Source organism: Bradyrhizobium sp. Bra78, from assembly GCF_024519855.1.
Taxonomy (GTDB): Bacteria; Pseudomonadota; Alphaproteobacteria; order Rhizobiales; family Xanthobacteraceae; genus Bradyrhizobium; species Bradyrhizobium japonicum_G.
Map to the genome: position 1 here is coordinate 449,943 of NZ_JALJRE010000001.1, position 57,671 is coordinate 507,613.

The window sequence follows — 57,671 nt, forward strand, 5'->3', positions numbered from 1 at the left end:
CCGGATCGCAAAGCCGCTCGCGGCTTGCGTCAGCGCGCCGAGCCGCGTGCCGCTGGTGCGGTCGTCGACGTCGATGTGCCCGACACGGCCATCCGCGTCGGGATAGAGCTTGATGTTGACGTTGCTTGCGCTGCGCGCCGCAGCGCCTTCGGGCACGTCGACGACGCCGGTGGTGCCGCGGATGCCGAGCGTCGCAGTCGGCGTCGTGATCTTCATGTCGCCGGTCTTCGCCACCGCCGCCGCGACGAAGGCGACCGTGCCCTTGCCGACGTCGAAAATCGCCGAGTTCTGCTTGCCGCCATCCTCGTACACGTAGTTGTCGATGGTGATTTTTGCGCTGGCGGAGAGATTGAACGTGGTCGTATCGTTGAAGGTGATGCCGAGCGCGGAGTTCGACGAGGTCTGCACGACGTCGTTGAGATAGATGTCGTCGCGCACGCGCAGCGGATAGGAATTCCTGTCGCGGATCACGGTCGCGATTCCCGTCACGGTCGCGACGTTGCCGATCGGCTCGACGGCGGCGGGCTGCGCGTCTGTTGCCGGTGTCGGCGAGGCTGATGGAATCGGGGAAGGCGCGGGTGCCGGCTGCGATTGTGGTTGCGCCTGTGCAAGCTCGATCGCGTCGGATGCGCATGCCGCGGGCGCGCCGGCCAGCGGCAAGGCCAGCAGGGCAAGCGCGACGACGAAGCGGCGCCAGGCAATCATTGAAGTCACGAGGGGGGTCCCGGTGAGAACGCGAAGGCGAGGTCGGCGGATTTCAGCCCGATGGAGCTGAATGGTGGATGAACATGTGTCAGGGGAGGGGCGAACGTTCAAGCGCCACGTCCCCGTGTCAGGGACGTGGCGCCATCATAAGAACAAGAAGGCTGGATGCTGCGGCGAGTGACTGGCTTCAGCTCACGCGCTTCCAGGTCTGGCCGCCGCAGAACATGCCGCCGAAGGCGCAGCCCTGCACGCGCATCGCATTCGGGCCCTTCATCGCGATGGTGGAGTCGTAGTTGCGGCCGGAGTCGGGATCGTGGATGCGGCCGCTCCACTTCGCGCCTTCGGGCTTCATGTTGATCAGGATGCGCTCGTTCGACTTCACGGCATAGCCGCAGAGATTGGCGCCGCATTGTTCGACGCGGACGTTGCCCTTGTTCTCCTCGGTCGCCCAGACGCCGATCGGCGTGTTGGCGGCCAGGACAGGCGCAGCAGCCACCGGAGCGGGAGCGGGCGCCGGAGCAACCGCGACCGGCGCGGGCGCAGCAACGGGAGCAGGAGCCGCGACCGGCGCCGTATTGTCGTAGCTGGCGGCCGGAGCAGCGGCAATTGTCGCGGCCGGAGCGGCGGGGGTAACAGCGGGCGCGGTCGTCTGGACCGGGGCCTGCTGCACGGGCTGCTGCTGCACCGGAGCCGGCGCGGTCTGCGCGGTCGTTGCCGGAGCCGGCGTGGTGTCGACGTCATCGTCCTTGGACCCGAGGCCCTTGAGGTTGATGTTGTTCAGCTTGATCGGCTTGTCGGACAGGCCCGGCGCGACGATGGTGATGCAATTGAGCGAAGCGCAGTTGCGCGGCGTCTCGATGCGGATGTGCTGGCCCTCGACCTGGAACGAGATCGAGTTGCCGGCATGTGCGGCGGCGGTCGAAGCGAGGAAGAGTGCCGTGGCGGCGATGGTGAGCTTGTTCATGACAACCTCCGAAAAATGTGGGTCCCGATATGGACTGAAGTCGCTGGTGGATGAAGCGTGGTTCGACCCTATGCCGGGCCGGTCAGGGGTTCTGTGACGGACGTCACAACGGCTCGCGGCCGCTCGGTGAGGCAGCGCACATTCAGCCGCGATCCATCCCGCGTAACCTCGTCGCGACACAGAGGGAGGCGCCGATGACGCGGCTTGTGACTTCGCTTGGCATCGTGATCGCGCTGACGGCGATGGCGCCCGCGGCCCAGGCCGGTTCTTACGCCTTCTCGGTCGGCGGCCACCGGTTCCATATCGAAGCGGCGCGCAATTGCCGGTCCAGTTCCTGTGTTTCGATTTCCAGTCGCAGCCTGCGGCCAGCGGAAGATGTCGGCACGACACTGCCCCCGCCACCTGCGCCCGCACCAATTGTCCAGGCGCCGCAGCCGGTTTATCCGGTTGCCCCGGTCAGGCCGGTGCAGGCAAGCGTGGTCGCCCCGCCACCGGCGCCGCCGGCCCCCGTCCTTGCCGCCGCGACTTCGCAGCCCGTCGCGCCTCCGCCGGCACCAAGATTCGAGGCGCCAACGAATGAGCCGCTGAGCCCCAATCCGCCGCGGATTGATTGGCAACGCATCGAACCGCCGAAGGCTGTTACGCTCGCTCCGCCGGTTGTCGCTCCGAACCCCGAGATCAAGGAAACGTCACCGATCGCACAGCGCAGCGACGACGAGCCGGCTTATCTGCCGCTCGGCGAATGGGAGAGCACCGGCGCGAAAGGCACGGTTCGGATCGAACGCTGCGGCCCGGCGCTGTGCGGTTTCGCGCTTACTGAAGCGTCGAGCCGGGGCGAGAGCGTGCTCGTCAACATGAAGCCGAAAACGCACGATGTCTGGACCGGCAGCATCTACAGCCGCTCCAGCGGCAGCACCTATTATGGGAAGATGACATTGACGAGCACCGGCAAGCTCCATGTCGAGGCTTGCGCATTCGGCCGCTTCTGGTGCTCCGGCAACGATTGGACGCGCGTCGAGGAGCGGCAGGAGAAACTGGTCACGACGTCGGGGCAGTGGAGCGCGCGATCATGAAGCGCGGAACCAAGTGATGCGGCGGCGCGATCTAGATCATGCCGAGCACGATGGCGCCGACGAAGGCCATGGCGAGGTACGCGGTGATAACGCTCAGTCTCCCTGTGAACGTCATGAGGCGCTCCCTCCGTCGCGCGGCCTTCGTGCGGGAATGGTTAACAGAAAGTCTCTTTCGGAAAAAGTCAGCCTTGCTGTCGCTCGTCTCCGCCGGGGTCCGGGCGTTTGCGCGCGGCATGGTTAAAGAAGGCTGAAATCAACACGTTGAAGAGTCTTTAAGTAAATTCACCGAACGTGCGTGCATGACGCGCGGAGTTCGTTTGTATCTCGTCGGCTCCATCGTCCTTGTTTCGCTAGCGGGTTGCGGACGCGGCTTCTTCCAGGCCGAACGTGAACCGTGGCGGGCCGAGGCCGAAGCGGCGTGCCTGAAATCGGGCGCCGTGAAAGAGGGGCCGGATCTCGTCCGCATCGACCCGATCTCAGGGCCCGGCCAGTGCGGCGCCGAATTTCCGCTTAAGGTCGCCGCCCTCGGCGAAACCTCGAGCAGCTACGGCTTTGCCGATGAGGAACTGCGCCCGCCCGGGACCGTCGGCAACCAGCCGCGCTGGCCGGTGACGCAGCCGCGATCGAATTACCCGCAGAGCCAGACTTATCCGGCCTCGTCCTATCCGCAGCGGTCGAACTATCCCGAGAGCGCGGTGCGCCAGCCTTCCGGCTACGGCGCGCCGTCCGGTCCGGTGTCGCTGAACGCGCCCGGCGTGGCGCCGCAGGAGGACGAGATCGACCTGCCGCCCGAGGGCATCGATGCCGCGGGCGCTACGCGCTACATGAACGCGCCGAGCTATCCCGCCCGGCCGGCGCCTTACTCACAGGCGCCCGTGCAGCAGGCATTGCCGCGTCTTGGTCCGGCGCAGGGTAATCCCGTCACCGCCGTCGGCCCCGTCGCGATCAAGCCGGTTGCGACGCTGGCCTGTCCGATCGTCTCCGAGCTCGACCGCTGGCTCGCCGACACGGTGCAGCCCTCGGCGATGCGCTGGTTCGGCGCGCGCGTCGTCGAGATCAAGCAGATCTCCGCCTATTCCTGCCGCGGCATGAACGGCAATTCGCATGCTCACATCTCCGAACATGCCTTCGGCAACGCACTCGATGTCGCCGCCTTCGTACTCGCCGACGGCCGCCGCGTCACGGTGAAGGACGGCTGGCGCGGCATGCCGGAGGAGCAGGGGTTTCTGCGCGACGTGCAGTCGGGCGCGTGCGCGCATTTCACCACGGTGCTGGCGCCGGGCTCGAACGTCTACCACTATGATCACATCCACGTCGATCTGATGCGCCGCGCCAGCCGCCGCCTGATCTGCCAGCCTGCCGCCGTCTCCGGCGAAGAGGTTGCCGGGCGGGCCCAGCAGCGCAATCCTTACGCCGGCAGGCGCGATCCCTATGTCACCGGATCGCTCGGCCGCAAGAGCGCGCCGCGCAAGCACGAAGAAGACGAGTACGCCGACGAGTGAGATGACCGCCGACATCGTCCGCTATCTCACCCACCCGCAGGTGCAAATCGACCCTCACGTGCCCCTGCCGCAATGGGGCCTGAGCCCGGTCGGACGCGCGCGAACCGAGACGGTGGCGCAGGCGGGCTGGCTTGCTAACACCACGCAGATCATCTCGAGCGGCGAGCGCAAGGCGATCGAGACCGCCGGGATCATCGCGGGCCCGCTCGGGATCATGATCGAAATCCGGGAGGCCATGCATGAGAACGACCGCTCCGCGACCGGCTTCCTGAAGCCGGCCGAGTTCGAGCAGGTCGCCGACCGGTTCTTCGCAGAGCCGTATCTCAGCGTCCGCGGCTGGGAGCGCGCCGTGGATCGTGCGCGAGGCCGAGGCGGTGCTGGCGCGCAATCGTCCCGGCGACATTCTCTTCGTCGGCCACGGCGCCGTCGGCACGCTGCTGTTCTGCCATTTTAGCGGGCATCCGATCGATCGAGTCCATGATCAGCCGGCTGAAGGCGGTCATTGCTTTGCGCTTGCAAGGCAGGACAGCAGCATTCTGCACGCATGGTGCAGGATGGAAGAGATCGTCTCCTAGTGTGACGGATTGCCCGCGATCGCGAGGGCGGCCGCAGGCAACGAGCGCTGCGTCTTCGGCAACGCAATTCTCTCGCGCAAAAATTTGCGCAGTCGGGATTTTCCTCCAAGGCATTGAACTGTCATCACTAATCGCGCCCTGACGGGTTTCACCGGCGGTTGGCACAGTCGCTGCAATGAGAGTGCTGCAACGAAGCGGTGCGGCCGGCGCCGTGAGCCATCGGAACCCGTCATGCAGATGTCTGTCACCCCGCCTTGCTCCGATCTCGAACAGCGCGTGCTGTCGCGCATCACGGAGGAGCGCTGGCTTGAACTGGCATCCGAGCTGATCCGCACCGGCCAGCCGCGCTCCGGCAATCCGCTCGATCCCGATCTGCCGCCTGCCGAGGAGGAAGCCATCTCCATGCTGGTCGCGGGAAAGCTCGAAGCCCTCGGCATGGAGGTCACCAAGCATAGCGCGCAACCGCACCGGCCGAACGTGCTCGGCGTGCTGAAAGGGCGGGAAGGCGCGCCGTCGCTGATCCTCAACGATCACCTCGACACCTATCCGGTGGCCGAGCCCGAAAAGTGGCACATGACCGATTTCGATCCGTTCAAGGCCACGCGCCACGGCGATCTGCTTTACGCGCGCGGGACCTCCGACACGCGCGGCAATCTCGCGGCGTCATTGCTCGCGGTGCAGGCGCTGATCGAGGAGGGTGTGAAATTCGATGGCACCCTGATGTGCTGCTACACCGTCGACGAGGAGCGCAACGGCACCGAGGGCTCGATCTACATGCTGAACAAGGTCGGCCTCACCGCCCACTACGAGATCACCGCCGAGCCCACGGCCTGGGGTGATGTCAGCAAGGACTGGGGCATGAACCTGTCGGTGGCCAATTCCGGTCACTGCCTGGTAGAGGTCACGGTCGAGGGCATCAAGTCGCATATCTGGCGCCCCGACATCAGCGTCAACGCCATCATGGAAGCAGCAAAGCTGCTGCCGAAGCTGAAGGAGATGGCGTTCACGCATGTGCCAAGCAAGTTCATGGGGCACACGCCGCCCTGCTGCTCGGTGGTTCGCATCCGCGGCGGCCTTCCCGGCGAGATGCAGTTCTCGCCCGATGCCTGCACGATCACGCTCGCGGTGGTCGGCATCGTGCCGGGCATGACGCTTGGAAGCGTGATCTCCGACATCGAGCGGCTCGGGCAGGAAACATTTGCGGGCGTCAACGACGTCAAGGTCGGGGTTCGCCAGGTCCCCGGCTCGCTGTTCGTCAACGCGACCGAACCGGTGCCGGTCGAGGAAGAGCCTTGCCGCTCCTTGCGCGCGGTCTATCGGCGCCTGATGGGCCGCGAGCCCGGCGTCAATCGCAAGAACGCCTTCAACGACACCATCCGTTTCCGCGAGGCCGGCATCAACGCCGTGACCTTCGGTCCGGGCGAGGATGGCTGGGCCGTCGACAACGAGAACATCTCGATCACCAAGTCGGTGATGGCGACTCGAATTTACGCGCTGACCATCATGCAGATCCTGGGAGTGCGCGCATGAGCGCCGAGGCGAGCCCCATGGCCATTCCGATCCCGGCCGATCGCACCCGAAGGGGCACCCTGCGGCTGCCGAGAGTCTCGCGATCGATGCTGCTCTCGACGCTCACGGTTGCCGTGCTGCTTGCCGCTTGGGCCATCGTCACGGAGATGGGCTGGGCCAACGAGTTGTTTCTGCCGAAGCCGCAGGCGGTGTGGGCCGCATTCATCAAGACCATGACCAAGGGATATCAGGGCGCGACGCTGCTCCAGCATCTCGGTGCCAGCCTGTACCGCATTCTTACGGCGTTCGCGCTGGCGTGCCTCGTCGGCATTCCGCTCGGCGTTCTCATGGGCGTGTCGCGCAACGCACGCGCACTGCTCAATCCGCTGATCGAGTTCTACCGGCCGCTGCCGCCGCTCGGGCTCTACACGCTGCTGGTGATGTGGCTCGGTATCGGCGAGAGCTCGAAACTGTCACTGCTGTTCCTCGCCGGTCTGCCGGGCATCGTGATCTCGACGATCCAGGCCGTCACCAGCGTCGATCCGGTCTATGTGCGCGCCGCGCAGTCGCTCGGTGCAAACAGGCGCCATCTGCTGTTCCACGTCTATCTGCCCGCGGCGGGACCCTTGATCCTCGCCGGCATGCGCATCTCGCTCGGCTTCACCTACACCGTTCTCGTCGCCGCCGAGATCGTCGCAGCCTCCGCCGGAATCGGCTGGATGATCTGGGACGCTGCGAAATTCCTGCTGTCCGACGTCGTGATCATGGGCCTGATCGTGCTCGGCCTCACAGGCGTCGTGCTCGACCTCATGATGCGGGGAATCGCCAGATTGTTGATGCCGTGGGCCCGAACCTGATCCTGATCGAGGAGAGATCGATATGATGAAGAGACTGATTGCGACCCTTGTTGTTTCCACGTTTACGCTCACTGCGGCGGCGCGGGCCGAGGACAAGCCGGCGAAGGTGACCGTCGGCTATCTGAACCTTGTGAACGCGCAGCTCGTCACCAAGCATCTCGGCCTGCTGGCCAAGGAGATGCCGGGCGTCGACATCAAATACGTCAAGGTCGGTGGCGGCGGCGACATGCTGCGGGCTATCGCCGGCAACGACGTCGACTTCGGCGGCCTCGGCAATCCGCCGACCGCGATCGGCGCAACCCGGGCGCTGCCGATCAAGGGCATCCTGGTGATCAACCTGCTCGACTATGTCGAGGCCATGGTGGTCCGCACCGACAAGAACATCACGTCTCCCAAAGACCTCAAGGGCAAGACAGTCGCGGCGCCGTTCGGATCGACGACGCATTATCTGCTGCTCCAGGCCCTGAAGGACGAGGGCGTCGATCCCGCCTCGATGAAGATCCTGGACCTCGCGCCGTCGGACATCGCGGCGGCATGGCTTCGCGGCGATATCGATGCCGCCTGGTTCTGGGAACCCAACCTCGACAAGGCCGTCAAGAACGGCGGAAAGATCCTCATCACCTCGGGCGAGATGACGAAGCGCGGCTATCCGACCTGGGACATCGGCGTCGTCATGAACGCGTTTGCGGAGAAATATCCATCGTATGTCGAGAAGTTCATCAAGGCCGAGTGCGAGGGGATCGATTTCTGGCTGAAGAACCCGGAGAAGACGGCCGAGATCATCGCGGAGGAGCTGTCACTGCCGCTTCCCGACGCGACGCGGATGATGAGGGGGACCGGCATGGTTCCGTGTAACAAGCAGATCACGGAGGAGTATCTCGGCACGTCCGCGAAGAAGGGCAAGTTCGTCGATACGCTGATCTCGACGGCGGATTTCCTGGTGAAGCAGGAACGGCTGCCCAAGTTGCTGCCGCGCGCGGACTTCGAAGCCTTCATCCAGCCGGCCTATCTGGAAAAAGTGACCGGCCACTGAGGCCGAGAGCCGGCGAGGCGGGCCTCGCCGGCTCCTTCCCATTCCCACCAGTACGTGACCGACATGAATCTCGCGCCCAGCCACCTTCGCGTCGCCTACCGCAGCGGCGAGTTCAAGCCGTCCGATGTCGCCGCGCACGTGCTGTCGCGTTTGAACGACGCCGACCAGAGCGGCGTCTGGATCTCGACGGCGAATCCCGAAAGCGTCATGGCCGCCGCGCGCGCTCTCGATGCGCGCATCGGCGAAATCGATGCGCTGCCGCTCTATGGCCTGGTGTTCTCGGTCAAGGATTGCATTGACGTTGCAGGCGAGCAGACCACGTCGGCCTGTCCCGAATTTGCCTATCTCGCGAAGGACACGAGCCCGGTGGTGGCCGATGCCATTGCCGCCGGCGCGATCTATGTCGGCAAGACCAACATGGATCAGTTCGCGACCGGCCTCGTCGGTGTGCGCTCGCCCTATGGCGTCGCCCGTAACCCGCACAATCCCGATTACATTCCCGGCGGCTCCAGCTCCGGCGCGGCGGTGTCGGTCGCGACCGGGACGTCGTCCTTTGCATTCGGCACCGACACCGGCGGATCGGGCCGGGTGCCGGCGTCCTATTGCGGCGTCACCGGCTTCAAGCCGGCACCGGGCGCCTTCAGCCAGCGCGGCATGGTCTACGCATGCCGGAGTTTCGATACCATCTCGCTCTACACGCAGCAGCCGGACGATGCCTACGACGTCTATCGCGTGCTGGCGCGGCACGATCCCGATGACTGCTTTTCGCCGGTCGAGTTTGCCGGTTGGACGGAGCAGGCATCGCCGCCGCGGCCGCTGAAGATCGCAACGCCGCGCGTGGATCAGCTCAAGTTTTTTGGCAATACCGAGACGGAGAGGCTGTTCGGCGATGCGCTTCACAGGCTGAGGCAGCTCGATCTGCCGGTCGCTCCGGTCGATTTCTCGCCGTTCACCTCGATCAACGATCTGATGTTCTTCGGGCCGTTCCTTGCCGAGCGGGATGTCTCGGTCGGTGCGTTCCTCGATGTCAATCCCGATGCCGGCGTCAGGATCGTGCGCGATCTCGTCATCGGCAGCCGGAAGTTCACCGCGGCTGATACCTACCGTGCGCTCTATGAGGTCAGGGAAGTCCAGCGTTCGCTTCGTGAATTCTGGGAGACGCACGATGCGCTGGTCGTTCCGACGGTCGGCACCATCCTCAGCATCGCGGACGTTGCGCGTGATCCGCTGACGTCCAATTTCAACAACGGCTACTACACCAACTACGCCAATCCGCTCGGGCTCGCCGCAATCGCCGTGCCGAATGCGGTGACCGGAGCCGGCGTGCCCTATGGCGTCACGTTTCTGGCGCCGGCCGGAAGGGAGCGCCTGCTCACCGATCTGGCCTGCGCCTTCATGGAGGCGGCAGCCGGCCCCGAACATCTGCGCCGCGTTGCAATCTGATCGGAGACCTCCTAGCCTTCGAGCCGTCACTCGAAGGGAGACCGATCGTGGAGCGCAGCGATGCGCATGAGGTGGCCGATCCAGCCGAGTCGCGCGCCGAGCTGTCACGGCCCGGGACCGGACGTTACGTGCTGAAGGCGTTGGACAAGCCCGATCTCGATCTGGTGATGCGCACCGGCAGGCTAGCCACCTACCAGAACCGCGAGTATCTGCTGCGGGAGGGCGAGCCCGCGAACGGCATCCACATCATCCTGAACGGGATCGTCGAAAGCACCCATGCGGGCACGCAGGGGCGCGAGCTGATGCTGTCGACCTGGGAGGCTGGCGATTTCGTCGGTGCCCCCTACATTCTCGGCGATCATCGGCACAGTTGGTCGGCCCGCGCGCTCGGCCGGGTCGAGGCGCTGCATCTCGATCAGGACGCCGTCCGCCGGCTGATCGCCCAGTCGCCGTCGTTTGCGGTCGCGTTGATCGAATGCCTGGGCTTCAAGGGCGAGACCTATTCGATGCTGGCGCAGATGCTGGCGGGGCAGAAGGCGGCCGAACGGCTGGTGCTGCTGCTGGTCAAGCTGTGCGAAAACGCAGCGCAGGACGAGAGCGGCCCGATCTCGCTCGGCCGCATCACGCAGGCCAATCTCGCACGTATGATCGGCGCGACGCGCCAGTCGATCAGCCTGATCCTCAACCGTCTCCAGGACGACGGCATCATCGCGACCGGCCCCACCAAGATGGTCGTCAATGATCTCGCGGCGCTGAGGAAGCAGGTGACCGACTAGCGCGCGCTGCCGTAGTCATGACGAGCCCAGCTTCGACGGGACCAGCCCCATGCACCGCTGCACCTCGCCCGGGACGTTGTAGGTGCGCATGATATGGCGGCTGTCGCGCAGGCCGGTCGCCTCACGTTGCACCACGAGCATCCAGAGCGCCTGGCCGGCTTCCATCACCAGCTTGTGCCTGACCGGCTGCACCGAGGCCGGCGTTTCCGGGAGCGCGTGAACGGCATCGAACTCGCGCAGGCGCGCGAGCGCCTGTTCGAGCGCGCGGCCCATGCGTCCAAGCGCGGAGGCCTGTTCCTGGACGATCTCGTAATGGAGGATATCGACGGGCGGGCGAAGATCACGAGGCATGAGCCCAAATATAATGCTGAGACTTCTACAGGTGCAACTCAGCCGTCATTGCGAGGAGCGAAGCGACGAAGCAATCCAGAGTCTTTCCGCGAGGGATTCTGGATTGCTTCCGCCTTCGCCAAAGGCTTCGGCGGACAAGTCGCTGCGCTCGCGATGACGGCAGAGCTTGTTCTGCGCGGTTACCTCGCCCGGTACGCCGCCAGAAACATCCGCGTCGCGCTGTCGACCACCTCGGTCATGCGTTCTTCCGACGGTGCCGGTGCGGCCTGGAACACGAAGGGCAGGAAGAGCGAGGCCTTGCACAGCTCCATGAACTGCGAGGCGGCAAGATCGCAATCGTCGATCTTCAGATCGCCGGAGACGGCATGGGCTTTGAGATAGTCGGAGAGGCGGTTGATGGTCTTGTCCAGCACCCGCGCATAGTAGCGGCGGCCGACGTCGGGCATGCGCTCGGCGATCGCCATCACGGTGCGGATCGCCGACCCGCCGCCGGGCCGGCACAGGAGATGGATGTAGGCCTGGCCGAACTCCTTCAGCGTGGTCTCGGCGTCGCGCGCGGGATCGAAATTGAACACGACCTGGCCGTGCTGGAGCGCTTCCTGCTCCAGGATGGCTTCGAACAGCGCGCATTTGTCGGCGAAGTAGACGTAGAGCGTGCCCTTGGAGACCTGCGCCGCACGCGCGATCTCGCCCATGCTGGCACCGTCGAAACCGAGATCCATGAACACCTTGCGGGCCCCGTCCAGGATCTGGCGGCGCTTGGAGCTGTCCTCCTCTTGGATGACGTGCAGATGTTCGCGGCTGGCTACAACCATTGGTTCAGGGTCTCGGAAGGTTTCTCGGCGGGGCCCCAACTATGAAACGCAAATAAAGGATTCGGGCCAGTAGGGTCCCGCCCGGGAACATTATGTATATTGACCGAACCGTTCGGTCAATGGTATTTGGGATGAGCGAGAGGGAACAGTGCCGCAGGTCGGCCGTCCTTGATCGCGCCTTTATAGTGGGGAGGCCTTTATGGCCGTATCGAGAGACCAGGCCGCGCGCGTCCTTCGCCAGGAAGCGGTGGAGACGATGCCGGCGAATGGTGAAGCTGCGACCGAGACAGCCGCCCCCCTTGCCGAGCAGTTGCGCTCCCATGTGGTCGAGGAAACCAAGCGCCGCACCGGTGAGGCGCCGGAGAAGCCCGTGACCGACAAGCCGGCTGCACCAGCGCCAGAGGCGACCGCCGCTGCGGGCGCACCGAAGTCCGGCAAGCGCAAATTCGTCATGATGGGAATCGGCCTCGTGCTGGCGCTCGCGGCTGCCGGCTACGCCGGCTATTACACGCTGGTCGGCCGCTTCTACGTCTCCACCGACGATGCCTATGTCCGCGCCAACAACACCATGCTGGGCGCGCGGGTTGCCGGCCACATCTCCTCGATCCTGGTCGGCGACAACGCTCTGGTGCGCGCCGGCGATATCGTCCTTCGCATCGACGACGGCGACTACAAGATCGCGCTCGATGCCGCCGCGACCCGGATCGCGACCCAGCAGGCCACCATCGATCGCATCGGGCGTCAGGTCGCGGCGCTCGAAAGCCAGGTCGCACAGGCCAAGGCGCAACTCGTCTCCGCGGAAGCGGGCCTTAAGCGCGCCGATCTCGACTATGAGCGCCAGCAGGCACTGAACAGCAAGGGTTTTGCCTCGCGCGCCACCTTCGAAACCTCGGAGGCCGGACGTGACCAGGGTGCGGCCGCGGTCAAGGCCGCGCAGGCCGCCTATGACGTCGCGGTCAGCAATGTCGACGTCGCCAAGGCGCAGCAGGCCGAAGCCCAGGCCCAGCTCGCCGAGCTCAAGACCACGCTGGCCAAGGCGGAGCGTGATCTCGCCTTCACCGCGGTGCGCGCGCCGGTCGACGGCACGTTCTCGAACCGCCTCGTCAGTGCCGGCGACTTCGTTGCGGTCGGCCAGCGGCTCGGCAACGTCGTGCCGCTCGACAACGTCTATATCGACGCCAATTTCAAGGAAACGCAGCTCAAGCGCATCCGCCCCGGCCAGCCGGTGACGATCAAGGTCGACGCCTATGGCATGCGGAAGTTCTCGGGCGTCGTCGACAGCATCGCGGCCGGCGCCGGCTCGGTGTTCACGCTGCTGCCGCCCGACAACGCCACCGGCAACTTCACCAAGATCGTGCAGCGCGTGCCGGTCCGCATTCGCGTGCCGAAATCGGTGGCGAAGCAGAACCTGCTCCGCGCCGGCATGTCGGTCTACGCCACCGTCGATACCAACAAGGGCGCGGCCGACGCCGACAGCGAGGTCGATCTCGACGATCCCACCGCGATCCACCCGCAGTAGGATTTGGTGACATGAGCCGCGCCGCCGCCTCTCACGCAGGTGCGCTCCCTCTCCCGCTTGCGGGAGAGGGCTGGGGCGAGGGTGCCTCCGCAACGGGACAATCCCCAAGCGGAGGGAGCTCTCACCCGGCGCTTCGCGCCGACCTCTCCCGCAAGCGGGAGAGGTGCACCGACCTCGCGGCTTGCTTCAGTCAGAGCTGACACAATGGCCAACGCCACCACCGCTTCCCCCGCCATGATGGCGAACCCCGCTTCGGAGCGCATCGCGCCGAAGCGATTGTTCGCCTTCATCATCATGGTGTTCGGGATGTTCATGTCGATCCTGGACATCCAGATCGTCTCGGCGTCCTTGAGTGAAATCCAGGCCGGACTGTCGGCAAGCTCCAGCGAAGTCTCCTGGGTCCAGACCGCCTATCTGATCGCCGAAGTCATCGCGATCCCGCTGTCGGGATTTTTGTCGCGCGCTTTCGGCACGCGGCTGTTGTTCGCGATCTCGGCGGCCGGCTTCACCGCCTCGAGCCTGCTCTGCGGCTTCGCCACCACCATCGAGGAGATGATCCTCTGGCGCGCGCTCCAGGGCTTTCTCGGCGCCGGCATGATCCCGACGGTGTTCGCCTCGGCCTACACCGTCTTCCCGCGCTCCAAATTCCATATCGTCGGTCCCATCATCGGTCTCGTCGCGACGCTGGCTCCGACCATCGGGCCGACCGTCGGCGGTTACATCACCGATCTGATGTCGTGGAACTGGCTGTTCTTCATCAACGTCGTGCCCGGCATCGGCATCACTCTGGGCGTGCTGGCGCTGGTCGATTTCGACGAGCCGCATTTCGAGCTGCTCGACCGTTTCGACTGGTGGGGGCTGCTGTTCATGGCCGGCTTCCTCGGCACGCTGGAATATGTGCTGGAGGAAGGCCCGCAATATGAATGGATGCAGGACACGTCGGTTGCGATCTGTGCCTGGATCTGCGCGATCTCGGCGATCGCCTTCTTCTGGCGCGTCTTCACGGCGGCCGAGCCGATCGTCAATCTGCGCACCTTTGCCAACCGCAATTTCGCGATCGGCTGCCTGCTGCAGTTCTGCATCGGCATCGGCCTCTACGGCCTGACCTATATCTATCCGCGCTATCTCGCCGAGGTGCGCGGCTACAGCGCGCTGATGATCGGCGAGACCATGTTCGTCTCGGGCATCACCATGTTCCTGGTCGCGCCGCTGGTCGGCCGTCTGATGGTGAAGTTCGACATGCGCTACATGATCGCGTTCGGCCTCGTCGTGTTCGCGATCGGCTCCTACCAGATGACCTGGATCACCCGCGACTACGATTTCTACGAGCTTCTGGTGCCGCAGATCCTGCGCGGCGTCGGCATGATGTTCGCGATGGTGCCGACCAACAACATCGCGCTCGGCACGCTGGCGCCCGACCGGGTGAAGAACGCCTCCGGCCTGTTCAACCTGATGCGCAATCTCGGCGGCGCCGTGGGCCTCGCCGTCATCAACACCGTTCTCAACGACCGCACCGATCTGCACATCAGCCGCCTCCAGGAGCGGGTGACGTGGGGCAATGCGACCGCGACCGAAACCCTGACCATGTTCATGCAGAAATTCCAGGGGCTCGGCGATTCCACGCTGATGGCGATGAAGCAGCTCTCGCAACTGGTGCACCGCCAGGCCGTGGTCATGAGCTTCGGCGATGCCTTCTTCATGCTGACGCTGTTCTATCTCGGCCTCAGCCTGCTCGTGACCCTGCTGAACAAGCCGGCCTCGATGACCGGCGGCGGCGACGCGCATTAATTTGCAACACTCGCGCGTGATCTCGCGCGAGCCCCGTTGCAAATTACCGGCGACGCATCTATAAAGCGCACCTCATTCACTCGAACCGGGAGGATTTGCATGATTTCGTCGCTTTCGCAGATCGTACGCCCGCGCTCGGTGATGTTCTGGCTCGGTACGTACGCGGCCTGTTAGAGGCCATTTCCGCCAGCTTCGATTGGGCTCCAAGTCCCGATCGCCCGATTTCCCAACCCAAAGCCACCTTTAGCTGACGCCGTCTCGGCCCGTCGTGGCCGGCCTGCGTCCATCGATGGAGCCGGCCCGCGCCAAAAGCGGCCGGATGATGCCATGACCGCTCTGTCAAAAAAGCCCGCGGCGATACGCGTGGTGCTGCCTTTCGTGTTCCGGCACTGGCTGAAGCAGCCGGGGCCAACGCTTGCCGTCGTCGGCAGCCTGATAGGGGCGACGGCCGCCGACCTGTTCATGCCGCTCTTTTCGGGGCATCTGATCGATGCGCTGACGCGCGGGCCGTCCAATCCCGACGCGCGTCACGCGGCGCTGGTCGCATTCGGCGCCATCGTGGCGCTGGGCGCGGCCTCGATGGTGCTGCGGCTCGCAGGGCTGCAGGCGATCGTGCCGTTCACGCTGAAGATCATGTCGGAGGTCGCTCAGGACGCGTTCATGCGCGTGCAGCGATTCTCGACCGATTGGCACGCCAACTCTTTCGCCGGCTCCACCGTGCGCAAGATCACGCGCGGCATGTGGGCGCTCGACCTGTTGAACGACACCATCCTGCTGGCGTTGTTGCCCTCGCTGGTCGTGCTGATCGGCTCGATGGTCCTGCTCGGCTTGCACTGGGCCTCGCTCGGCGGGGTGATCGCGCTCGGCGCGCTGGGCTATGTCACGATGACGGTGCTGTTCTCGACGCGATACATCGCGCCGGCCGCGCGAATCTCCAATGCCTGGGACACCAAGGTCGGCGGAACACTGGCGGATGCGCTGACCTGCAACGCCGTGGTGAAATCATTCGGCGCCGAGCTGCGCGAGGATGCGCGGCTTGCCCGCGTCGTCAGCCGCTGGCGCGTGCGGGTGCGGCGGACCTGGTTCCGGTACAACTACACGGCCATGTCGCAGCTCTCGCTGCTGCTGTGCCTGCGTGCGTCCGTGATCGGAGGCTCGGTGTTGCTGTGGATGTCGGGGCACGCTTCGCCCGGTGACGTCACTTACGTGCTGACGAGCTACTACGTCATCCACGCCTATTTGCGTGACGTCGGCATGCACATCAACAATTTGCAGCGCTCGGTCAACGACATGGAGGAGCTGGTGGCGATCCATGACGAGCCGATCGGCATTGCCGATGCTGCCGACGCGGTGCCGATCGCGATCGAGGGCGGCGAGATCGTGTTCGACGACGTCACGTTCCAATATGGCGGCCACCGCACGCCGCTCTATGACGGCCTGTCGGTGAGGATCCGTGCCGGCGAACGGGTTGGCCTGGTCGGCCGCTCCGGCTCCGGCAAGACCACCTTCGTCAAGCTGGTGCAGCGGCTCTACGACGTCACCGGCGGCCGCGTGCTGATCGACGGGCAGGACATCGCGAAGGCGACGCAGCAATCGTTGCGCAGCCAGATCGCGATCGTGCAGCAGGACCCGATCCTGTTTCATCGCACGCTCGCCGAGAACATCGCCTATGGCCGGCCCGGCGCCAGCCTGGAGGCGATCGAGCAGGCGGCGCGGCTCGCCAATGCGCACGACTTCATCCTGCGCCTGCCGAAGGGTTACGGCACCCTCGTCGGCGAACGCGGCGTCAAGCTGTCGGGCGGCGAGCGGCAGCGCGTCGCGCTGGCGCGCGCGTTCCTGGCGGATGCGCCGGTGCTGATCCTGGACGAGGCGACCTCGAGCCTCGATTCGGAATCGGAGGCGCTGATCCAGCAGGCGATGGAACGCCTGATGAAGGGCCGCACCTCGATCGTGATCGCGCACCGGCTGTCGACGGTGACGAGCCTCGATCGCATCCTGGTGTTCGACCGCGGCGAGATCGTCGAGCAAGGCACCCATGCCATGCTCGCGGGCAAGCAAGGCGGCATCTATCGCGGCCTGTTCGAGCGCCAGGTGGTGGAGCTCGGACACATCGCAGCAGCGGAGTGAGGCGCGTGGCGGCAGCGCGGACGTCCCGCCGTCACGGCGTCAAGGATGGAATGACATGAAAGACCTGACAAACGGCTCCATCGTGAGACACATCCTGGCCATGACGCCGCCGATCATGGCCGGCATGATCTCGATCATGATCTGCCAGCTGGTCGATCTGTATTTCGTTTCGGGATTGGGCGATGCCGCCGTTGCGGGTGTCGCCGCGGCCGGCAACGCCGGCTTTCTCGTCAACGCGCTGATGCAGGTACTCGGTGTCGGCACGGTGGCGCTGATCGCGCATGCCGTGGGACGCAAGGATCGGCCGGATGCCAATTTGATCTTCAACCAGGCGGTCGCGCTGTCGGCGCTGTTCGGCCTGTTGACCCTGGTCGCGGGATCGGCGCTGTCGCGCCTCTACATGCGTTCGATCGCCGCGGACCAGGCCACGATCGAGGCGGGAACCATTTATCTGTTGTGGTTCATGCCCGCGCTTGCCCTGGAGTTCGTCATGCAAGTGATTGCATCCGCGCTGCGCGCGACCGGCATCGTGCGCCCCGCCATGTTGGTGCGGGTTCTCGCGGTCATCATCAACATCGCGCTTGCGCCGGTGTTGATCTCGGGCTGGGGCACGGGCTACGCGCTCGGCGTTGCCGGCGCGGGGCTGGCGAGCTCGATCGCGGTCGCCATCGGCGGCCTGATGCTGCTTGCGTATTTCCGCAAGGTCGAGCGCTATGTCGCCTTCAATCCGGCGCAGTGGTGGCCGCAACCGCGCCATCTGAAGCGCATCCTCAACGTCGGCCTGCCGGCCGGCGGCGAGTTCGCGATGATGTTCATCTTCATGGCGGTGGTCTACTACGTCATCAGCGATTTCGGCGCCGCGGCGCAGGCGGGATTCGGTATCGGGCAGCGGATGCTCGGTCTGATCCAGATGCCGGCGCTCGCGGTGGCCTTGGCTGCCGGTCCGATCGCCGGCCAGAACGTCGGCGCTGCCAATGGCGCGCGCGTGCGGGAAACGTTCGTCAAGTCGGCGCTGATCACCACCGTCGTGATGGTCGGCTTCATGATCCTCGCGCAGGTGAAGCCGGAGCTGCTGCTCGCCGGGTTCTCGAACGACCAGGAGACGATGGCGATCGCCTACCTGTTCCTGCGGATCATCTCGCTCAACATGGTGGCGCAGGGCCTGATCTTCACCTGCTCGAGCATGTTCCAGGGCCTCGGCAACACCAAGCCGGTGCTGCTGAGCTCGGTGACGCGCGTGTTCACCTATTCGCTGCCGGCGATCTGGCTGTCGACGCGGCCGGGCTTTCGGATCGAGCATGTCTGGTACCTGTCGATCGCAGCGACGACGCTGCAGGCGGCTTTGAGCCTGTGGCTGCTGCGCCGCGAGTTCAAGAAGCGCCTGGTGGTGGTCCGGCACGAGGAGGCGTCAGACCAGGCTGCGCCGGAGCCCGTGGCGTCGCCTGCACGTGCGCCCGCGTAGCGATACCTTGTCCTGTCCCCACGGCTGCGGCTAATTTGCGGGGCCGTCGGAACGGGGATTGGGTATTTTCCGCGTTCCTGGTGTCCTGCACGGCGCTGATGCTCTATTCGTTCGCCGTCGCGATCAATCCCGCGCTGTCGCTGAAACTATGTCTGTCGCGCGACCGTGGCGAAGTTCGACGGCGACCATGAGCTCAGTGCCGTTGAGAACGAAGTCAGCGGCAGGGGACGCGGCTGGAGTTCTGGCGCAATTCAGTCGGCTTTGTCGCTGCCGCGCCGTTGTTCGGTCATGGCACCGGTGCGACCCGCGGTCTGGCTCCCTGGATTGTCCTCCTGGACGTGGTGCATAACATGCCGTCCTCGCTGCTCAACGCGCATCTTTTCGATTTCGCCGCGGGTTGGATCTACGTGTTCGGCGTCGGCGTCGCCGGCGGCATGGTGCTCGACGGGCGGCGCAGCATGTTGCTTGCGGCGGCCGGCGATGTCGAACGCGCGCGTCTTCTCCAATCCCCCGGCGGTCCGCCGAAGTGGCGCCTGAAGGCCCGACTGAACGACGCCTCCGACTCGTAACCGGTCTGGCAGGCGATGGACTTGATCGGTGTCGCAGTCGATGTCAGGGCGTGCGCGGCCAGCCGCAGGCGCCAGTGACCGAGGTATTGCATCGGTGGCTGATCGAGAAAGTGCTTGAAGCGCCCGGCAAGCACGCTGCGCGAGACCCCGACGCGACGCGCCAGACTGTCCACGGTCCAGTGGTGAAACGGCATGGCATGCATGTGCCTCAAGCCGGCGCCGGCAACCTGGTCATTGATGGCGGCGAACCAGCCGATTTCGTTCGCCGGAAGCTCCTGCATGTACTTGCGAAGGATTTCCACGAACATCAATTCGGTCAGGCGAGGCAGCAAGCTGCGTGACCCCGGCCGCAGGCTGCTCGCCTGCGCCGCGGTGTGGCGGACGGTGCTGGCCAGCCATTCGTCGGCGGGACATGCGGGGCTGACGTGCAGCAATCTGGGCAGGTGGCACAGCACGGGGTGGAACAGCAACTCGTCACATTGAAGAAATCCGCAAATGATCCGTGTGTTGGGACCGGCGCCGCCATGCTCGATGACGACAACGTCCGTCCAGGGCGGGTTCGGCAACAGGCTGCCGACTTGCATCGGCAGGACGGGCTCTCGTCCGCGGAGCCGATGACTGTCGCCGTACGGAAGAACAACGACGTCGCCCTCGCTCAACCGCACCGCCGGATGCTCGTTCAATTCCATCCAGCACTCACCTGATGCGATGATGTGAAAGGGAATGACCCGTTCGGTCCGCAGCGGCAGCAGCCGGGCAAGCTGGCACGCCTCCGGTGTCGTGACCGCCCAGGGCTCACGAAACTCGGCGCGGAACAGCACGGTGCCCGCAAGATGCATGCTGCCCAGCACGTCCGACAGAAGGTCAGCCGGCGTTTCGGTCAAGACTTGCGGAGCCTTGGTCATGTTCGGCCGGTGCTCAGACACATAGGATGCAATCTCGCAAACCGATTGAAAGGGTATTCAACTTGAATAACGAGGCACGTGATCTGGTCGTGGTCATGACACATGGTACCGACCACGAATTGTCGTCCGTTGGCGTGACCATAGCTCTCGGCGGAATGACGGCCGGCCTTAAGGTCTCCATCTTCCTGACCAGCGCCGGTGTCGACATCGTGCGACGCGGCGCGGCCGATCTTACGCAGGTCAAGCCGCTCGATCCACTGGCCGACATGCTCCGTGACTTCATGGGCAGGGGAGGGAAACTCTGGGCTTGCACGCCCTGTGTCAAAAGCCGCGGCTATGTACAAGAGGACCTGCTGGATGGTGTCGTCATCTCCGGTGCGAGCGTGATGCACGAACTGATCAAGGGCGGCGCGGCGACGCTCAGCTTCTGAACCGGAAGAAGGCGCGCCACGATCTTCTTCCTAACCCAATAGGAATGATTCCGGTCTGCCGCATCCTCCGATTGGGGGATGCGGACATGCCGGCAAGCACGCGTCAGTGCGGCCCCAGCATGCTCCAGACGAGGCCGAGGCCCGACAGGAACAACAGGCCGAGCACGACGTCGCCAAAATGCTTGTCGCTCAGCGCGTGATAGACGCGGGCGCCGGCCCATGCGCCGATCAGCGTGCCCGGAAAGGCGACAGCTGCGAGCCAGACGACCTTCAGCTCGACGAGGCCTGACGCCGTCTGCAACACCAGTGCGGTCGCGAGCACGGTGAAGTTGAACAGCTGGAAGATGCCGCGCCGCTCATGCTTGTTCCAGCCGCGAATATTGGCCCACAGGATCGGCAATGGCCCGGACAACCCGGCAAGGCCGCCGAGTATGCCGCCGGCAAAGCCGATCGCGCCGTCGGCGATCCGTCCGCCGAAGGTGATGGCGAGCGGCTTCTTGTTCAGGTACAGCGCGCTCGAGAAGATCAGCAGCAGCACGCCGACGCTCAGCTTGAACACTTTTGGATCGGCTGAGGCGACCAGCATGGTGCCCAGCGGCACGCCGATCAGTCCGCCGATCAGGAACGGCCACACCAGCGAGAGGTCAAAGCTCTTCCACATCGAGGGCAGGGTCGAGGTCTGCGCGATCACCGAGCAGATCAACACCAGCGGCACCGCGAGCGAGGGCGGCAGCACGTAGAGCCAGATGCCGAGCGCCATCAGTGCCGTGCCGAAGCCGGCAAGGCCCGAGACGAAGCCCCCGGCCAGTGCGCCGAGCAGCAGCAGCGCGTAGGTGAGCGTTTCCAACAGATTGTTCCGTTCGCCAGAGCGATCTCGTACTCTTGATCGCCATCGCTCGCATAGCACAGCTGCGGCGGTGCAGGTCAATTTCAAAACTCCACGCAAGCGTGATCGCCGACGGCGGGCGTTGGCGAAAGACGGGCCTAGACGATCTGCCTGGTGTCGGCGGGCCTGTGCAGCGCGCCGACCAGGATGCGCAGCGCTTCGGTCAATTCCGCCCTGTTGCGGGCTGCGCCAAGCGATACGCGCGCCGCATGTGGCGGTGTCCCGTCGACGGTGAAGGCATCGCCGGCGACGACCGCGAGTCCATTGCGCAACAGATGTGCCGCCACGTCGGGGCGCCCCTCCGGCAGCCTTAGCCACAGATGATGGGCTGCGGGCTTGGCCAGGAACTGAAACCCTTTCAGTGTTCGTTGCGCGAGTTGCTGGCGGCCGATTGCCTCGTTGCGGATCGCGGTGATGATGCGATCGGCGATGCCGGCCTCGATCCAATGCGTCACCAGCGCGACCATCAGTGGCGCCGGCATCTGCACGGTGGCCTGCAAGCAGCTGCGCATCTGAAGCTGTGCGCCGGCGTCGGGCGTCACCAGATAGGCTACCCGCAGCGCCGGCGCGATGCATTTTGACAGCGTGGTCGCCAGATAAGTCCGCTCCGGAATGAGGTTCGCGATCGGTGATGCCGAGCGATCGAGCAGCCCGTAGGCGTCGTCCTCGATCAGAATCGTATCGGCGTCGCTGATGATCCTTGCGATGGCGCTGCGCCGCTCGGGGGCAAGCGTCGCCGTGGTCGGATTGTGCAGCGTCGGAATGAGGTAGACGGCCTTCGGTCTGTGCGCGCGGCATGCTTTCGCCAACGCATCGGGCAGGATGCCGCCGTCATCCATCGCGACGCCGACGAGCTTGACGCCGAGCTGCGCCGCGGCTGCCTTGATGCCGGGGAAGGTGAGAGCTTCCGTCAGCACGACGTCACCAGGACGCGCAAGGTGTGCGAGCAGGTTGAACAGGATCGTCTGCGCGCCGGGAAAGATCACGAGCTTGTCGGCATGCGCGTGTGGAACCCGTGCCCGCATCCAGCGCGCCGCGACCTCGCGCTCGTGCGCGCTGCCGCCCGGCGGCTGGTAGTTCAGGAAGGCGGTCAGTCCTGATTGCGCCCGGAGGGCTTCCAGCCCCGCGACGATGCGTTCGTCGAGCTGCGCCTCGAGCGGATGCGGCGGCACGTTCATCGAGAGGTCGATCGCGACGGGATGCGGCAGGTCGACCGCGCGGCGCGCGCTGGTCTCCGACACGAACGAACCCTGGCCGACGCGGGCCTCCATGATCCCGCGGCGCCGCGCCTCGGTGTAGGCGCGCGTCACCGTGGTGAGGTCGATGCCGAGCGCTTTTGCCAGTGCGCGCTGTGTGGGGAGCTGCTGGCCGCGCACCAGCCGGCCGGCGGCGATGTCGGCCTCCATGGCCTCGACGATGCGCTGGTAGCGCGGCCCGCTCAGCTCCGAGATTGTAGGGGTCCAATCCATGCAATTTAGGCCCATATCCTTTGAATGTATGGATGCAAGATATTATTGTATGGATCAGCGAAAAGGAAGAGGTGCTGTCATGGCAACCGGTTCAGTCTCTCTCTCGAAGGCGATGTGGCGCGGCTTTTCGGGCAAGTGCCCGAATTGCGGCGAAGGACATATGTTCGGCCGTTTTCTTAAGGTCGCCGATAGTTGCGACCATTGCGGCGAGGAGCTTTTCCACCAGCGCGCCGATGACTTCCCGGCCTATCTCGTGATGGTCGTTGTCGGCCATCTCGTGGTGCCGGCGATCCTCGCGGTCGAGACCGCCTATGCGCCGGCCGTCTGGCTGCAATTGGCGGTGTGGCTGCCGGTGACGCTGTTCGCCTCGCTCGCGCTGCTGCAACCGACCAAGGGTGCCATCGTCGGCCTGCAATGGCAGATCGGCATGCACGGTTTTGAGGCGAGCAAGCTTCGGCGCGAGCCGGTTGAACTTGCGCCGGTGATGGTGAAGGCGGACACGCGCGCCGCCTGAGCGGCGCCGGCGTTTACATCGCGCGACCGGCCGCTACACTCCATCGTACAAGCACGAACGATGGAAACGCCGATGGCCGCAGTCTCGAAGACCTTTTTGCTCTGTCACGGCGCGTGGTCCGGCGGATGGGCCTGGAAGAAGATGCATCCGCTGATGGCGCAGGCCGGGCACCGCCTGGTCGCGCCGACCTATACCGGGCTCGGTGAGCGCGCGCATCTTGCGAATCCAGCGATCGATCTCGAAACGCATATCCAGGACATCCTCAACGTCATCAAATTCGAGGACCTCGACGACATCGTGCTGCTGGGCCACAGCTATGGCGGCATGGTCGCGACCGGCGTCGCCGATCGCGCGCGCGAGCGGGTGACGCAACTGATCTACATCGACGCCTTCGTGCCGCGTGACGGCCAATCGCTGTTCGACCTCAACGAGAGCGGGCGCGAGCCGATGCGCAAGGCGGCAGCTTCAGGCGACGGCTACCGCATCCCGCCCAATCCGCCGCCGCCGGATACGCCGCAGGCCGATCTCGACTGGCTCAACGCGCGCCGGGTCGCCATGCCGGTCAAGTGCTTCGAGACGAAGCTGAAGCTCGAACACGGCGAGCCGGCGATGCCGCGCAGCTACATCTATTGCAAGCGCATTCCGCCGGACGACGTGTTCGGGCAGTTTGCGACGCGCACGAAGAACGAGGCTGGCTGGCGCTATTTCGAGCTCGACGCCAGTCATGCGCCGAACGTGACGGCACCGGAGGCACTGATGACGGTGTTGGCGAAGATCGCAGGCTGATCCACGCTCGTCATTCCGGCTCAAATGGTGAGGGGTCCGATGCGTTAGCATCGAACCCCTCGTCACTTCCTTAGTAAGACGCGTTTTCTTGACGCGAACCGGAAAACCACTTCGCTCGAAAACGCTTTAGAATATCAGCCGGCCTGTAAGCCGGGTTCTGTAAGGCACCGTCCGCTTGCGCGAACGATACGCGACGGCCATTCCTCTGGGACCATGTTTGCACATGGCCTCGAGCAACCTACCCGGACGGCGGGCCTGACATCGCCCCGCGGCGTTATCGCTTTCGCGAACAGCCCGCTATGCCGTCCCTATTCGGTTTTGCTCCCGGTGGGGTTTACCATGCCGGCTCCGTTGCCGGAGCCGCGGTGCGCTCTTACCGCACCTTTTCACCCTTACCTGCTTGCGCAGCTTGCGCTGCGAAGGCTGGCGGTTCGTTCTCTGTGGCACTTTCCCTGAGGTCACCCTCGCCGGACGTTATCCGGCACCGCATGTCAAGGGAGCCCGGACTTTCCTCCCCGGCGGCCTTTCGGCGGTTGCTGGAGCGGCCGTCCGGCCGACTGACGGGGTACGCATGGGGCATTTGTGACGGTTTCGTCAAGCGAAGATCGCCGTGCACGCCGGGACGAAAATAATTATCCTGAAGATGTCGTTTGAGATGCGTTCCGTTCGACTGGATGTCGGCGATCCAGCCGAGCCACAGGAGTTAAGCGATGCAATATCTATTGATGATCTACCAGAACGAGGTCGAATACGCGAAGAACGACGCGGCGACCAGCCAGAAGATGCTGGCTGAATACCAGGCCTTCACGCAAGGCATCGTCCAGAGCGGCAATTTCAAGGCCGGCGACCGTTTGCAGCCGACCACGACCGCGACGACCGTGCGCGTGCGCGAGGGCAGGACGCTGACGACCGACGGCCCTTTTGCGGAGACGCGCGAGCAACTCGGCGGCTATTATCTGGTCGAGGCGAAGGATCTCAACGCGGCTATCGAGATCGCGGCGCGGATCCCCAGCGCGCGGATCGGCTCGATCGAGGTGCGGCCGATCTGGGTGTACGAGAAGTGATGGCGTAGCCGCGCATCGCCGCATGACCCCTTCTGAGATCGAAACAATCTTCCGCGACGAGGCGGGGCGGGCGCTGGCCACGATGATCCGCCTCGTCGGCGATTTCGATCTCGCCGAGGACGCGCTCCAGGATGCCTTTGCCGTGGCGCTGGAGCGCTGGCCGGCATGCGAGGTGCCCGACAATCCGCGCGCGTGGCTGGTCAACGTCGCGCGCAACAAGGCGATCGACCGTATCAGGCGCCACGCCGTCTTTCGCGGCAAGCGGCAGGCGCTCGTGCACGAGCTCGAGCTGAATGCGCAAGCGCCTGACGAGCCGCCGGCCATGCTCGACGACGACATGCTGCGGCTGATCTTCACCTGCTGCCATCCTGCATTTGCGCCCGAAGTCCAGGTCGCGCTGACGTTGCGCACCGTCTGCGGTCTCTCCACCGCGCAGGTCGCGCGCGCCTTCCTTGTCGGTGAGGAGGCGATGGCGCAGCGCCTCCTCCGCGCCAAGCAGAAGATCCGGCTCGCCGGCATTCCCTACGAGGTGCCCGAACGCGCCGCGCTGGCGCCGCGGTTGGATGGCGTGCTCGCCGTGATCTATCTCGTCTTCACCGAAGGCTATGTGGCGACGTCGGGCGCCGATTTGATGCGGCCCGATCTTGCGGCCGAAGCGATCCGGCTCGGCCGCTTGCTCGACCGGCTGATGCCCGATCGGACCGGCATCAAGGGCCTGCTGGCCCTGATGCTGCTGCACGATGCGCGCCGCGCCGGGCGCGAGACCGCCGCCGGCGATATCGTGCTGCTGGAGGAGCAGGACCGTTCGCGGTGGGACCGCGCGCAGATCGAGGAAGGCCTTGTTCTGGTGGACGGTGCGCTACGCATGCCAGGCCGGCCGCAATCCTATGCAGTGCAAGCCGCGATCGCCGCGCTTCATGCGCGCGCGCCGAGCTATGAGCAGACAGACTGGCCGCAGATCGCCGGGCTCTATGAGGTGCTGCTGCGCATCACCCCGTCGCCGGTGGTCGAGCTCAACCATGCTGCGGCGGTGTCGATGGTCGACGGACCCGCACGTGCGCTCGATCTGGTGGATGCGACCGCCGCCCGCGGCGGGCTTGACGGCTACGAGCTGTTGCCCGCGGTGCGCGCGGACCTGCTGCGACGGCTCGGCCGCAAGGACGAGGCGATGGAGGCGTATGTTGCGGCGACGAAGGCGACGCAGCTCGCGCCGCTGCGACGACTTTATGCGCGAAGGATGAGGGAATTGACGTAGTTGCCAGAAACTCCGTCATTGCGAGGAGCCCTTGCGACGAAGCAATCCAGAATCTTTCCGCGGTGACAGTCTGGATCGCTTCGCTGCGCTCGCAATGACGGGCGAGCGTCACTTCGACGCAACGGCCGTCCCATCCGCCGGCAAGCTCGCCAGCAGCGCCTGCAGGGTCGTCAGCGTGGAGTGATCCGCAACACCATCCAGCCGTGCCGGGCGGAAGTGGCGCTGGAAGGCGGTGACGACTTCCATCGTCGCGGCATCGTATTTGCCGGTCAGCGGCACCCCATAGCCGTATCTGGCGAGCGCCTGCTGCAGGCTCAGCACCTCGTCGCTGATGGTGCCGAGCATCAGGCTCTCGCCGCGCACGACCGGTGCGGGCGTCACCCAGTGACCGACGCCGGAATTGGCCAGCGAATGCCAAGGAAATTTTTCGCCCGGATCCTTCTTGCGCGCCGGCGCAACGTCGGAATGGCCGAGCACCCGATGCGCGGGTACCTTGCGGCGCAGCATGATGCCGCGGCATAGCGCGATTACGGCGGCGATCTGGCGCAGCGGAAACTCCGGATAGCCCCAGTCGTGGCCGCGATTGACGATCTCGACCCCGATCGAGCAGGAGTTGATGTCATCCTCTCCGGCCCAGGACGAGACGCCGGCATGCCAGGCGCGCCTCGCCTCCGGCACGCATTGCACGATGCGGCCATCCTCCAGCACGACATAATGTGCCGACACCTCGGTGCCCGCGGAGCAGAGCCGCGCCAGCGCACCCTCGACGTCGGGCATTCCGGTGTAGTGCAGCAAGATCATGTCGGGCTGCCGGCCCTTGTTGCGGTCGCCATGGTTCGGCGAGGGGATGATGTCGGAGACGATCGACGAATCCGGCTCGAACGTCCGCATGTTCGCCGCGGCCTTGGGAACCGGGAGAACGCGTTGACGCTTCGAATCAGATCCAGACGGAGTGGACGAACCGGACGACATAAACAGCTCGAGACGGACAGAGAGCGGGCCAAGCCTTTTTCTTTACCATTCCTTTACCCTCGGCCGTGCGCAATCGCGCGGCGCGGTTAACGGATGCATTTTGGCCCGTGTGTGTGGATGAGGCACCACTGCGGCATCACCTTTTCGACTTGTAATGGGCCGATCAACGCTTTCTTAACGCTAAGGGCCGTTACTGAGAGATGAAGAGCCGACCCGCGTCCGGAGACGGCCAAAGCGTATTTTGGCTCGAAATCCCATGGCTGCCCGACAAATTCCACTGGGAACACCGGGTTGGCGGCTCAGGGTGACCGGGCTCGGGTACCATGCTGGACGGGGGTTGGGTCGTGGAACCGCCGCGACGCGGAATCATTCGAGGCGTTATGGGCTCGCTCGTCCCCGATCTCACATCTGCGTTCGGCAGGCGTGGCGCATGAGCCCGGCTCCGCACGTCCCCGTTCTCGGCCGCGAGGCCATCGACCACCTCGCGCCGCGCGAGGGTGGTGTCTATGTCGACGCGACCTTCGGCGCAGGCGGCTACAGCCGCGCCATCCTCGACGTGCCGGGAACCCGGCTCATCGCGATCGACCGCGACCACACCGCCATTGTTGGCGGTGCCGAACTGGTCGAACGCTCCGCGGGCCGGCTGACGCTGGTCGAAGACCGCTTCTCCAATCTCGCCGAAGTCTGCGCGGCGCAAGGCGTCGATGCCGTCGACGGCGTCGTGATGGATGTCGGCGTATCCTCGATGCAGCTCGACCAGGCAGGCCGCGGCTTTTCCTTCCGCCTCGACGGTCCGCTCGACATGCGGATGGGGCAGGCGGGACCCACGGCGGCCGACATCGTCGCGCGCGCCTCGGAAAGCGATCTTGCCGACATCATTTATCTCTTTGGCGAGGAGCGGCATTCGCGCCGCGTTGCCCGCGCCATCGTCGCGGACCGGCAGGAAACACCGTTCACGACCACGCGCGCGCTCGCCGATCTCGTCGGCCGGGTGGTTCGTACCAAGCCCGGCGATATTCACCCGGCGACGCGGACGTTCCAGGCTTTGCGCATCTTCGTCAACGAAGAGCTCGAGGAACTCCAGACCGCGCTCGTTGCGGCCGAGCGTGTGCTCAAGCCCGGCGGCCGGCTCGTGGTCGTCTCGTTCCATTCGCTGGAAGACCGCATCGTCAAGAATTTTCTCGCCGAGCGCTCCAGGACCGGCGGCGGTTCGCGCCATCTGCCGGAAATGTCGCAAGCGGTGCCTAGCTTCGAGCTTCTGACGCGGCGGCCCGTCGTTGCAGGCGAGGACGAACTCGCGCACAATCCGCGGGCACGTTCCGCAAAGCTGCGCGCTGCCGAGCGCACCTCGGCGCCTGCGCATGACGATGGCGCGCAATCGTCCTGGCCAAGGCTCTCCGACGTGATGAGGGGCGGCTAGCGCATGCGCTTCATCCACCTCCTCGTCATCGGCGCGCTGATCTTCGCGGCAGCCTATGTCTACCGGATCAAGATGGACTCCACGGCGCGCACGGAGAAAGTGTTGCGGCTGCATGCGGAGATCCGCGAGCAGCGCGACGCGATCGCCTCGCTCCGCTCCGAATGGGCCAAGCTCGATGCGCCGCTGCGCCTGCAAGGCCTGTCCGACCGGCATCTGCAGCTCAAGCCGGTCAACGGCACGCAATATGATGCGCTGAAGAACCTGCCGGAACGACCGCCGCGGATGTTCAGGCCGGGCGAGCCGGATCCGATCGGGGCCATGCTCAACACCATCGAAGCTGCGAGCGATCCCGAGAATGTGACGGGCTCGGTGCCTCAGTCCGAGGACAAGCAATGAGTCCGGCGACGCCTGCAAAACCCACCGAAACTCCGACTGAACCATGGCGGCAGCGGCTGATTCGCAGCCTGCTCTACGGGCGCAACGTCGACCGCGCCGCGAAGGCGCGGGCGCGCGTCGGCCTCGCGATGCTCGCCTTTGCCTCGGTCTACGCCCTGATCGGCGGCCGGCTCGTGATGTTCGCGATCGGCGCCGACGCCCACGGCGCACGCCGCGCCGCGGCACAGGAGGTGGTCGCGACCGCGCGGCCCGACATCATCGATCGCAATGGCGCGATCCTGGCGACCGACGTCAAGGCGTCGAGCCTGTTCGGCGAGCCGCGCCGCATCATCGACAAGGACGAGGCGATCGAGCTTCTGACCGCCACGGTGCCCGACCTCGACGAGGCCGAAGTGCGCGAGCGCCTGTCGGCGCGCAAGGGCTTCGTCTGGCTCAAGCGCGAGATCACGGCGAAGCAGCAGCAGGACATCCACAAGCTCGGCATTCCCGGCATCGGCTTCCTGCGCGAGAACAAGCGCGTCTATCCGACCGGCAACGAGGTCGCCCACGTTATCGGTCTCGTCAACATCGACAACCAGGGCATCGCCGGGATGGAGAAGTGGCTCGACAATCAAGGGCTCGCCGATCTCCATCGCGCGGGCTTTGCCACCGACCGCCTGCAAAAGCCGATCGAGCTTTCGATCGATCTGCGCGTCGAGCACGCGCTGCGCGACGAACTCTTGAAGGCCAAGGAGAAGTTCCACACCAAGGCCGCCTCCGGCATCGTCTCCAACGTCAAGACCGGCGAGATCGTGGCGATGGTCTCGCTTCCGGATTTCGATCCGAACAACCCGAAGGAAGCGCACGACCCCGACCGCATCAACCGCCTGACCACCGGCGTCTACGAGATGGGCTCGACCTTCAAGGCGTTCACGCTGGCGATGGCGCTCGATTCCGGAAAGATCAGCCTGAACTCGATGTGGGATGCGCGCGGAAACCTGCACTACGGCAAGTTCACCATCCACGACAGTCATTCGCTCGGACGTTTCATCAACACCAAGGAGGTGTTCACCTACTCGTCCAACATCGGCGCGGCGCGGATAGCGCTCGGCCAGGGCGTCGAGGCGCACAAGGCCTTCCTCGCCAAGATGGGCCAGCTGACGCGGCTGCGCACCGAACTGCCGGAGAGCGCGGCTCCGCTGGTCCCGCGCCGCTGGAGCGAGCTGAACACGGTCACCATCGCGTTCGGCCAGGGCATGTCGGTGGCGCCGTTGCAGGCGGTGATGGGCATCAACGCGCTGGTGAACGGCGGCTATTTGATTCCTCCGACCTTCATGAAGCGCAGCGAATCCGAAGCGGCGGCAATGGCCAAGCGCGTGATCAAGCCGGAGACCAGCGACAAGATACGGTTCCTGATGCGGCTCAATGCCGAAATCGGCACAGCCAAGACCGCCGACGTCAAGGGCTACTATGTCGGCGGCAAGACCGGCACCTCCGAGAAGGTCATCAACGGCCGCTATGCCAAGAAGCGCGTGCTCAACTCCTTCACCGCGATCATGCCCTGCGACGATCCGAAATATCAGATCCTGATCATGCTGGACGAGCCGCAGGCGATTCCCGAGACGAAGGGTTTCATCACCTCGGGCTGGAACGCGGTGCCGACCGGAGGCAAGGTGATCGAGCGGATCGCGCCGCTTTTGGGCGTCGAGCCGCGGTATGACCTGCCGCCGTCCGAGCGCCTTATTCTTGCAGCATCCAGGACAACCCAGTAATCAACCGGGTGGGCCGTTGCCGCTGCTGAGTCGGGATTTCCCAGGGATTCGGCTTTCCGGTACGGCATGTCGACTGGAAGACCATGAAGCTGCGCGACCTGCTAGGTCAGGATGTTCTGGGCACTGATGCCGCACTCGAGCCCGCTGTCGCGGGGCTCGAGGTGAGCGGCGTTGCCCTCGACAGCCGTGTGGTCCAGCCGGGCGATCTCTTCTTCGCACTTGCGGGCAGCAAGACCGATGGCGCGCGCTTCATCGATGCCGCGATTGCCGCGGGCGCCGTGGCTGTGGCCGGCGACCACGCTCCGGCAGCCGGCCGGGTGCCGTTCGTCACGGTGCCCAATCCGCGCCGCGCGCTGGCGCTGGCCGCTGCGAAATTCTACCCCGCCCAGCCGGCGACCATTGCCGCGGTCACCGGTACCAGCGGCAAGACCTCGGTGGCCGCGTTCACCCGCCAGATCTGGGAGCGGCTGGGGCATGCCTCCGCCAGCATCGGCACCATCGGGCTCGTCTCGCCGAAGCGCACCGTCTACGGTTCGCTGACGACGCCCGATCCGATCGCGCTGCACCGGCAGCTCGACGAGATCGCGCGCGAGGGCGTGACCCATCTCGCCTTCGAAGCCTCCTCGCACGGGCTCGACCAGTATCGCCTCGACGGTGTGCGCGTCTCCGCCGGCGGCTTCACCAATCTCTCGCGCGACCACATGGATTACCATCCGACCGTCGCGCATTACCTTGCGGCAAAGCTGAGGCTGTTCCGCGAACTGGTCCTGCCCGATGGAGCCGCCGTGATTTCGGCGGACCACGACTGCTCGGCGGATGCGATCGCCGCGGCGAGGTCGCGCGGCCTGCGCGTGATGGCGGTCGGCCGCAACGGCGACGGGGCAGGCGAGGGCATTCGTCTCGCCGGTGCCGAGGTCGAAGGCTTCTCGCAAGTGCTCGCGCTCGAGCATCGCGGCAAACATCATTCGATCCGGCTGCCGCTGGTCGGCGAATTCCAGATCGAGAATGCGCTGGTGTCGGCCGGTCTTGCCATCGGCACCGGCAGCGACGCCGCAAACGTGTTCGCGAGCCTCGAACATCTCGAAGGCGCCAAGGGGCGGCTCGAGCGCGTCGGCGCGCACAACGGCGCGCCGATCTTCGTCGACTACGCGCACAAGCCGGATGCGCTGGCAAAGGCGCTGCAGGCTTTGCGTCCTTACGCGAAGCGCAGGCTGGTCGTCGTGTTCGGCGCCGGCGGCGATCGCGATGCCGGCAAGCGGCCGATCATGGGCGAGATCGCAGCTGACAACGCCGACGGAATCATCATCACGGACGACAATCCGCGCAGCGAGAAGCCGGAAGTTATTCGCGCCGAAATCCTCGCCACCGCGAAGGGCGCCCGCGAAATCGGCGACCGCGCCGCGGCGATCCGCGCCGCGATCGAGGAATTGCAGGATGGCGATGCGCTGCTCATCGCCGGCAAGGGCCACGAGACCGGACAGATCGTCGGCGGCCAGGTGCTGCCCTTCAGTGATCACGAGGCGGTTGCCGCCGCATTAGCGTCGAGGATTGCATGAGCGCGCCGATATGGACGGTGGCCGAAGTGGCGCGTGCGGTGGGCGCTGCCGGATCATTCCCGGACACGGGAATCGATTTCGTCACCCAGGACAGCCGGCTGGTGAAGCCGGGCAGCCTGTTCGTCGCGCTGAGCGGCACGCCGAGCGGCGGCTTCACCTCGAGCTTCGCCAGCGCTCGCGACGGCTGGGAATTCGCGGACAAGGCGGCGGCTTCGGGCGCGGTCGCGATGATCGTGCCGCACGAGATCGCGGGCATCGGCATTCCGCAGATCGTCGTGAAGGACACGCTGATCGATGGCCTCTGGGGCCTCGCGCGCGCCGCCCGGTCACGCTTCCACGGTCCGGTGATCGGCCTCACCGGCAGCGCGGGCAAGACCAGCACCAAGGAATTCCTGGCGGCCTATCCGAACGCCTATGCCAGCCCGTCGAGCTTCAACAATTTCTGGGGCGTGCCGCTGACGCTGTGCAACGCGAAGCCCGACGCCAGCCTCTGGGTCGTCGAGATGGGCATGAACCAGACCGGCGAGATCGCGCGGCTCAGCGAGCTCACGCGGCCGACGGTCGCGCTCGTCGTCAACGTCCAACCCGTGCATCTGGAGAAGCTCGGCTCGCTCGACGCCATCCGCCGCGAGAAGGTATCGATCGCGCTCGGCCTGCCCTCGGACGGTGTGCTGGTGCTGCCCGCCGGAATCAAGGCGCCGGACTGGAAGGGCAAGGTGTTGCGCTTCGGCGAGAAAGCCGAGGTGCACGAGGTCGCGCATGCGCCGCATGGCGAGAGCTGGCAGGTCGTGGCCGCGCTCGGCAAGAAGGAGATCGCCTTCCGCCTGACGCCGGGCGCGCCACACCGCGTGCAGAACGCGCTCGCCGCGCTCGCTTCGATTCGCGCCGCGAATCTCGATGCGGCGACGCTTGCGATCAAGCTCGACCGGATCGGCATCATGAGCGGTCGCGGCGTCGAGCAGGCGGTCGGCGGCGTCACCGTGATCGACGACAGCTTCAATGGCAACCCGGCCAGCGTCGCTGCTGCGCTGCAAAGCCTCCAGGCGCGCAACGTGACCGGCGGCCGCCGCATTGCGGTTCTCGGCGACATGCTGGAACTGGGCGATGACGCACCGAGCTACCACACCGGACTCGCCATGCATCTCGACGGCATCGACGGCGTCTACTGTGTCGGCCCGCTGATGCGCCACCTGTTCGAGGTCCTTCCTGCCGGCAAGGGCCTTGGCTGGCACGACGATCCCGTCACGCTGAAGCCGGACGAGGTCGCGAACCTGCTGAGGGCAGGCGATGTCGTGGTTGTCAAGGGCAGCAAGAAGATGTTCTGGGTCAACAAGTTTGTGCCGGGCCTAGTGGCCGCCTTGCAGGCAAAGGCGTAAACTGCTTGGAAGGCGCTGTTCCCGAATCCCACCCTTTTTGCGGCGCGAACCCGACCGTTTTCCCAGAGGTCGCCCGACCCCATGATGAAGACCAGCGAATGCGCGTGACGCAGGTTGACAAGGCCAAGATCAAGGCGCGTGCAAAGGCGCCATAGGACCGTCTGAATGTTTTACTGGCTGATCGAGCTCTCGAACACATTTCCGGGCTTTGGTGCCGTCCGCACCTTCCTGAACGTCTTCCGCTACATCACCTTCCGCACCGGCGGCGCGGTGGTCACCGGCGCGCTGTTCGTGTTCCTGTTCGGGCCCTGGATCATCGATCATCTGCGCATCCGCCAGGGCAAGGGCCAGCCGATCCGGACCGATGGCCCGCAATCGCATCTCGCCAAGAAAGGCACGCCCACCATGGGGGGGCTGATGATCCTGTCCGGCCTCACGGTCGGCACGGTGCTGTGGGCCAACCCGCTCAATCCCTACGTCTGGATCGTGCTGGCGGTGACGCTCGGTTTCGGTTTCGTCGGCTTCTATGACGATTACCTCAAGGTGACCAAGCAGACCACGACGGGCTTCGGAAGCAAGCTTCGCCTGCTGATCGAGGCGGTGATCGCGCTGGTCGCCTGCTACGCGCTGGTGCGGCTGAACCGCGATCCGGCGTCGACCGCGTTGACGATCCCGTTCCTCAAGGACACCGTGCTGCATTTCGGCTGGTTCTTCGTCGTGTTCGGCGCCTTCGTCATCGTCGGCGCCGGCAATGCGGTGAACCTCACCGACGGTCTCGACGGCCTCGCCATTGTGCCCGTGATGATCGCGACCGCGAGCTTTGCGATGATCGCCTACCTCGCCGGCAACGCGGTGTTCGCCGACTACCTCCAGATCAAATATGTCGCCGGCACCGGCGAACTCGCCGTGCTCTGCGGCGCGCTATTGGGCGCCGGCCTCGGCTTCCTCTGGTTCAACGCGCCGCCGGCGTCGATCTTCATGGGCGACACCGGTTCGCTCGCGCTCGGCGGCATGCTGGGTGCGATTGCGGTCGCGGTGAAGCACGAGATCGTGCTCGCGGTGATCGGCGGCCTGTTCGTGCTCGAGGCGGTCTCCGTCATCGTGCAGGTGGTGTCGTTCAAGCTCACGGGAAAACGCATCTTCCGGATGGCGCCGATCCACCACCATTTCGAGCAGCTCGGCTGGACCGAGCCGCAGATCGTGATCCGGTTCTGGATCATCTCGGTGATGCTGGCGTTGGCCGGCCTGTCGACCCTGAAGCTGCGGTGACCGGTCGATGATTCCCGTCACCTCCTTCGCCGGCAAGACGGTCGCGGTGTTCGGCCTCGGCGGCTCGGGGCTCGCCTCGTGCCACGCGCTGAAAGCGGGCGGCGCCGAGGTGATCGCCGCCGACGACAATGCCGAGAACGTGGCCAAGGCGGCGCAAGCAGGCTTCATCACGGCCGATTTGCGCAACGTCTCCTGGGTGAATTTCGCCGCGCTGGTGCTCGCGCCCGGCGTGCCGCTGACCCATCCGGTGCCGCACTGGAGCGTCTTGAAGGCGCGCGAGGCGGGCGTCGAGGTGATCGGCGACATCGAGCTGTTCTGCCGCGAGCGGCGGCGGCATGCACCGGATGCGCCGTTCGTCGCGATCACCGGCACCAACGGCAAGTCGACCACGACGGCTTTGATCGCGCATCTCACGAAGGTCGCCGGCTACGACACTCAGATGGGCGGAAATATCGGCACCGCGATCCTGTCGCTGGAGCAGCCAGGCACGGGCCGCGTCCACGTCGTCGAGATGTCGTCCTACCAGATCGACCTCACGCCCTCGCTCGATCCCTCCGTCGGCATTTTGCTCAACGTCAGCGAGGACCACATCGACCGTCACGGCACCATCGCGCATTACGCCGCGGTGAAGGAGCGCCTCGTCGCCGGCGTGCAATCCGGCGGCACATCGATCATCGGCGTCGACGACGGCTATTGCCGCGACATCGCCGACCGGCTCGACCGCGCCGGCAAGGACGTGGTGCGCATCTCCGTCAAGAATCCGCTGGCCTCCGGCATCCATGTCGAACATGGCACCATCGTGCGCACCGCGGGCGGTGCGCGCAGCGAGGTCGCCAAGCTCGGTGGCATCGGTTCGCTGCGCGGCCTGCACAATGCGCAGAATGCTGCCTGTGCCGCTGCCGCCGCGCTCGCGATGGGCATCAGCCTCGATGTGCTGCAGAACGGTCTGCGCAGCTTTCCCGGCCTCGCGCACCGCATGGAGCAGGTCGGCCGCCGTGGCAACGTGCTGTTCGTCAACGATTCCAAGGGCACCAACGCCGACGCCACCGCGCATGCACTGTCGTCCTTTTCGGACATCTTCTGGATCGCCGGCGGCAAGCCGAAGGCGGGCGGTATCACCGGTCTGACAGGCTACTTCCCGCGCATCCGCAAGGCCTATCTGATCGGCGAGGCCGCGCAGGAGTTTTCCGGCACGCTCGGGATGCAAGTGGCGCACGAGATCAGCCAGACCCTCGACGTCGCCGTCGAGCACGCCGCGCGCGATGCGGAAGCATCGGGGCTTGCGGACGCGGTCGTGCTGCTGTCGCCCGCCTGCGCCTCCTTCGACCAGTATCGCAACTTCGAAATCCGCGGCACCAGGTTCCGCGAGCTGGTGCAGGCGCTGCCGGGTGTGAAGCCGGTGGTGTGAGAATGGTGCGGCGACGCTGGATCGGAATCGCCGTGGTTGCTCTTGCTGTTCCGGTCGGTTTCCTTTTTGTTGTATTTTTTGACAAAGTCATGAGCGGTTTCGGCGCGTGCCGCATCGTTCGTCAGAGTGCGTTTGCCTCCCCAAGCGGCAGCAAGTTGGTTGTCGTGGTCTGGAAGGAGTGCGGAGCGACGGTACCCGACAGCACGCAGGCCAGCATCGTGGCTCGCGGTCGGACGTTCTCACCTGAAAGCACGCCGACCTTCGTCAGCGTGCGCGGGCATCTGGACGTGGTCGTCGCTTGGAGTAGTGAGCGGGCGGTCAGGATCGGCTTCATTCCCGGGGCAGACGAAGTCTACAAGCGCGATCAGCACGCGGGGGACATCACGATCAACTACGAATAAGGCCACGGGTCGGTCTATCGCTAAAGATATCCGCTTCCTTAACCCCCCGGTAACCAACCTCGGCGACCAATGGACCGACCTCTGTCCGAAAGCGGCCGCCATGCTCTCCCGTGAAGAACGCACCCCCTTTTCCGAGTGGTGGTGGACCGTCGACAAGCCGCTGATGGGCGCCATTCTGGCGCTGATGCTTTGCGGCGTGATCCTGTCGTTGGCGGCGAGCCCGCCGGTTGCGACCCGCATCGGGCTCGAGCCCTTCCACTTCTTCAGCCGCCATGTGATGTTCCTCGTGCCCTCCTGCCTAGTGCTGCTCGGGGTCTCCTTCCTGTCGCCGCGCGCGATCCGTCGCTCGGCCCTGATCATCTTCGCGGCCAGCATCATCCTGATCGTGCTGACGCTGGCGATCGGGCCTGAGGTGAAGGGCTCGCGGCGCTGGATCACGCTGCTCGGCGTCAACATCCAGGCCTCCGAGATCGCCAAGCCGTCGTTCGTCGTCATCGCCGCCTGGCTGTTCGCCGAATCCACCAAGCGGCCGGAGATGCCGGCGACTTCGATGGCGCTGGTGCTGCTATTGATGCTGGTGACGCTGCTGGTGATGGAGCCGGATTTCGGCCAGACCATGCTGATCCTGATGGTGTGGGGCTCGCTGTTCTTCATCGCAGGCATGCGCATGATCTGGGTGTTCGGACTCGCCGGCCTAGGCGCCGCCGGCCTGTTCAGCGCCTATCTGTTCGTCCCGCACGTCGCAGGCCGCATCAAGCGTTTCATGAACCCGGCTTCCGGCGACACCTTCCAGGTCGATACCGCCATGGAAGCTTTCTACAACGGCGGATGGTTCGGGCTCGGGCCCGGTGAGGGCATCGCCAAACGCAGCCTGCCCGACAGCCACACCGACTTCGTGTTCGCGGTCGCCGCCGAAGAGTTCGGCATCATCCTGTGCCTTGCGATGCTGGCGCTGTACGCCTTCGTCGTCATCCGCACACTGTCGCGGGCCTATGCCAACGAGGACATGTTCTCGCGCTTTGCGGCATCCGGACTTGCGATCCTGTTCGGCGTGCAGGCCGCGATCAACATGTCGGTGAACCTCCAGCTCATCCCCGCCAAGGGCATGACGCTGCCCTTCATCTCCTACGGCGGCTCCTCGATCGTGTCGCTGGCCTATGGCGTCGGCATGATGCTGGCCCTGACGCGGCTGCGCCCGCGCACCGAGGTCGAGGCAAGCGGCCGCGCCGAGGCGATGCGCAGCTACGCTTGAGCCGTCGTTGCGAGGAGCGGAGCGACGAAGCATTCCAGAGTGTCTCCGCGGAGTGACCCTGGATTGCTTCGCTACGCTCGCAATGACGGCGGAGGCCCTGTAAAAGGGCAATTATGAACAATTCCCCCCTGATTCTGCTCGCCGCGGGTGGCACCGGCGGCCATCTGTTTCCGGCCGAGGCGCTCGGCGTCGAGTTGATCCGGCGCGGCTTTCGCGTCCGCCTCGTCACCGACGAGCGCGCGCTGCGCTACAGCGGGCTGTTCACCAAGGACATGATCGACGTCGTCTCGAGCGAGACCGCGCGCGGCCGCAATCCGCTGCAGCTCGCTTACGCCGGCCTCACGCTCGCGGCCGGCACGCTCTCCGCCTACAGGCTGATCAAGCGATTGAAGCCGGTCGCCGTCGTCGGCTTCGGCGGCTATCCGACGCTGCCGCCGCTGGTCGCCGCGAAGTTCGCCGGTGTGCCAAGCATCATCCACGATGCCAATGCCGTGCTCGGGCGTGCCAACCGGTTCCTGTCGAGCCGCGTCAGCGCCATCGCGACCTCCTTGCCGGGCGTACTCGATCGCGATCCGGCGCTGGCAGGCAAGGCCACGACCGTCGGCACACCGATGCGCCCGGCAATCCTCGCTGCGGCTGCCGTGCCATATGTCGCGCCGGAGGTGAACGGACCGCTGCGCCTGCTCGTCGTCGGCGGCAGCCAGGGCGCGCGCATCATGGCCGACATCGTGCCGGGTGCGATCGAGCGGCTCGAGCCTGCGCTGTGGCGCCGGCTGATCCTCACCCAGCAGGTACGCGACGAGGACATGGCGCGCGTGCGCGCGGTCTACGACGGGCTCAAGATCAATGCCGAGCTTGCGCCGTTCTTCACCAATTTGCCGGCGCGGCTCGCTTCCAACCATCTGGTGGTGTCGCGCTCCGGCGCCGGCACGGTCGCCGAACTCGCCGCCATCGGACGGCCCTCGATCCTGGTGCCGCTGCCGGGCGCGATCGATCAGGATCAGTTCGCCAATGCCGGGGTGCTGGCCAAGGTCGATGGCGCGATCCGCATTCCTCAGACCGAGTTTTCCTCCGACCGGCTTGCCGCCGAGATCTCCGCCTTCGCCGCCGAGCCCGCTCGCCTTGCCGCCATGGCGCAGGCCGCCCGCGGCGCCGGCCGGCTCGATGCGGCCGAGCGGCTGGCTGATCTGGTGGTCAAGGTCGCCGGAATCTGACGCGAAAAAGCCCTTGTCTTGGCCTTCCAAAGCGGGGCATCCAGTAGGAAAGGCGCGCGGCTGATTTGGCCGTGACCTTCGCCAGATGCCGCCCTTTCCGGCGGCAAGGTCAGGGAACAGAGCATGAGACTGCCGCGCGAGATCGGACCCATCCACTTCGTCGGGATCGGCGGGATCGGCATGAGCGGCATCGCCGAGGTTCTGGTCAATCTCGGCTACGCCGTGCAGGGCTCGGACGCCTCCGACAATTACAATCTCGACCGCTTGCGCAAGAAGGGCGCCAAGGTCTCGGTCGGCCACAAGGCCGAGAACGTCGACGGTGCCGAGGTCGTCGTCGTCTCCACCGCGATCAAGCGCGACAATCCGGAACTGATGGCGGCGCGCGAGCGGCGCATTCCCGTGGTGCGCCGCGCCGAGATGCTGGCCGAGCTGATGCGGCTGAAAAGCTGCGTCGCGATCGCCGGCACCCACGGCAAGACCACGACGACCACGATGGTCGCAACGCTGCTCGATGCCGGCGGTCTCGATCCGACCGTGATCAATGGCGGCATCATCAATGCCTACGGCTCCAACGCCCGCCTCGGGGCCGGCGACTGGATGGTGGTCGAAGCCGACGAGAGCGACGGCACGTTCCTGAAGCTGCCGACCGATGTCGCGATCGTCACCAATGTCGACCCCGAGCATCTCGATCACTTCAAGACCTTCGAGGCCGTGCAGGACGCCTTCCGCCATTTCGTCGAGAACCTGCCGTTCTACGGCTTTGCCGTGATGTGCATCGATCATCCCGTCGTGCAAAGCCTCGTCGGCAAGATCGAGGATCGCCGCATCGTCACCTACGGCGAGAATCCGCAGGCCGACGTCCGGTTCGTCGATCTGACCCCGATGGGCGGCGGATCGAAGTTCAAGGTCGCATTCCGGGATCGCAAGACCGGCGCTGTGCATGAGATCGCCGATCTCATGCTGCCGATGCCGGGCCGCCACAATGCCTCCAACGCGACGGCGGCGATTGCGGTCGCGCGCGAGCTCGGCGTGTCGGACGACGCGATCCGAAAGGCGATCGCCGGCTTCGGCGGCGTCAAGCGTCGCTTCACCAGGACCGGCGAATGGAACGGCGTCACCGTGATCGACGATTACGGCCATCACCCCGTCGAGATCGCGGCAGTGCTGAAGGCGGCGCGGGAATCCACCAACGGCAAGATCGTCGCCGTGGTGCAGCCGCATCGCTATACCCGCCTGCAGTCGCTGTTCGAGGAATTCTGCACCTGTTTCAACGATGCGGATGCGGTGGTCGTCGCCGACGTCTATGCCGCGGGCGAGACGCCGATCGAGGGCATCGACCGCGACCATTTCGTCACGGGCCTGCGCGCCCACGGCCACCGCGAGGTGATCCCGCTGCCGGCGGCATCGGAGCTTGCGGGCATCGTCAAGGGGCTCGCAAAGTCGGGCGATCTCGTCGTGTGCCTGGGTGCCGGCAACATCACGCAATGGGCGTATGCGCTGCCCGGCGAATTGAAGGCGCTGGGGTAGGGCGACCGGATGTCGAGTCATCGTCGATCACCGCCCGTGTGGCCACCCCTCTCCCTAACTCTCCCCCGCAAGGGGGGAGGGAACCCATCCGTCGGTGCCTTCCTGACTCTCGCAAAGGATCAGAGCGTAGCCGTGACGCGAGGTGAGGTGAGCACGCCGGTCAGGCTCCCTCCCCCCTTGCGGGGGAGGGTTGGGGAGAGGGGTAAGCTCCGGCCGCTGGCGGACAACGTCACGCGGCGCAATCTCGATCCAGCTCGCATGTCGGTCAGCGCGCGATGACCTTCCCGGACATCACGCCCGCTCTCAAAGCCGCGATGCCGGAGCTGCGCGGCCGGCTGCTCGCCAACCAGTCGCTTGCCGAACTCACCTGGTTTCGCGTCGGCGGTCCGGCGCAGGTGCTGTTCACGCCGGCGGATGAGGACGATCTCGCCTATTTCCTCGCGCATCTTGCGTCCGACATTCCCGTCTATGTCGTCGGCGTCGGCTCCAACCTGATCGTGCGCGACGGCGGCATTGCGGGCGTGGTGATCCGGCTTGCGCCGCGCGCCTTTGGGGAGGCGAGTGCAAGCGCCGATGTCGTCACCGCAGGCGCTGCCGCGCTCGACAGGCGGGTGGCGGAAGTGGCGGCCGGCGCCAATATCGGCGGCCTCGAATTCTATTTCGGCATTCCCGGCACCATCGGCGGCGCGCTGCGCATGAATGCAGGCGCCAACGGCGGCGAGACCAGGGACGTGCTGATCGAGGCACGAGGCGTCGGGCGCGACGGCACGAAGCACACCTTCTCCAATGCCGACATGAAATTCGTCTACCGCAACAGCGGCGTCGATCCCTCGATCATCTTCACGTCCGCGCGCTTTCGCGGCGAGATCAGGGATACCGAGGCGATCCGCGCGCGGATGGCGGAGGTGCAGACCCATCGCGAGACCGCGCAGCCGATCCGCGAAAAGACCGGCGGTTCGACCTTCAAGAACCCGCCCGGCCATTCCGCCTGGAAGCTGGTCGATGCCGCCGGCTGCCGCGGCCTGCGCGTCGGGGGCGCACAGGTCTCGGAGATGCACTGCAATTTCCTGATCAACACGGGCGATGCCACCGCGCACGACATCGAGACGCTGGGCGAGACCGTGCGTGAACGGGTGAAGGCAAATTCCGGAATTGAGCTGCACTGGGAAATCAAGCGGATCGGAGTTTCCGCGTAAGTGTCATTCCGGGGCGCGACGCAGTCGCGAGCCCGGAATCCATAACCCCGGCTCGTGGTTATGGATTCCGGGCCTGCGCCTAACGGCGCATCCCGGAATGACGACGACTGGCTAGGATAGGTAACAAAGACATGCGCATCACCATCCTCTTTGGCGGCTCCAACAGAGAGCGTCTGGTTTCGGTCGCCTCGGCCCAGGCACTGCACCAGGCGCTGCCCGAGGCGGACCTCTGGTGGTGGGACGTCGAAGACAAGGTGCACACCGTCCAGTCCAGGCAACTGCTCGAACATGCCCGTCCGTTCGAGGACGAGTTCAAGCCGGGCACATCAGGCATTCCGCTGGAGCAGGCGCTCGACCAGGCGAAGACGGAAGACCGCGTGCTGGTGCTCGGCCTGCATGGCGGGCGTGCCGAGAACGGCGAATTGCAGCTGATGTGCGAGACACGCGGCGTGCCTTTCACCGGCTCGGGCTCGGCCTCCTCGCATCTTGCCTTCGACAAGATCGCGGCCAAGCGGTTCGCGGCACTCGGCGGCGTGACGCCGCCGGCAAACCTTGCGCTGGACGAGATCGATCAGGCTTTCGCCGAATACGGCCGGCTGATCGCAAAGCCGGCCAAGGATGGTTCGAGCTATGGCCTGATCTTCGTCAACGCCAAGCAGGACCTCGTCGCCGTCCGCAATGCTGCGAGCCACGAAGAGTACGTGATCGAGCCCTATATCGCCGGCGTCGAGGCAACCTGCGGCGTACTGGAGCGGCCCGACGGCTCGATCATCTCGCTGCCGCCGATCGAGATCATTCCGGGCGAAGGCAATTTCGACTACGCCGCGAAATATCTCCTGAGCACCACGCAGGAGATCTGCCCGGGCCGTTTCACCGCAGAGGTCACCGCCGCGCTCAAGAACCAAGCGATGCTGGCGCATCGGGCGATGTCCTGCACCGGCTATTCCCGTTCGGACTTCATCGTCTCGGACAAGGGCCTGGTCTATCTTGAGACCAACACGCTGCCCGGGCTGACCAAGTCCTCGCTCTACCCAAAGGCGCTGAAGGCCGAGGGCATCGCGTTCGTCGACTTCCTGCGCGGCCTGGTCGAGCTCGCCGGGCGGGGTGTGCGGAAATAGTTAGGACTGGTTAACGGCCAAATCGGCGAAATGGCCGGTTTTGGAACCCAAAACCGGTAAAATGCCGGACATAGCGGCATAAATACCTCACAGGCCTAGGCAAAAAGCGCGCGCCGTTAACGAACTTTACCTTTTGTTTACCAGGACGTCCGAAGGTTAACGCTGGCGGCGCATATGACGCGTTGGCTGCCGGCGTGTGGGCTGTTGCGGGTGTTTCACCTCCAGCGAACGCTTTGAAGGGGAGAGGTTTTCTTCTGCTGAAGACCAGCACCCGGCCCGGCAAGTCCGAGACGTCATGTTCGCCAGGACCCGCGCGATGTCGCGGGCAAACTGTTGACGAGCTCGTGCAATGGATCGTGCAGGAAGCCTCACCCGGTCGCTTTTCAGATCGCTGAGGCCCCAAGCTGACCTGAAGGCGGCCGCTATCGGAGCGGTCGTGCTTCTGCGCGAGTGGGTGCAGGAGAAGCGCGACGACAAGCGCGCTGCCGCCAAGGACAGGATCAAGACCAAAGCGAAGGCCAAGGCCGTCGTCGAGCGCGAGCCGCCGCCGCGCCTGATCGCGCTGGTCGAGCGCTATCTGCCGCGCCGGGTCGGGATCAGCATGACCGTGCTGCTGCTGATCGGAAGCTGCGGCTTCGGTATCGTCAAGGGCGGCCATCTCCAGGATTTCATCACGGCGGTCAACGACACCCGCAACGCGCTGGCCAATTCCGCCGGCTTCCGCATCACCTCCGTCGCGATCAACGGCCGCAAGCAGCTCAGCCAGGACGAGATCCTCGCGATCGGCGGCGTCAGCGGCCGATCCTCGCTGCTGTTCCTCGATGCCGACGCCGTGCGCGACAAGCTCAAGGCCAATCCCTGGATCGCGGACGCGACCGTGCTGAAGCTCTATCCGGGCCGGCTCATGATCGACATCACCGAGCGCCAGGCATTCGCGCTGTGGCAGGAGGCCGGCCGGCTTTCCGTCATCGCTGATGACGGCGCTGTGCTCGAACCCTATGTCTCGCGCCGTTTCCTGTCGCTGCCGCTCGTGGTCGGCAAGGGTGCCGACACGCAGGCCCGCGACTTCCTCGCCCTGCTGGCGCGCTACCCGCAGGTCAATTCGATCACGAAGGCCGCGATCTTCGTCGGTGAGCGGCGCTGGAATTTGAGGCTCAAGGACGGCCTCGACATCCGCCTGCCCGAGCAGGACGTCGGCAACGCGCTGGCGATGCTGTCCAGGCTCGACAAGGAGGACAAGCTGTTCTCCCGCGACATCGTCGCCGTCGACATGCGCCTGCCCGACCGGCTGGTGGTGCAGCTGTCCGACGACGCCGCCAAGGCGCGCGAAGACCTGTTCAAGGACAAGAAGAAAAAGAAGGCCGGTGACGCCGCATGACCGGTCTTGATCGCACCCAGACGCCGAAGACGCGCCCGATGCCGCACAAGCGCGGCGGCCTCGTCGCCTGCCTCGACATCGGCACCAGCAAGATCGCGTGCATGATCGCGCGGCTGAAGCCGTCGGCGCCGAGCGACGCGCTGCGCGGCCGCACCCACGCGGTCGAGCTGATCGGCTACAGCCAGATCCAGTCGCGCGGCATGAAGGCCGGCGCGGTGGTCGATCTTGGCGAATGCGAGCAGGCGGTGCGACAGGCCGTCGGGCTTGCGGAGAAAATGGCCAAGGTGCGGGTCGAATCCGTGCTGCTGTCGGTCTCCGGCGGCCGGCTCTCCGGTCAGCTCGTTGAAGCTGCGGCCGACATCCGCGGCGGCGCCGTGACGCCGGCCGATGTCAGCCGCGTCACCTCCACCGGCATGCGCCACGCCACCGGCGAGGGCCGCACCGTGCTGCACGCGCTGCCGGTCGGCTACACGCTCGACGGCGTCAAGGGCATCCGCGATCCCCGCGGCATGGTCGCGCACCAGTTCGGCGTCGACATGAACGTCGTCACCTGCGACGCCACCGTGGCGCGAAACCTGATGCTGGCGGTGGAACGCTGCCACATCAATGTCGAAGCCATGGCGGCGAGCCCTTACGTGGCCGGTCTGTCGGTTCTGACCGATGACGAGGCCGATCTCGGTGCCGCCGTCGTCGAGATGGGCGCGGGCACCACCACGATCGCGGTCTATTCCGGCGGCCGGTTCGTGCATGCGGCGGGTTTTGCGGTCGGCGGGCAACACATCACGATGGATCTCGCGCGGGGACTCTCCGCGACCATTGCCGATGCCGAGCGAATCAAGACGTTATACGGCACCGTCATCACCGGCGGATCGGACTCGCGTGAGCTGATGTCTGTGCCGACAGCCGGTGACGAGCAGGATCTGCCGCAGATCGTCTCCCGCGCCACCATCGCCAACATCGTCAAGCACCGTGCCGAGGAAGTCTTCGAAATGGTTCGGGACAAGCTGAAGGATTCGCCCTTCGCCTCAGAGCCGAACGGCCGCGTCGTGCTCTCGGGCGGCGCCTCGCAGCTCACCGGCCTCGTCGAGCTCGGAACGCAAATTCTCGGCCGGCCCGTGCGGGTCGGGCGTCCGCTCGGTTTCGGCCGGCTGCCCAACGAGGCGAAGAACGCCGCGTTCGCGGTGCCGGCCGGGCTCCTCGTCTACCCGCAATATGTTCACCACGAGCATGTCGAACCGCGGCATACGCGGCAGCAGGTCAAGACAGGGACGGGCGGTTATTTTGGAAAGGTCGGACGATGGCTACGCGAGGGCTTCTGATGAACCGGTTCCGCAATCTTCGAATTTCACCAACTCCCGCGGCCGCCGGCCGGGGCGAACCCACGCGCGCGTGATCGAGAGGCAAACATGACCATCAGCATCAATGTTCCTGATATTCACGAGTTGAAGCCCCGGATCACCGTGTTCGGCGTCGGCGGCGCCGGTGGCAACGCCGTCAACAACATGATCACGGCGGGCCTCCAGGGCGTCGACTTCGTGGTCGCCAACACCGATGCGCAGGCGCTGACGATGTCGAAGGCGCAGCGCATCGTGCAGATGGGCACGGCGGTCACGCAAGGCCTCGGCGCAGGCTCGCAGCCGAACGTCGGTGCTGCGGCGGCCGAAGAGGTGATCGACGAGCTGCGCGACCATCTCTCGGGCGCCAACATGGTGTTCGTCACCGCCGGCATGGGCGGCGGCACCGGCACCGGTGCAGCGCCCGTGATCGCCAAGACCGCGCGCGACATGGGCATCCTCACCGTCGGCGTCGTCACCAAGCCCTTCCACTTCGAGGGCGGCCGCCGCATGCGCACCGCTGAAGCCGGCATCAACGAGCTTCACAAGGTGGTGGACACGCTCCTGATCATCCCGAACCAGAACCTGTTCCGGGTTGCCAACGAGAAGACCACCTTTGCCGATGCCTTCGCGATGGCCGACCAGGTGCTCTATTCGGGCGTTGCCTGCATCACCGACCTGATGGTCAAGGAAGGCCTGATCAACCTCGACTTCGCCGACGTCCGCGCCGTGATGCGTGAGATGGGCAAGGCGATGATGGGCACGGGCGAAGCCTCCGGCGACAAGCGCGCGCTGACCGCCGCGGAAGCCGCGATCGCCAATCCGCTGATCGACGACAGCTCGATGAAGGGCGCCAAGGGCCTTCTCATCTCCATCACCGGCGGCAAGGATCTCACTTTGTTCGAGGTCGACGAAGCCGCGACCCGCATCCGCGAGGAAGTCGACCAGGACGCCAACATCATCGTCGGCGCGACCTTCGACGAAGCGCTCGACGGCCTGATCCGCGTCTCGGTCGTCGCCACCGGCATCGAGCAGGCGACGATCGCCCGCAACACCCAGGCCACCAGCGCTCCGGTCGCGAACGCGGCGCCGCAGGCGCAGCAGGCTCCCGCTGCTCCGGCCGCGGTTGCCGAGAGCCGCCTCGCCGACCTGACCGCGCGCCTCCGCGCCGACAATCAGCGCATGGCCGAGCGTGCCCAGAAGCTGGAAGCGCAGGTCCCGGCCGCCGCGCCGGCTCCGGCCGCCGCCGCCCCGCGTTCGAACGTCGAGCGCGCCGCGCTCGCCGCCATCGCCGCCGCCGTTTCGGACGTCCCGCAGGCTCCGGCGCCGATGCAGACCTACGGCGACGTCACCGTGCGTCCGATCGCGCAGAAGCCGACCCTGTTCCCGGAGCCCGAGCAGGCGCCGCTCGCCATGCAGGAGCCGATGACGCCGGAAACCTTCATCCCGCCGCAGGCCGAGCGTGCGCCGGTCCGCGCACCGCGGATGCCGCGTATCGAGGAGCTGCCGATGCCGGCCCAGGCCGAGCTTCGCCAGGCCCGCGGCGAGATGGAAGAAGAGACCCCGCAGAAGACCCGCCTGTCGCTGCTCCAGCGGCTCGCCAATGTCGGCCTCGGCCGTCGCGACGAGGAAAGCGAAGCGCCGATCGCGGCCCGTACCGCTGGTCCCGCGATGCCCCCGCTGCCCGATCGCCGCCCCCAGAAGACCGTGGCGCAGCAGATCGCGGCCAGCGAGCCGGTGTCTGAGTATGCCCGCCGTCCCGCGCCCCAGGGCCTGGACATGCATGGCCGTCCCGCGCCTGTTGCACCCGCGCCACAGGGAGACGACCATCTTGATATCCCGGCCTTCCTGCGGCGGCAGGCGACCTGAGGATTGTTACAATAAGGCGGACGCAAAAAGGTCCCGGCGGGAAGCTTGCCGGGACCTTTCCTTTTGTCCCGTGCATATCCGGATTGCGAAGGCAAGCAACTGATTTTAAATAATTAATTACGCATTCGATGGTTCAGTAAAACTGCCGATAACGGTCCAAAACTCCGGCCCAATTTGGTTAAGCCTTGGCGCGAATGCGGCAGGTTTGGGGTAACAATCGGTAAAAAAGCGTGAGTTGGCGCTGTTTGAGGCAGTGACTATGGTTTGCCGTGACTTGGGGATACGGATTCGGAGCGAGCGGCCTTGGCCGGTCGATCGGGTTCAGTATAAGTCGCAGTGGTCGTAGTGGGGCGGTTCCTGATGAAATTTAGCCGGCAAACAACGCTTGGTGCGCAAGCCTCCGTGGCAGGCGTCGGCGTTCATTCCGGTCTTCCCGTCACTCTCACCCTTGGGCCTGCGCCTGTCGACGCGGGTCTTATTTTTGTCCGCACCGGGCTCGAGGGAAGTGACCGCGAAGTTCAGGCGACTGCCGAGCAGGTGATCGCGACCGATTTCGCCACTGTCCTCGGCGATCGCAACGGCCCGCTGGTCTCCACTGCCGAGCATGTCCTTGCTGCACTGCGGGGCATGGGTGTCGACAACGCCATCATCGAGATTGACGGGCCGGAAGTGCCGATCATGGACGGCAGCGCCGCGGCTTTCATTGCCGCGATCGATCAGGCCGGTATCGTGACCCAGCCGGCGCAGCGCCGCTTCATTCAGGTTTTGAAGCCGATCTCGGTCAAGATCGGCGATTCCTTCGGCGAGATCAGGCCCCACGCCAGCGGGTTCCGCGCCGAGGTCGAGATCGATTTCACCAATCCTGTCATCGGCCAGCAGAGCTATGCCTTCGACCTCAGCCCGGAACGTTTCCGCCGCGAAGTCGGCCGCGCCCGGACTTTCGGTCTGATGTGCGACGTCGCGCGGCTCTGGAGCGCCGGCTACGCCCTCGGCGCCTCTTTCGACAACACCGTCGTGTTCGACGAGGAGCGGCTGCTCAACACCGAGGGCCTGCGCTACGCCGACGAATGTGCACGGCACAAGGTGCTGGATGTGATCGGCGACCTCGCGCTGGCCGGTCTGCCGCTGCTTGGCGCCTACCGCTCGGTGCGTGGCGGCCACAAGCTCAACCATGCCGTCCTGACCGCGCTGCTCGCCGACCGTACCGCCTGGCGGGTGGTCGAGGGCGAGGCGGCCCGCCGCACCGCGCGTCCCGTGGCCGAAACCGGTCGCAGCATCGTCGGCGGCCGGATCGCCGCGGCCTACGGGCCGGACGTGTCCTGAACAGACCCGTTACCGCTGGCGTTTGGCGGCGCTTTTCCCCGGGAAACTCCTGGTAATAATGATCGGCTAGGATTGCGGCGCGTTCGCCTTAATCCGGGCGAAATGCCTGCCTATCCGGTTGGTACAAGATCGTTTTTCGGTTACACCGGCGTGGTCGCATGGCAGGCACCACGGCTACATTTCGCGCCCGTGACGGGGTTCATGGGCTGGCGGACACCGCATCACAGGGCGTCAGGGCAATATTCATGTCGGCACAGCGTATGACGCGCGGATCTTTTTCGGCCTCGCCCCGAGCCCGCGGGCTGCTTCAGGCCGCCACCCTCTTCCTGCTCGCGATGCCGCTGGCTGGATGCGGCACCGGCGCGCTCTGGGACAAATTCACCGCCAAGGACGACACCTTCGTCGAGGAGCCTGCCGACAAGATCTACAATGAGGGCCTGTACCTCATGAACGAGAAGAAGGACATGAAGGCGGCGAACAAGAAGTTCGAAGAGGTCGACCGCCAGCATCCTTATTCCGACTGGGCCCGCAAGTCGCTGCTGATGTCGGCCTATGCGTCCTACCAGGGCGGCGACTACGACAGCTGCATCGGCGCCGCGACGCGCTACGTCACGCTGCATCCCGGCAGTCCGGATGCGGCCTATGCCCAATACCTGATCGCCGCCTCGCATTACGACCAGATCCCGGACATCAGCCGCGACCAGACCCGCACCGAGAAGGCGATCGCCTCGCTGGAAGAGGTGGTGCGCAAATATCCGACCTCCGAATATGCGACCTCGGCCAAGGCCAAGATCGAGGGTGCGCGCGACCAGCTCGCCGGCAAGGAAATGAACGTCGGCCGCTATTACGCGCAGAAGCGCGACTACACGGCGGCGATCAACCGCTACAAGGCCGTCGTGACGCAGTACCAGACCACCCGCCACGTCGAGGAGGCGCTGTACCGCCTGACCGAGGCCTATATGGCCATCGGCATCGTCGGCGAGGCTCAGACGGCCGCCGCAGTGCTCGGGCACAATTTTCCTGACAGTCGCTGGTACAAGGACGCCTATAATCTTGTAAAATCAGGCGGTCTCGAACCGAGCGAGAATCAGGGGTCCTGGATCAGCAAGACCTTCAAGAAGATGGGTCTCGGCTAGGAAATAGAGTTTCATGCTGGCGCGTCTGTCGATCCGTGACATCGTCCTGATCGAACGGCTCGATATCGAATTCGCAACGGGCCTCGCGGTTTTGACCGGCGAGACCGGGGCGGGCAAATCCATCCTGCTCGATGCCTTTGCGTTGGCGCTCGGCGGCCGCGGCGATGCCGGCCTCGTGCGCCACGGCGCGGAGCAGGGGCAGGTCACCGCCGTATTCGATATCCCGAAGAATCACCCCGCAGCGAAGATCCTCGCCGAGAACGGGCTGGACGATACCGGCGAGATGATTCTTCGCCGGGTGCAGCTCGCTGATGGCCGCACCCGCGCCTTCATCAACGACCAGTCGATCAGCGTGCAGACGCTGAAGGCGGTCGGTGCCGCCCTGGTCGAGATTCACGGCCAGCATGACGAGCGCGCGCTAGTCGATGCCGCCACCCACCGCCGCCTGCTCGACGCCTTCGCCGGTCTCGAAAAGGACGTCGCGGCGGTCGAAGCGCTCTGGGACGCGCGCCGGACCGCCAACACCGCGCTGGAGGAGCATCGCGCCGGCATGGAGCGCGCCGCGCGCGAAGCCGATTATCTCCGCCACGCCTCGGACGAGCTGAAGCAGCTCGCGCCCAAGGACGGCGAGGAAACCTCGCTCGCGTCCCGCCGCACCACCATGATGCAGGGCGAGAAGATCGCCTCCGATTTGCGCGAGGCGCAGGAGGCTGTCGGCGGCAACCATTCGCCGGTCGCGACGCTGTCGGCCGCCGTGCGCCGGCTGGAGCGCCGCGGCGTCAACTCGCCGGCGCTGGTCGAGCCCGCCGTGAAGGCGATCGACATCGCCATCAACGCGCTGGAGGAGGCCGACCAGCACCTCCAGGCTGCGCTCGCCGCAACCGACTTCGACCCGTCCGAGCTCGAGCGCATCGAGGAGCGGCTGTTCGCCTTGCGTGCCGCGTCTCGCAAATATTCGACGCCGGTCGACGGGCTCGCCGCGCTTGCCGCCCAATATGCCGCCGACGTCGTGCTGATCGATGCCGGTGCGTCGCGACTGAAAAAGCTGGAGCAGGCCGCGATCGAGGCAGATAGCCGCTATGCCGCCGCCGCCAAGAAGCTGTCGCTGGCGCGGCAGAAATCGGCGGAGAAGCTCAACAAGGCCGTCAATGCCGAGCTCGCCCCGCTCAAGCTCGAACGCGCAAAGTTCATGACCCAGGTCGAGACCGACGAGGCCGCGCCGGGCCCGCAAGGGTTCGACCGCGTCGAGTTCTGGGTGCAGACCAATCCGGGCACCAAGCCGGGCCCGCTGATGAAGGTCGCCTCCGGCGGCGAGCTGTCGCGCTTCCTGCTGGCGCTCAAGGTCGTGCTGTCCGATCGCGGCTCGGCACCGACGCTGGTGTTCGACGAGATCGACACGGGAGTCGGCGGCGCGGTCGCGGATGCCATCGGCGGGCGGCTCGCGCGCCTTGCCGGCAAGGTCCAGGTGATGGCCGTGACCCACGCCCCGCAGGTCGCCGCCCGTGCCGACCAGCATCTGCTGATCTCCAAGGATGCGCTGGACAAGGGCAAGCGCGTCGCCACCCGCGTCAATGCGCTGGGCGCCGACCACCGCCGCGAGGAGATCGCGCGCATGCTCGCCGGCGCCGAGATCACGGCCGAGGCGAGGGCGGCTGCGGAACGGCTGCTCAAGGCGGCGAGTTAGGTTTGATTGCCACCGTCATTCCGGGGCCCACGAAGTGCGAACCCGGAATCTCGAGATTCCGGGTCTGGTCCTTCGGACCATCCCAGAATGACTCTTTCAATTGCAGATCGAGTCGTACAGATCATCCCAGTTCGGATTGTCCTTCTCGATCAACTGGGTCTTCCAGGCCCGCTTCCACTTCTTGAGTTCTTTCTCGCGAGATATCGCCGAAACCAGATCGTCACAGGTCTCGAACCAAATCAGATTCGTGATGTTGTATTTGGTCGTGAAGCCCGGCACGGCCTTGATTCGATGCTCGTAGGTGCGGCGTATGAGGTCGTTGGTGACGCCAACATAGATTGCCCCGTCGCGCCGGCTTGCTAGGATATAAACGTAGTACGCCATGACCCCTTCCCACCGTCATTCCGGGGCGTACGAAGTGCGAACCCGGAAGCTCGAGGTTCCGGGTCTGGTCCTTCGGACCATCCCGGAACGACGAGACACAACTTTAAGTATAATGGCAAGAGCAGCAAAATCCAAACCGCTTCGTGACGTCGCCGATCTCACCAAGGCACAGGCCAAGGTCGAACACATGCGTCTCACGCTTACGCTCGAAGAGCACGACAGGCGCTACTATCGGGACGACGCGCCGACCGTGACCGACGCTGAATATGACGCGCTGCGCCAGCGCTTCAACGCGATCGAGAAGCGCTTTCCAGAGCTTGTCAGGTTAAAACTTAAGCCCCCCGAAGAGCTCAGCCAGGAGGAAGCGGAGATTGAGCTGGAGCGTCTGCGGACCGAATTAGCGGAACACGACCGACGCTATTATCAAGATGATGCACCCACAATAAGCGATGCCGACTACGATAATCTGCGGCAAAGAAGCAACGCGATAGAGGCGCATTACCCCGACTTAAGAATTCTATTTAGCCCCTCTCTGCTTGTTGGAGCCCCCCCCAGCAAGGGCTTCGCAACAGTTCGACATTCCGTGCCTATGCTGTCCCTGGCTAATGCCTTCACCGACGTAGATGTCCACGATTTCGTTCGTCGAATACGAAAGTTTCTCAATCTCTCTGATCGTGATGTCTTGGCCTTCACTGCGGAGCCAAAGATCGACGGCTTATCCTTGTCTCTAAGATATGAGAACGGTTCGCTAGTAACGGCTGTTACTCGTGGTGATGGGCTAGAAGGTGAGGATGTCACCGCGAACGCTCGGATGCTAAACGATATACCACACACGATAAGTGCCCCGAAGTTACCCACGATTTGTGAAGTGCGCGGGGAGGTGTACATGCGGCATGATCACTTCGCTGAGCTCAATCGGAGGCAAGAACAGACCGGGAAGCATATCTTTGCTAATCCGAGGAACGCGGCATCAGGTTCATTGAGGCAGATCAACCCGCGTGTAACTGCGGGCCGCAAACTGCGATTCTTTGCTTACGCTTGGGGGGAGATGAGTGTCATGCCCTCCGATTCCCAATATGGAATGGATAAGGTTTTTGAGCGTTGGGGATTCCGTACGAATCCACGTATCAAGAGATTGTTTAGCGTGGAAGAGCTTGTTGAGTATCATCAGCAGTTGCTCAATTCTCGCCCGTCACTTGGACATGATATCGATGGGGTAGTCTATAAAGTTGATAGGATAGACTATCAGCAGCGCCTCGGTTTTGTTGGACGTGACCCGCGGTGGGCTATCGCTCATAAATTTGCTGCAGAGCAGGTAACTACAAAACTTATAGATATTGAGATCCAAGTCGGCCGTACCGGTTCATTCACTCCAGTCGGCAAGCTCGAAGCGGTTCGCGTTGGTGGTGTCAACGTACAGAACGTCACGCTGCACAACGAGGACTATATCAAGGGCATCGGCAACAAGGGTGAGGTGCTGCGCGAGGGCCGCGACATCAGGATCGGCGACACCGTCCTGATCCAGCGTGCCGGCGACGTGATCCCGCAGGTGGTCGATGTCGTCCTCGACAAGCGACCGAAGAGCGCCAAGGAATACCTCTTCCCCAAGAAATGCCCGTGTCCGCTGCATACCGACGTCGTGCGCGGGGAGACGGCGGCCGGCGAGGAGGAATCGCGCGCCCGATGCACCGGCGAGTTCGCTTGCCCCTATCAGAAGATCGAGCACCTGAAACTGTTCGTGTCGCGGCGTGCGTTCGACATCGACGGTCTTGGCGAGAAGCAGCTCCAGTATTTCTTCGACGAGGGCTTTGTGAAGGAGCCTTCCGACATCTTCACGCTGGAGAAGCGCAACTCGAAACTCAAGCTGGAGGAGATCGAGGGTTACGGCGCGACCTCGGTGCGCAATCTGTTCGGCGCCATCGAGAGCCGGCGCAGGATCGCGCTGGAGCGCTTCGTCTACGCGCTCGGCATGCGCCATGTCGGCGAGACCACGGCGCTGGCGCTGGCACGCGGCTACGGCTCCTGGGAGGCTTTCCACGATGCCTGCCTGAAGGTCGCCAGGGGCGACGAGGAGGCGATGGCGGAGATGGACGCGCTCGACCAGATCGGCGACACCGTGATCAAGAGCATCGCCGATTATTTCGGCGAGAGCCACAATCGCGGCATCGTCGAGCGGCTGACGAAGGAGGTCGAGATCGTCGACGCCGAGAAGCCGAAGAGCAACTCGGCCGTCGCCGGCAAGACCGTGGTGTTCACGGGCTCGTTGGAGAAGATGACGCGCGACGAGGCCAAGGCGACCGCCGAGCGGCTCGGCGCCAAGGTGTCGGGCTCGGTGTCGAAGAAGACCGATCTCGTCGTCGCCGGCCCGGGCGCGGGCTCGAAGCTCGCGGAGGCCAACAAGCACGGCGTCAAGGTGCTGACCGAGGACGAGTGGCTGCAGCTGATCGGGGAGTGAGGATTCCCGTCATTGCGAGGAGCGAAGCGACGAAGCAATCCAGAATCTTTCCACGGCGGTAGTCTGGATTGCTTCGCTTCGCTCGCAATGACGGGGAGGCCACTCTGCGCCACTCACATCATCCCGCTCTCTTCCTCCTCCGCCTGTCCGATCAGCGTCTCGCTCACCACCACCTCGCGGCGGGGGACGACGAAGATCATCATGCAGGCGCAGAGCAGCGAGATCGCGAGGACCGCAGCGGTGAGCGGCAGCGTCGTCGAGGAATGGCCGCCGAGATAGGCACCGAATTGCGACATCAGCGCGCCGATGCCCTGCTGGAGAAAGCCCATCGCGCCCGACGCGGTGCCGGCGGCCTCGGGACGGATGCTGATCGCGCCTGCGGCGGAGTTCGCCATCACGAAGGCATTGCCGGCCATCACGATCATCTGCGTGCCGAACAGCCAGGCGGGCTCCTCGTTCCAGCCGGTGAAGCTCCAGAGCAGGTTCAGCAGGCTGCCGCAAAGCTGGAGGCCGAGTCCGAACCAGATCAGCCTCTCCAGCGAGTGCCGCGGCGCAAAGCGCACGCAGAGCAGGTTGCCGACGAGATACGCAAAGCCGGTCGTTGCGAACCACGCGCCGTATTCGGCGCTGCTGCGGCCCATCTGCGTCACCACGATGTAGGGGCCGCCGCCGGCAAAGGTGAAGATGATCTGCGAGGCCAGCACCTGGCACATGACGTAACCGACGAAGGCGCGGTTGCGGATGAGCACGCCGACGTCGCCGCGGAAGCCGCTGCCGGCGGCGCGGGTGCGGCGCGTCTCCGGCAGTGCCACCGCGATGCCGACGGCAACGATGATCGCGCCGACGGTGATGACGTAGAAGATCGCGCGCCAGCCGAAGGCGGTCTCGATCAGGCCGCCGGTGAGAGGCGACACCATCTGCCCGATCATCAGCGCCGCGACCACGAGGCTGATCATCGAGGCGACGCGGTCGCGCTCGTAGATGTCGCGGATGATGGCGCGGCTCACCACCATGCCGGCGGCGCCGCCCAGCGCCTGGAAGAAGCGTGCGGCGATCAGCTGCGGCAGGTTCTGCGCGAAGATGCAGGCGACGCTGGCGGCGACCATCAGCGCGAGGCCGGTGAGCAGCACCGGACGCCGGCCGAAGCGGTCCGACAGCGGCCCCATGATCAGCTGGGACAGCGCGATGCCGACCATGTAGAGCGACACCGTCATCTGCGCGATCGAGATGTCGCTGCCGAAATTCGCCGCCAGCACCGGCAGCGCCGGAACCAGCATGTAGAGCGAGATCGGCGCGATCCCGGTCATGACGACCAGGAGCAGCAACACCACGCGCGAGGTCGCGATGTTCTGTGCCGCTCCCGGCGGCTTGCTGATCATGCCGTGCATGCGTGTCCGTCTCGTTGCAATTCGAATCGGACTGTAGCTTGCTCACGCAAGACGGATATCGGCGTTTCGGAATGCGGCTATACGGATTCCGGGACGGTTGTAATGGCAGCGCGATTGCGACGAATTGGACGCGAGTTGCATCGCAAATTCGCTTTCATGAACCCGGCTTTGCGCGCCATGACGGCTGTGGTGCGAGGAGAGCCTTGCGCAAATCGCCTAGCGCCATGCGCTGCGCTATTTCAGCTCCGCCGTCGCCTCGTCGAGCCAGGCCCTGGTCGCCTCGTCCAGCGCCGGCCGCACCTCGGCGCTCACGCGCGCGTGGTAGGCGTTGAGCCAGTCGAGTTCGTCCTTGCCCAGCATGCCGACATCGATCAGCCGGCGGTCGATCGGTGCCAGGGTCAGCGTCTCGAAGGCGTTCATGGATTTCTCGGCGCCCTCGATGTCGGCGGCGACGACCAGCTCGAGATTTTCGATGCGGATGCCGAAACCGTCGGTCTTGTAGTAGCCCGGCTCGTTGGACAGGATCATGCCGCGCTTCAGCGGCGTGGTGCCGAGCTTCGAGATCCGCGCCGGTCCTTCGTGCACCGAGAGATAGCTGCCGACGCCGTGGCCGGTGCCATGCTCGAAATCGACGCCGGCGGCCCAGAGATATTGCCGTGCGAGCGTGTCGAGCTGTGCGCCATTGGTGCCGTCGGGGAAGATCGCGCGCGCGATCGCGATGTGGCCGCGCAGCACGCGGGTGAAGCGGTCGCGCATCTCGCCCGTCGGCTCGCCCACGGCCATGGTGCGGGTGACGTCGGTGGTGCCGTCTTCATATTGCGCGCCGGAATCGATCAGCAGCAGATCGCCGGGCGCGATACGCCGGTTGCTCTTGCGGGTGACGCGGTAGTGCACGATGGCGCCGTTCGGGCCGGTGCCCGATATGGTCGGGAACGACACATCCTTGAGCGCGCCGGTATCGCGGCGGAACGTCTCCAGCGCCTCGACCGCGTCGATCTCGGTGAGCTTGCCGCTTGCCGCCTCGCGGTCGATGAAGGCGAGGAAGCGCGCCAGCGCGATCGCATCGCGTCGGTGCGCCGTCTGCGTGCCCTTGATCTCGGTCGCGTTCTTCACAGCCTTGAGCAGCGCGATCGGATCGTTGCCGCGAACCGGCTTGCCGCCGGCACCCGCGATCAGTCGGCTTAGCGCGTCGGCCGCGGTCGCATTGTCGAGTGCGATCGCCGCGCCGCTTCTGGCCAGCGCCATCAGCGTCGGCGCCATCGCATCGGGCTCGCGCACGTCTGCCGACTGCTCGATATGGTCGCGCGTCAGGTTCGAGAGCTTGCGGTGGTCGAGGAAAACGGTCGGCCGTCCGTCCTTCGGCACCAGCGCATAGGACAGCGGCAGCGGCGTGTGCGCGACGTCGGCGCCCCGGATGTTGAAGGTCCAGGCCACGGCATGACTGTCGGACAGCACCAGCGCGTCGACGCCGAGCTTGCCGATCTCG

At 65.2% G+C, this 57,671-nt stretch carries 47 protein-coding genes, 1 other RNA gene and 1 pseudogene (2 of these 49 cut by a window edge); 37 read left to right on the forward strand and 12 right to left on the reverse strand.

The features are described 5' to 3' along the window. Together OC450_RS02185 and OC450_RS02190 are read right to left on the reverse strand one after the other, a co-directional pair. A protein-coding gene (locus OC450_RS02185; protein ID WP_262047231.1) for a FecR domain-containing protein crosses the window boundary here: on the reverse strand, positions 1-705 show its 5' end (the start). It extends 750 nt beyond the left edge of the window; only the first 705 of its 1,455 coding nucleotides appear in the window; the start codon lies at positions 703-705; its stop codon lies beyond the left edge, outside the window. A gap of 187 nt (positions 706-892) precedes the next feature. Continuing rightward, on the reverse strand, positions 893-1,669 hold the full coding sequence (locus OC450_RS02190; protein ID WP_262047082.1) for a DUF2147 domain-containing protein: 777 nt from the start codon (positions 1,667-1,669) through the stop codon (positions 893-895). 194 nt (positions 1,670-1,863) lie between these two features. Here OC450_RS02190 and OC450_RS02195 point away from each other — a divergent pair, with 194 nt between their 5' ends. The 8 genes and pseudogenes from OC450_RS02195 to OC450_RS02230 all read left to right on the forward strand — a co-directional run bounded on the left by OC450_RS02195 (position 1,864) and on the right by OC450_RS02230 (position 10,437). Next, entirely contained in the window at positions 1,864-2,742 is an 879-nt protein-coding gene (locus OC450_RS02195) for a DUF2147 domain-containing protein (protein WP_256805981.1), read from the forward strand. Positions 2,743-3,041: 299 nt separating this feature from the next. Continuing rightward, entirely contained in the window at positions 3,042-4,244 is a 1,203-nt protein-coding gene (locus OC450_RS02200; protein ID WP_211384474.1) for an extensin family protein, read from the forward strand. 1 nt (position 4,245) lies between these two features. Continuing rightward, positions 4,246-4,819, forward strand: a pseudogene (locus tag OC450_RS02205) (histidine phosphatase family protein). A gap of 231 nt (positions 4,820-5,050) precedes the next feature. Next, a complete protein-coding gene (locus OC450_RS02210) occupies positions 5,051-6,349 on the forward strand; it encodes a M20 family metallopeptidase (RefSeq protein ID WP_262047083.1) in 1,299 nt (432 codons plus the stop codon). Further along, the gene (locus tag OC450_RS02215) at positions 6,346-7,185 is read left to right on the forward strand and encodes an ABC transporter permease (RefSeq protein WP_211384477.1); all 840 of its coding nucleotides are present in this window, start codon (positions 6,346-6,348) and stop codon (positions 7,183-7,185) included. Before OC450_RS02210 ends, OC450_RS02215 begins: the two co-directional genes overlap by 4 nt. 22 nt (positions 7,186-7,207) lie before the next feature. Next, positions 7,208-8,218 carry an ABC transporter substrate-binding protein gene (locus tag OC450_RS02220; RefSeq protein WP_262047084.1) on the forward strand — a complete coding sequence of 337 codons (1,011 nt, stop codon included), beginning with the start codon at positions 7,208-7,210 and terminating at the stop codon, positions 8,216-8,218. A gap of 63 nt (positions 8,219-8,281) precedes the next feature. Beyond that, the gene (locus OC450_RS02225; RefSeq protein ID WP_262047085.1) at positions 8,282-9,661 is read left to right on the forward strand and encodes an amidase family protein; all 1,380 of its coding nucleotides are present in this window, start codon (positions 8,282-8,284) and stop codon (positions 9,659-9,661) included. A 47-nt stretch (positions 9,662-9,708) separates the two neighbouring features. Next, the gene (locus tag OC450_RS02230) at positions 9,709-10,437 is read left to right on the forward strand and encodes a Crp/Fnr family transcriptional regulator (RefSeq protein WP_211384480.1); all 729 of its coding nucleotides are present in this window, start codon (positions 9,709-9,711) and stop codon (positions 10,435-10,437) included. Positions 10,438-10,452: 15 nt separating this feature from the next. On the opposite strand, the gene OC450_RS02235 is transcribed toward OC450_RS02230, so the two are convergent. Together OC450_RS02235 and OC450_RS02240 are read right to left on the reverse strand one after the other, a co-directional pair. Beyond that, positions 10,453-10,788, reverse strand: coding sequence for a DUF6665 family protein (locus OC450_RS02235; RefSeq protein ID WP_262047086.1), 336 nt, complete (start codon positions 10,786-10,788; stop codon positions 10,453-10,455). A gap of 179 nt (positions 10,789-10,967) precedes the next feature. After that, on the reverse strand, positions 10,968-11,603 hold the full coding sequence (locus tag OC450_RS02240; RefSeq protein WP_262047087.1) for a TetR/AcrR family transcriptional regulator: 636 nt from the start codon (positions 11,601-11,603) through the stop codon (positions 10,968-10,970). Positions 11,604-11,802: 199 nt separating this feature from the next. Between OC450_RS02240 and OC450_RS02245 the strand changes: the two genes are divergently transcribed. From OC450_RS02245 to OC450_RS02260, 4 genes are all read left to right on the forward strand, one after another. Next, the gene (locus tag OC450_RS02245) at positions 11,803-13,122 is read left to right on the forward strand and encodes an HlyD family secretion protein (RefSeq protein ID WP_256805998.1); all 1,320 of its coding nucleotides are present in this window, start codon (positions 11,803-11,805) and stop codon (positions 13,120-13,122) included. A 204-nt stretch (positions 13,123-13,326) separates the two neighbouring features. Then, the gene (locus OC450_RS02250) at positions 13,327-14,910 is read left to right on the forward strand and encodes a DHA2 family efflux MFS transporter permease subunit (RefSeq protein WP_211384484.1); all 1,584 of its coding nucleotides are present in this window, start codon (positions 13,327-13,329) and stop codon (positions 14,908-14,910) included. Positions 14,911-15,237: 327 nt separating this feature from the next. Next, complete coding sequence (locus OC450_RS02255; RefSeq protein ID WP_262047088.1) at positions 15,238-17,037, forward strand: ABC transporter ATP-binding protein; 1,800 nt, start codon at positions 15,238-15,240, stop codon at positions 17,035-17,037. A 55-nt stretch (positions 17,038-17,092) separates the two neighbouring features. Further along, positions 17,093-18,499: an MATE family efflux transporter gene (locus OC450_RS02260; RefSeq protein ID WP_211384486.1), complete on the forward strand. Its 1,407-nt coding sequence runs from the start codon at positions 17,093-17,095 to the stop codon at positions 18,497-18,499. Positions 18,500-18,902: 403 nt separating this feature from the next. Here OC450_RS02260 and OC450_RS02270 read toward each other — a convergent pair whose 3' ends face one another. After that, positions 18,903-19,973, reverse strand: a complete 1,071-nt coding sequence (locus OC450_RS02270) for an AraC family transcriptional regulator (RefSeq protein ID WP_262047089.1) — start codon at positions 19,971-19,973, stop codon at positions 18,903-18,905. Positions 19,974-19,999: 26 nt separating this feature from the next. On the opposite strand from OC450_RS02270, the gene OC450_RS02275 reads away from it, so the two are divergent. Beyond that, positions 20,000-20,404 carry a DsrE family protein gene (locus OC450_RS02275; RefSeq protein ID WP_211384488.1) on the forward strand — a complete coding sequence of 135 codons (405 nt, stop codon included), beginning with the start codon at positions 20,000-20,002 and terminating at the stop codon, positions 20,402-20,404. Between the two features lie 103 nt (positions 20,405-20,507). Here OC450_RS02275 and OC450_RS02280 read toward each other — a convergent pair whose 3' ends face one another. Together OC450_RS02280 and OC450_RS02285 are read right to left on the reverse strand one after the other, a co-directional pair. Then, positions 20,508-21,251, reverse strand: a complete 744-nt coding sequence (locus OC450_RS02280) for a sulfite exporter TauE/SafE family protein (RefSeq protein ID WP_211384489.1) — start codon at positions 21,249-21,251, stop codon at positions 20,508-20,510. 137 nt (positions 21,252-21,388) lie between these two features. Further along, positions 21,389-22,759 carry a PLP-dependent aminotransferase family protein gene (locus OC450_RS02285; protein ID WP_256806015.1) on the reverse strand — a complete coding sequence of 457 codons (1,371 nt, stop codon included), beginning with the start codon at positions 22,757-22,759 and terminating at the stop codon, positions 21,389-21,391. Between the two features lie 49 nt (positions 22,760-22,808). Between OC450_RS02285 and OC450_RS02290 the strand changes: the two genes are divergently transcribed. Together OC450_RS02290 and OC450_RS02295 are read left to right on the forward strand one after the other, a co-directional pair. Next, a complete protein-coding gene (locus OC450_RS02290) occupies positions 22,809-23,273 on the forward strand; it encodes a DUF983 domain-containing protein (protein ID WP_256806017.1) in 465 nt (154 codons plus the stop codon). A 72-nt stretch (positions 23,274-23,345) separates the two neighbouring features. Next, complete coding sequence (locus tag OC450_RS02295; protein ID WP_211384492.1) at positions 23,346-24,059, forward strand: alpha/beta fold hydrolase; 714 nt, start codon at positions 23,346-23,348, stop codon at positions 24,057-24,059. Positions 24,060-24,189: 130 nt separating this feature from the next. Here OC450_RS02295 and rnpB read toward each other — a convergent pair. After that, positions 24,190-24,620: RNase P RNA component class A (rnpB, locus tag OC450_RS02300), an RNA gene on the reverse strand. A 149-nt stretch (positions 24,621-24,769) separates the two neighbouring features. Between rnpB and OC450_RS02305 the strand changes: the two genes are divergently transcribed. Both OC450_RS02305 and OC450_RS02310 read left to right on the forward strand, forming a co-directional pair. After that, a complete protein-coding gene (locus tag OC450_RS02305) occupies positions 24,770-25,123 on the forward strand; it encodes a YciI family protein (protein WP_256806019.1) in 354 nt (117 codons plus the stop codon). A 22-nt stretch (positions 25,124-25,145) separates the two neighbouring features. Continuing rightward, positions 25,146-26,378: an RNA polymerase sigma factor gene (locus tag OC450_RS02310; RefSeq protein ID WP_256806021.1), complete on the forward strand. Its 1,233-nt coding sequence runs from the start codon at positions 25,146-25,148 to the stop codon at positions 26,376-26,378. A 108-nt stretch (positions 26,379-26,486) separates the two neighbouring features. On the opposite strand, the gene OC450_RS02315 is transcribed toward OC450_RS02310, so the two are convergent. Next, on the reverse strand, positions 26,487-27,269 hold the full coding sequence (locus tag OC450_RS02315) for an N-acetylmuramoyl-L-alanine amidase (protein WP_249129126.1): 783 nt from the start codon (positions 27,267-27,269) through the stop codon (positions 26,487-26,489). A gap of 511 nt (positions 27,270-27,780) precedes the next feature. On the opposite strand from OC450_RS02315, the gene rsmH reads away from it, so the two are divergent. From rsmH to recN, 19 genes are all read left to right on the forward strand, one after another. Further along, positions 27,781-28,770 carry a 16S rRNA (cytosine(1402)-N(4))-methyltransferase RsmH gene (gene rsmH / locus OC450_RS02320; protein WP_211384496.1) on the forward strand — a complete coding sequence of 330 codons (990 nt, stop codon included), beginning with the start codon at positions 27,781-27,783 and terminating at the stop codon, positions 28,768-28,770. A 3-nt stretch (positions 28,771-28,773) separates the two neighbouring features. Further along, positions 28,774-29,166 carry a hypothetical protein gene (locus tag OC450_RS02325; protein ID WP_211384497.1) on the forward strand — a complete coding sequence of 131 codons (393 nt, stop codon included), beginning with the start codon at positions 28,774-28,776 and terminating at the stop codon, positions 29,164-29,166. Continuing rightward, positions 29,163-30,917: a peptidoglycan D,D-transpeptidase FtsI family protein gene (locus OC450_RS02330; RefSeq protein ID WP_211384498.1), complete on the forward strand. Its 1,755-nt coding sequence runs from the start codon at positions 29,163-29,165 to the stop codon at positions 30,915-30,917. The genes OC450_RS02325 and OC450_RS02330 overlap by 4 nt, the downstream gene beginning before the upstream one ends. Before the next feature lie 83 nt (positions 30,918-31,000). Continuing rightward, the gene (locus OC450_RS02335) at positions 31,001-32,473 is read left to right on the forward strand and encodes a UDP-N-acetylmuramoyl-L-alanyl-D-glutamate--2,6-diaminopimelate ligase (RefSeq protein WP_256806029.1); all 1,473 of its coding nucleotides are present in this window, start codon (positions 31,001-31,003) and stop codon (positions 32,471-32,473) included. Continuing rightward, on the forward strand, positions 32,470-33,849 hold the full coding sequence (gene murF, locus OC450_RS02340) for a UDP-N-acetylmuramoyl-tripeptide--D-alanyl-D-alanine ligase (protein WP_262047090.1): 1,380 nt from the start codon (positions 32,470-32,472) through the stop codon (positions 33,847-33,849). The genes OC450_RS02335 and murF overlap by 4 nt, the downstream gene beginning before the upstream one ends. Before the next feature lie 165 nt (positions 33,850-34,014). Beyond that, positions 34,015-35,118 carry a phospho-N-acetylmuramoyl-pentapeptide-transferase gene (gene mraY, locus OC450_RS02345; protein ID WP_024339539.1) on the forward strand — a complete coding sequence of 368 codons (1,104 nt, stop codon included), beginning with the start codon at positions 34,015-34,017 and terminating at the stop codon, positions 35,116-35,118. A 7-nt stretch (positions 35,119-35,125) separates the two neighbouring features. Next, complete coding sequence (gene murD / locus OC450_RS02350) at positions 35,126-36,526, forward strand: UDP-N-acetylmuramoyl-L-alanine--D-glutamate ligase (RefSeq protein WP_211384501.1); 1,401 nt, start codon at positions 35,126-35,128, stop codon at positions 36,524-36,526. 2 nt (positions 36,527-36,528) lie between these two features. Next, complete coding sequence (locus OC450_RS02355; protein ID WP_211384502.1) at positions 36,529-36,927, forward strand: hypothetical protein; 399 nt, start codon at positions 36,529-36,531, stop codon at positions 36,925-36,927. Between the two features lie 100 nt (positions 36,928-37,027). Next, positions 37,028-38,179, forward strand: coding sequence for a putative lipid II flippase FtsW (gene ftsW / locus OC450_RS02360; RefSeq protein WP_211384503.1), 1,152 nt, complete (start codon positions 37,028-37,030; stop codon positions 38,177-38,179). Between the two features lie 113 nt (positions 38,180-38,292). Beyond that, a complete protein-coding gene (gene murG, locus OC450_RS02365; RefSeq protein ID WP_410050489.1) occupies positions 38,293-39,393 on the forward strand; it encodes an undecaprenyldiphospho-muramoylpentapeptide beta-N-acetylglucosaminyltransferase in 1,101 nt (366 codons plus the stop codon). 123 nt (positions 39,394-39,516) lie between these two features. Beyond that, positions 39,517-40,920 carry a UDP-N-acetylmuramate--L-alanine ligase gene (murC, locus tag OC450_RS02370; protein WP_262047091.1) on the forward strand — a complete coding sequence of 468 codons (1,404 nt, stop codon included), beginning with the start codon at positions 39,517-39,519 and terminating at the stop codon, positions 40,918-40,920. Between the two features lie 275 nt (positions 40,921-41,195). Beyond that, the gene (gene murB, locus OC450_RS02375) at positions 41,196-42,116 is read left to right on the forward strand and encodes a UDP-N-acetylmuramate dehydrogenase (protein ID WP_256806035.1); all 921 of its coding nucleotides are present in this window, start codon (positions 41,196-41,198) and stop codon (positions 42,114-42,116) included. 131 nt (positions 42,117-42,247) lie between these two features. After that, positions 42,248-43,234 (forward strand): D-alanine--D-alanine ligase, encoded by a 987-nt coding sequence (locus OC450_RS02380; RefSeq protein WP_211384506.1) that lies wholly within the window; start codon positions 42,248-42,250, stop codon positions 43,232-43,234. A gap of 349 nt (positions 43,235-43,583) precedes the next feature. Next, on the forward strand, positions 43,584-44,612 hold the full coding sequence (locus OC450_RS02385) for a cell division protein FtsQ/DivIB (RefSeq protein ID WP_211384507.1): 1,029 nt from the start codon (positions 43,584-43,586) through the stop codon (positions 44,610-44,612). Next, positions 44,609-45,931 (forward strand): cell division protein FtsA, encoded by a 1,323-nt coding sequence (ftsA, locus tag OC450_RS02390; protein ID WP_211384508.1) that lies wholly within the window; start codon positions 44,609-44,611, stop codon positions 45,929-45,931. Before OC450_RS02385 ends, ftsA begins: the two co-directional genes overlap by 4 nt. Positions 45,932-46,018: 87 nt before the next feature. After that, positions 46,019-47,815, forward strand: coding sequence for a cell division protein FtsZ (gene ftsZ / locus OC450_RS02395; protein ID WP_211384509.1), 1,797 nt, complete (start codon positions 46,019-46,021; stop codon positions 47,813-47,815). Positions 47,816-48,175: 360 nt separating this feature from the next. Continuing rightward, positions 48,176-49,138: a UDP-3-O-acyl-N-acetylglucosamine deacetylase gene (gene lpxC, locus OC450_RS02400; RefSeq protein WP_256806038.1), complete on the forward strand. Its 963-nt coding sequence runs from the start codon at positions 48,176-48,178 to the stop codon at positions 49,136-49,138. A gap of 245 nt (positions 49,139-49,383) precedes the next feature. After that, entirely contained in the window at positions 49,384-50,274 is an 891-nt protein-coding gene (locus tag OC450_RS02405) for an outer membrane protein assembly factor BamD (RefSeq protein ID WP_211384511.1), read from the forward strand. A 13-nt stretch (positions 50,275-50,287) separates the two neighbouring features. Beyond that, positions 50,288-51,958 (forward strand): DNA repair protein RecN, encoded by a 1,671-nt coding sequence (recN, locus tag OC450_RS02410; protein ID WP_262047092.1) that lies wholly within the window; start codon positions 50,288-50,290, stop codon positions 51,956-51,958. Between the two features lie 96 nt (positions 51,959-52,054). Here the strand turns inward: recN and OC450_RS02415 are convergent, their stop codons facing one another. After that, a complete protein-coding gene (locus OC450_RS02415) occupies positions 52,055-52,342 on the reverse strand; it encodes a GIY-YIG nuclease family protein (protein WP_262047093.1) in 288 nt (95 codons plus the stop codon). A gap of 112 nt (positions 52,343-52,454) precedes the next feature. On the opposite strand from OC450_RS02415, the gene ligA reads away from it, so the two are divergent. Beyond that, on the forward strand, positions 52,455-54,797 hold the full coding sequence (ligA, locus tag OC450_RS02420) for an NAD-dependent DNA ligase LigA (protein ID WP_262047094.1): 2,343 nt from the start codon (positions 52,455-52,457) through the stop codon (positions 54,795-54,797). A gap of 113 nt (positions 54,798-54,910) precedes the next feature. On the opposite strand, the gene OC450_RS02425 is transcribed toward ligA, so the two are convergent. Both OC450_RS02425 and OC450_RS02430 read right to left on the reverse strand, forming a co-directional pair. Then, a complete protein-coding gene (locus OC450_RS02425; RefSeq protein ID WP_262047095.1) occupies positions 54,911-56,185 on the reverse strand; it encodes a multidrug effflux MFS transporter in 1,275 nt (424 codons plus the stop codon). Between the two features lie 234 nt (positions 56,186-56,419). Continuing rightward, on the reverse strand, positions 56,420-57,671 hold the 3' portion of the coding sequence (locus OC450_RS02430) for an aminopeptidase P family protein (protein ID WP_211384515.1). The gene runs 575 nt beyond the window's last position; 1,252 of the gene's 1,827 nt are visible here — the last part of the coding sequence; its start codon lies off the right edge, out of view — the gene reads right to left on this strand; its stop codon occupies positions 56,420-56,422.

Bases quoted from the DNA above. Each gene is read 5' to 3' on its own strand.
- OC450_RS02190 (WP_262047082.1), bottom strand. From the start codon at position 1,669: ATGAACAAGCTCACCATCGCCGCCACGGCACTCTTCCTCGCTTCGACC.
- OC450_RS02195 (WP_256805981.1), top strand. From the start codon at position 1,864: ATGACGCGGCTTGTGACTTCGCTTGGCATCGTGATCGCGCTGACGGCG.
- OC450_RS02200 (WP_211384474.1), top strand. From the start codon at position 3,042: ATGACGCGCGGAGTTCGTTTGTATCTCGTCGGCTCCATCGTCCTTGTT.
- OC450_RS02210 (WP_262047083.1), top strand. From the start codon at position 5,051: ATGCAGATGTCTGTCACCCCGCCTTGCTCCGATCTCGAACAGCGCGTG.
- OC450_RS02215 (WP_211384477.1), top strand. From the start codon at position 6,346: ATGAGCGCCGAGGCGAGCCCCATGGCCATTCCGATCCCGGCCGATCGC.
- OC450_RS02220 (WP_262047084.1), top strand. From the start codon at position 7,208: ATGATGAAGAGACTGATTGCGACCCTTGTTGTTTCCACGTTTACGCTC.
- OC450_RS02225 (WP_262047085.1), top strand. From the start codon at position 8,282: ATGAATCTCGCGCCCAGCCACCTTCGCGTCGCCTACCGCAGCGGCGAG.
- OC450_RS02235 (WP_262047086.1), bottom strand. From the start codon at position 10,788: ATGCCTCGTGATCTTCGCCCGCCCGTCGATATCCTCCATTACGAGATC.
- OC450_RS02240 (WP_262047087.1), bottom strand. From the start codon at position 11,603: ATGGTTGTAGCCAGCCGCGAACATCTGCACGTCATCCAAGAGGAGGAC.
- OC450_RS02245 (WP_256805998.1), top strand. From the start codon at position 11,803: ATGGCCGTATCGAGAGACCAGGCCGCGCGCGTCCTTCGCCAGGAAGCG.
- OC450_RS02250 (WP_211384484.1), top strand. From the start codon at position 13,327: ATGGCCAACGCCACCACCGCTTCCCCCGCCATGATGGCGAACCCCGCT.
- OC450_RS02255 (WP_262047088.1), top strand. From the start codon at position 15,238: ATGACCGCTCTGTCAAAAAAGCCCGCGGCGATACGCGTGGTGCTGCCT.
- OC450_RS02260 (WP_211384486.1), top strand. From the start codon at position 17,093: ATGAAAGACCTGACAAACGGCTCCATCGTGAGACACATCCTGGCCATG.
- OC450_RS02270 (WP_262047089.1), bottom strand. From the start codon at position 19,973: ATGACCAAGGCTCCGCAAGTCTTGACCGAAACGCCGGCTGACCTTCTG.
- OC450_RS02275 (WP_211384488.1), top strand. From the start codon at position 20,000: ATGCAATCTCGCAAACCGATTGAAAGGGTATTCAACTTGAATAACGAG.
- OC450_RS02285 (WP_256806015.1), bottom strand. From the start codon at position 22,759: ATGGATTGGACCCCTACAATCTCGGAGCTGAGCGGGCCGCGCTACCAG.
- OC450_RS02290 (WP_256806017.1), top strand. From the start codon at position 22,809: ATGGATCAGCGAAAAGGAAGAGGTGCTGTCATGGCAACCGGTTCAGTC.
- OC450_RS02295 (WP_211384492.1), top strand. From the start codon at position 23,346: ATGGCCGCAGTCTCGAAGACCTTTTTGCTCTGTCACGGCGCGTGGTCC.
- OC450_RS02305 (WP_256806019.1), top strand. From the start codon at position 24,770: ATGCAATATCTATTGATGATCTACCAGAACGAGGTCGAATACGCGAAG.
- OC450_RS02310 (WP_256806021.1), top strand. From the start codon at position 25,146: ATGACCCCTTCTGAGATCGAAACAATCTTCCGCGACGAGGCGGGGCGG.
- OC450_RS02315 (WP_249129126.1), bottom strand. From the start codon at position 27,269: ATGCGGACGTTCGAGCCGGATTCGTCGATCGTCTCCGACATCATCCCC.
- rsmH (WP_211384496.1), top strand. From the start codon at position 27,781: ATGAGCCCGGCTCCGCACGTCCCCGTTCTCGGCCGCGAGGCCATCGAC.
- OC450_RS02325 (WP_211384497.1), top strand. From the start codon at position 28,774: ATGCGCTTCATCCACCTCCTCGTCATCGGCGCGCTGATCTTCGCGGCA.
- OC450_RS02330 (WP_211384498.1), top strand. From the start codon at position 29,163: ATGAGTCCGGCGACGCCTGCAAAACCCACCGAAACTCCGACTGAACCA.
- OC450_RS02335 (WP_256806029.1), top strand. From the start codon at position 31,001: ATGAAGCTGCGCGACCTGCTAGGTCAGGATGTTCTGGGCACTGATGCC.
- murF (WP_262047090.1), top strand. From the start codon at position 32,470: ATGAGCGCGCCGATATGGACGGTGGCCGAAGTGGCGCGTGCGGTGGGC.
- mraY (WP_024339539.1), top strand. From the start codon at position 34,015: ATGTTTTACTGGCTGATCGAGCTCTCGAACACATTTCCGGGCTTTGGT.
- murD (WP_211384501.1), top strand. From the start codon at position 35,126: ATGATTCCCGTCACCTCCTTCGCCGGCAAGACGGTCGCGGTGTTCGGC.
- OC450_RS02355 (WP_211384502.1), top strand. From the start codon at position 36,529: ATGGTGCGGCGACGCTGGATCGGAATCGCCGTGGTTGCTCTTGCTGTT.
- ftsW (WP_211384503.1), top strand. From the start codon at position 37,028: ATGCTCTCCCGTGAAGAACGCACCCCCTTTTCCGAGTGGTGGTGGACC.
- murG (WP_410050489.1), top strand. From the start codon at position 38,293: ATGAACAATTCCCCCCTGATTCTGCTCGCCGCGGGTGGCACCGGCGGC.
- murC (WP_262047091.1), top strand. From the start codon at position 39,517: ATGAGACTGCCGCGCGAGATCGGACCCATCCACTTCGTCGGGATCGGC.
- murB (WP_256806035.1), top strand. From the start codon at position 41,196: ATGACCTTCCCGGACATCACGCCCGCTCTCAAAGCCGCGATGCCGGAG.
- OC450_RS02380 (WP_211384506.1), top strand. From the start codon at position 42,248: ATGCGCATCACCATCCTCTTTGGCGGCTCCAACAGAGAGCGTCTGGTT.
- OC450_RS02385 (WP_211384507.1), top strand. From the start codon at position 43,584: ATGGATCGTGCAGGAAGCCTCACCCGGTCGCTTTTCAGATCGCTGAGG.
- ftsA (WP_211384508.1), top strand. From the start codon at position 44,609: ATGACCGGTCTTGATCGCACCCAGACGCCGAAGACGCGCCCGATGCCG.
- ftsZ (WP_211384509.1), top strand. From the start codon at position 46,019: ATGACCATCAGCATCAATGTTCCTGATATTCACGAGTTGAAGCCCCGG.
- lpxC (WP_256806038.1), top strand. From the start codon at position 48,176: ATGAAATTTAGCCGGCAAACAACGCTTGGTGCGCAAGCCTCCGTGGCA.
- OC450_RS02405 (WP_211384511.1), top strand. From the start codon at position 49,384: ATGTCGGCACAGCGTATGACGCGCGGATCTTTTTCGGCCTCGCCCCGA.
- recN (WP_262047092.1), top strand. From the start codon at position 50,288: ATGCTGGCGCGTCTGTCGATCCGTGACATCGTCCTGATCGAACGGCTC.
- OC450_RS02415 (WP_262047093.1), bottom strand. From the start codon at position 52,342: ATGGCGTACTACGTTTATATCCTAGCAAGCCGGCGCGACGGGGCAATC.
- ligA (WP_262047094.1), top strand. From the start codon at position 52,455: ATGGCAAGAGCAGCAAAATCCAAACCGCTTCGTGACGTCGCCGATCTC.
- OC450_RS02425 (WP_262047095.1), bottom strand. From the start codon at position 56,185: ATGCACGGCATGATCAGCAAGCCGCCGGGAGCGGCACAGAACATCGCG.